At 59.5% G+C, this 55,579-nt stretch carries 58 protein-coding genes and 2 pseudogenes; 33 read left to right on the top strand and 27 right to left on the bottom strand.

The window, feature by feature from the left end; translation table 11 throughout:
* Positions 1 to 18 precede the first annotated feature (18 nt).
* Both GZ093_RS01415 and GZ093_RS01410 read left to right on the top strand, forming a co-directional pair.
* A complete protein-coding gene (locus GZ093_RS01415) occupies positions 19 to 375 on the top strand; it encodes a Rieske 2Fe-2S domain-containing protein (protein ID WP_296481144.1) in 357 nt (118 codons plus the stop codon).
* 111 nt (positions 376 to 486) lie between these two features.
* Positions 487 to 1,446, top strand: a complete 960-nt coding sequence (locus tag GZ093_RS01410; RefSeq protein WP_296481141.1) for a S49 family peptidase — start codon at positions 487 to 489, stop codon at positions 1,444 to 1,446.
* A 15-nt stretch (positions 1,447 to 1,461) separates the two neighbouring features.
* Here GZ093_RS01410 and GZ093_RS01405 read toward each other — a convergent pair whose 3' ends face one another.
* Together GZ093_RS01405 and GZ093_RS01400 are read right to left on the bottom strand one after the other, a co-directional pair.
* Positions 1,462 to 2,250, bottom strand: coding sequence for an SAM-dependent methyltransferase (locus GZ093_RS01405; RefSeq protein WP_296481052.1), 789 nt, complete (start codon positions 2,248 to 2,250; stop codon positions 1,462 to 1,464).
* Positions 2,247 to 2,846, bottom strand: a complete 600-nt coding sequence (locus GZ093_RS01400; protein WP_296481050.1) for a Maf family nucleotide pyrophosphatase — start codon at positions 2,844 to 2,846, stop codon at positions 2,247 to 2,249. The genes GZ093_RS01405 and GZ093_RS01400 overlap by 4 nt, the downstream gene beginning before the upstream one ends.
* Positions 2,847 to 2,871: 25 nt before the next feature.
* Between GZ093_RS01400 and GZ093_RS01395 the strand changes: the two genes are divergently transcribed.
* The 13 genes from GZ093_RS01395 to GZ093_RS01335 all read left to right on the top strand — a co-directional run bounded on the left by GZ093_RS01395 (position 2,872) and on the right by GZ093_RS01335 (position 13,764).
* On the top strand, positions 2,872 to 3,420 hold the full coding sequence (locus GZ093_RS01395) for a YceD family protein (RefSeq protein WP_296481048.1): 549 nt from the start codon (positions 2,872 to 2,874) through the stop codon (positions 3,418 to 3,420).
* A gap of 109 nt (positions 3,421 to 3,529) precedes the next feature.
* On the top strand, positions 3,530 to 3,712 hold the full coding sequence (gene rpmF / locus GZ093_RS01390; protein ID WP_011464025.1) for a 50S ribosomal protein L32: 183 nt from the start codon (positions 3,530 to 3,532) through the stop codon (positions 3,710 to 3,712).
* Positions 3,713 to 3,818: 106 nt separating this feature from the next.
* Positions 3,819 to 4,868: a phosphate acyltransferase PlsX gene (gene plsX / locus GZ093_RS01385; protein ID WP_296481034.1), complete on the top strand. Its 1,050-nt coding sequence runs from the start codon at positions 3,819 to 3,821 to the stop codon at positions 4,866 to 4,868.
* Positions 4,869 to 4,871: 3 nt separating this feature from the next.
* Positions 4,872 to 5,849 carry a beta-ketoacyl-ACP synthase III gene (locus GZ093_RS01380; protein WP_296481032.1) on the top strand — a complete coding sequence of 326 codons (978 nt, stop codon included), beginning with the start codon at positions 4,872 to 4,874 and terminating at the stop codon, positions 5,847 to 5,849.
* Positions 5,850 to 5,911: 62 nt separating this feature from the next.
* Positions 5,912 to 6,877 carry an ACP S-malonyltransferase gene (fabD, locus tag GZ093_RS01375; protein WP_296481028.1) on the top strand — a complete coding sequence of 322 codons (966 nt, stop codon included), beginning with the start codon at positions 5,912 to 5,914 and terminating at the stop codon, positions 6,875 to 6,877.
* Complete coding sequence (fabG, locus tag GZ093_RS01370; protein WP_296481025.1) at positions 6,870 to 7,616, top strand: 3-oxoacyl-ACP reductase FabG; 747 nt, start codon at positions 6,870 to 6,872, stop codon at positions 7,614 to 7,616. The genes fabD and fabG overlap by 8 nt, the downstream gene beginning before the upstream one ends.
* Before the next feature lie 90 nt (positions 7,617 to 7,706).
* Positions 7,707 to 7,946, top strand: a complete 240-nt coding sequence (gene acpP / locus GZ093_RS01365; RefSeq protein WP_011464030.1) for an acyl carrier protein — start codon at positions 7,707 to 7,709, stop codon at positions 7,944 to 7,946.
* A 140-nt stretch (positions 7,947 to 8,086) separates the two neighbouring features.
* Entirely contained in the window at positions 8,087 to 9,334 is a 1,248-nt protein-coding gene (fabF, locus tag GZ093_RS01360) for a beta-ketoacyl-ACP synthase II (protein WP_296481013.1), read from the top strand.
* Between the two features lie 48 nt (positions 9,335 to 9,382).
* Positions 9,383 to 9,850, top strand: coding sequence for a hypothetical protein (locus GZ093_RS01355; RefSeq protein ID WP_296481010.1), 468 nt, complete (start codon positions 9,383 to 9,385; stop codon positions 9,848 to 9,850).
* A gap of 6 nt (positions 9,851 to 9,856) precedes the next feature.
* Positions 9,857 to 10,504, top strand: coding sequence for an RNA polymerase sigma factor RpoE (gene rpoE, locus GZ093_RS01350; RefSeq protein WP_296481008.1), 648 nt, complete (start codon positions 9,857 to 9,859; stop codon positions 10,502 to 10,504).
* 35 nt (positions 10,505 to 10,539) lie between these two features.
* Positions 10,540 to 11,181: a sigma-E factor negative regulatory protein gene (locus GZ093_RS01345; protein ID WP_296481006.1), complete on the top strand. Its 642-nt coding sequence runs from the start codon at positions 10,540 to 10,542 to the stop codon at positions 11,179 to 11,181.
* The gene (locus GZ093_RS01340) at positions 11,178 to 12,191 is read left to right on the top strand and encodes a MucB/RseB C-terminal domain-containing protein (protein ID WP_296481002.1); all 1,014 of its coding nucleotides are present in this window, start codon (positions 11,178 to 11,180) and stop codon (positions 12,189 to 12,191) included. Before GZ093_RS01345 ends, GZ093_RS01340 begins: the two co-directional genes overlap by 4 nt.
* Before the next feature lie 94 nt (positions 12,192 to 12,285).
* Entirely contained in the window at positions 12,286 to 13,764 is a 1,479-nt protein-coding gene (locus GZ093_RS01335) for a Do family serine endopeptidase (protein ID WP_296481138.1), read from the top strand.
* 163 nt (positions 13,765 to 13,927) lie between these two features.
* Here the strand turns inward: GZ093_RS01335 and GZ093_RS01330 are convergent, their stop codons facing one another.
* Positions 13,928 to 14,209 carry a hypothetical protein gene (locus GZ093_RS01330; protein WP_296480999.1) on the bottom strand — a complete coding sequence of 94 codons (282 nt, stop codon included), beginning with the start codon at positions 14,207 to 14,209 and terminating at the stop codon, positions 13,928 to 13,930.
* A gap of 16 nt (positions 14,210 to 14,225) precedes the next feature.
* Between GZ093_RS01330 and lepA the strand changes: the two genes are divergently transcribed.
* From lepA to nagZ, 10 genes are all read left to right on the top strand, one after another.
* The gene (gene lepA, locus GZ093_RS01325; RefSeq protein WP_296480996.1) at positions 14,226 to 16,037 is read left to right on the top strand and encodes a translation elongation factor 4; all 1,812 of its coding nucleotides are present in this window, start codon (positions 14,226 to 14,228) and stop codon (positions 16,035 to 16,037) included.
* Positions 16,037 to 17,002, top strand: coding sequence for a signal peptidase I (lepB, locus tag GZ093_RS01320; protein ID WP_296480991.1), 966 nt, complete (start codon positions 16,037 to 16,039; stop codon positions 17,000 to 17,002). The genes lepA and lepB overlap by 1 nt, the downstream gene beginning before the upstream one ends.
* 15 nt (positions 17,003 to 17,017) lie before the next feature.
* The gene (locus GZ093_RS01315) at positions 17,018 to 17,368 is read left to right on the top strand and encodes a DUF4845 domain-containing protein (RefSeq protein ID WP_296480988.1); all 351 of its coding nucleotides are present in this window, start codon (positions 17,018 to 17,020) and stop codon (positions 17,366 to 17,368) included.
* Between the two features lie 24 nt (positions 17,369 to 17,392).
* Complete coding sequence (gene rnc, locus GZ093_RS01310) at positions 17,393 to 18,079, top strand: ribonuclease III (RefSeq protein ID WP_296480985.1); 687 nt, start codon at positions 17,393 to 17,395, stop codon at positions 18,077 to 18,079.
* Positions 18,080 to 18,207: 128 nt separating this feature from the next.
* A complete protein-coding gene (gene era / locus GZ093_RS01305) occupies positions 18,208 to 19,152 on the top strand; it encodes a GTPase Era (protein ID WP_296480981.1) in 945 nt (314 codons plus the stop codon).
* Between the two features lie 332 nt (positions 19,153 to 19,484).
* The gene (locus GZ093_RS01300; RefSeq protein WP_296480978.1) at positions 19,485 to 19,985 is read left to right on the top strand and encodes an SHOCT domain-containing protein; all 501 of its coding nucleotides are present in this window, start codon (positions 19,485 to 19,487) and stop codon (positions 19,983 to 19,985) included.
* Between the two features lie 282 nt (positions 19,986 to 20,267).
* Positions 20,268 to 21,017: a DNA repair protein RecO gene (recO, locus tag GZ093_RS01295; RefSeq protein ID WP_296480975.1), complete on the top strand. Its 750-nt coding sequence runs from the start codon at positions 20,268 to 20,270 to the stop codon at positions 21,015 to 21,017.
* Positions 21,018 to 21,089: 72 nt separating this feature from the next.
* Positions 21,090 to 21,857: a pyridoxine 5'-phosphate synthase gene (locus tag GZ093_RS01290; RefSeq protein WP_296480972.1), complete on the top strand. Its 768-nt coding sequence runs from the start codon at positions 21,090 to 21,092 to the stop codon at positions 21,855 to 21,857.
* Positions 21,854 to 22,246 carry a holo-ACP synthase gene (gene acpS, locus GZ093_RS01285; protein ID WP_296480969.1) on the top strand — a complete coding sequence of 131 codons (393 nt, stop codon included), beginning with the start codon at positions 21,854 to 21,856 and terminating at the stop codon, positions 22,244 to 22,246. The genes GZ093_RS01290 and acpS overlap by 4 nt, the downstream gene beginning before the upstream one ends.
* Positions 22,247 to 22,434: 188 nt before the next feature.
* Positions 22,435 to 23,529 (top strand): beta-N-acetylhexosaminidase, encoded by a 1,095-nt coding sequence (gene nagZ, locus GZ093_RS01280; RefSeq protein WP_296480968.1) that lies wholly within the window; start codon positions 22,435 to 22,437, stop codon positions 23,527 to 23,529.
* Here the strand turns inward: nagZ and GZ093_RS01275 are convergent.
* The gene (locus GZ093_RS01275) at positions 23,526 to 23,753 is read right to left on the bottom strand and encodes a hypothetical protein (protein ID WP_296480966.1); all 228 of its coding nucleotides are present in this window, start codon (positions 23,751 to 23,753) and stop codon (positions 23,526 to 23,528) included. The genes nagZ and GZ093_RS01275 overlap by 4 nt on opposite strands.
* 196 nt (positions 23,754 to 23,949) lie before the next feature.
* Between GZ093_RS01275 and GZ093_RS01270 the strand changes: the two genes are divergently transcribed.
* Genes GZ093_RS01270 through GZ093_RS01260 form a run of 3 tightly spaced genes read left to right on the top strand, consistent with a single transcriptional unit; the run spans position 23,950 to position 25,805 of the window.
* The gene (locus tag GZ093_RS01270; RefSeq protein ID WP_296480964.1) at positions 23,950 to 25,164 is read left to right on the top strand and encodes an MFS transporter; all 1,215 of its coding nucleotides are present in this window, start codon (positions 23,950 to 23,952) and stop codon (positions 25,162 to 25,164) included.
* A 51-nt stretch (positions 25,165 to 25,215) separates the two neighbouring features.
* Positions 25,216 to 25,578 carry a translation initiation factor Sui1 gene (locus GZ093_RS01265; protein WP_296480962.1) on the top strand — a complete coding sequence of 121 codons (363 nt, stop codon included), beginning with the start codon at positions 25,216 to 25,218 and terminating at the stop codon, positions 25,576 to 25,578.
* A gap of 2 nt (positions 25,579 to 25,580) precedes the next feature.
* Entirely contained in the window at positions 25,581 to 25,805 is a 225-nt protein-coding gene (locus GZ093_RS01260; protein WP_296480959.1) for a DUF3820 family protein, read from the top strand.
* Here the strand turns inward: GZ093_RS01260 and GZ093_RS01255 are convergent.
* From GZ093_RS01255 to lysS, 4 genes are read right to left on the bottom strand one after another with little or no spacing between them, the layout of a single operon-like run.
* Positions 25,802 to 26,539: a Crp/Fnr family transcriptional regulator gene (locus tag GZ093_RS01255; protein ID WP_296480956.1), complete on the bottom strand. Its 738-nt coding sequence runs from the start codon at positions 26,537 to 26,539 to the stop codon at positions 25,802 to 25,804. The genes GZ093_RS01260 and GZ093_RS01255 overlap by 4 nt on opposite strands.
* Positions 26,540 to 26,557: 18 nt before the next feature.
* Positions 26,558 to 28,045, bottom strand: a complete 1,488-nt coding sequence (locus GZ093_RS01250; RefSeq protein WP_296480953.1) for a bifunctional aminoglycoside phosphotransferase/ATP-binding protein — start codon at positions 28,043 to 28,045, stop codon at positions 26,558 to 26,560.
* Between the two features lie 39 nt (positions 28,046 to 28,084).
* The gene (locus GZ093_RS01245) at positions 28,085 to 28,654 is read right to left on the bottom strand and encodes a M48 family metallopeptidase (RefSeq protein WP_296480952.1); all 570 of its coding nucleotides are present in this window, start codon (positions 28,652 to 28,654) and stop codon (positions 28,085 to 28,087) included.
* A gap of 43 nt (positions 28,655 to 28,697) precedes the next feature.
* Positions 28,698 to 30,257 (bottom strand): lysine--tRNA ligase, encoded by a 1,560-nt coding sequence (lysS, locus tag GZ093_RS01240; RefSeq protein WP_296480948.1) that lies wholly within the window; start codon positions 30,255 to 30,257, stop codon positions 28,698 to 28,700.
* A 126-nt stretch (positions 30,258 to 30,383) separates the two neighbouring features.
* Between lysS and GZ093_RS01235 the strand changes: the two genes are divergently transcribed.
* Positions 30,384 to 30,950, top strand: coding sequence for a YggT family protein (locus GZ093_RS01235; protein WP_296480946.1), 567 nt, complete (start codon positions 30,384 to 30,386; stop codon positions 30,948 to 30,950).
* A 137-nt stretch (positions 30,951 to 31,087) separates the two neighbouring features.
* On the opposite strand, the gene GZ093_RS01230 is transcribed toward GZ093_RS01235, so the two are convergent.
* The 19 genes from GZ093_RS01230 to GZ093_RS01140 all read right to left on the bottom strand — a co-directional run bounded on the left by GZ093_RS01230 (position 31,088) and on the right by GZ093_RS01140 (position 51,879).
* Entirely contained in the window at positions 31,088 to 32,542 is a 1,455-nt protein-coding gene (locus GZ093_RS01230; protein WP_296480943.1) for a glycosyltransferase family 39 protein, read from the bottom strand.
* On the bottom strand, positions 32,526 to 33,560 hold the full coding sequence (locus GZ093_RS01225) for a glycosyltransferase family 2 protein (RefSeq protein WP_296480940.1): 1,035 nt from the start codon (positions 33,558 to 33,560) through the stop codon (positions 32,526 to 32,528). The genes GZ093_RS01230 and GZ093_RS01225 overlap by 17 nt, the downstream gene beginning before the upstream one ends.
* 97 nt (positions 33,561 to 33,657) lie before the next feature.
* The gene (gene accD / locus GZ093_RS01220) at positions 33,658 to 34,530 is read right to left on the bottom strand and encodes an acetyl-CoA carboxylase, carboxyltransferase subunit beta (protein WP_296480938.1); all 873 of its coding nucleotides are present in this window, start codon (positions 34,528 to 34,530) and stop codon (positions 33,658 to 33,660) included.
* Positions 34,531 to 34,580: 50 nt separating this feature from the next.
* On the bottom strand, positions 34,581 to 35,402 hold the full coding sequence (trpA, locus tag GZ093_RS01215) for a tryptophan synthase subunit alpha (RefSeq protein WP_296480935.1): 822 nt from the start codon (positions 35,400 to 35,402) through the stop codon (positions 34,581 to 34,583).
* Complete coding sequence (gene trpB / locus GZ093_RS01210; RefSeq protein ID WP_296480933.1) at positions 35,399 to 36,727, bottom strand: tryptophan synthase subunit beta; 1,329 nt, start codon at positions 36,725 to 36,727, stop codon at positions 35,399 to 35,401. Before trpB ends, trpA begins: the two co-directional genes overlap by 4 nt.
* 36 nt (positions 36,728 to 36,763) lie before the next feature.
* On the bottom strand, positions 36,764 to 37,495 hold the full coding sequence (locus GZ093_RS01205; protein ID WP_296480932.1) for a phosphoribosylanthranilate isomerase: 732 nt from the start codon (positions 37,493 to 37,495) through the stop codon (positions 36,764 to 36,766).
* Positions 37,492 to 38,274 (bottom strand): tRNA pseudouridine(38-40) synthase TruA, encoded by a 783-nt coding sequence (gene truA, locus GZ093_RS01200; RefSeq protein WP_296480929.1) that lies wholly within the window; start codon positions 38,272 to 38,274, stop codon positions 37,492 to 37,494. Before truA ends, GZ093_RS01205 begins: the two co-directional genes overlap by 4 nt.
* A 49-nt stretch (positions 38,275 to 38,323) precedes the next feature.
* Complete coding sequence (locus GZ093_RS01195; protein ID WP_296480927.1) at positions 38,324 to 40,903, bottom strand: FimV/HubP family polar landmark protein; 2,580 nt, start codon at positions 40,901 to 40,903, stop codon at positions 38,324 to 38,326.
* Between the two features lie 277 nt (positions 40,904 to 41,180).
* Entirely contained in the window at positions 41,181 to 42,344 is a 1,164-nt protein-coding gene (gene asd, locus GZ093_RS01190) for an aspartate-semialdehyde dehydrogenase (protein WP_296480924.1), read from the bottom strand.
* 85 nt (positions 42,345 to 42,429) lie between these two features.
* Positions 42,430 to 43,497, bottom strand: coding sequence for a 3-isopropylmalate dehydrogenase (gene leuB, locus GZ093_RS01185; RefSeq protein ID WP_296480922.1), 1,068 nt, complete (start codon positions 43,495 to 43,497; stop codon positions 42,430 to 42,432).
* Between the two features lie 33 nt (positions 43,498 to 43,530).
* On the bottom strand, positions 43,531 to 44,181 hold the full coding sequence (leuD, locus tag GZ093_RS01180) for a 3-isopropylmalate dehydratase small subunit (RefSeq protein WP_296480919.1): 651 nt from the start codon (positions 44,179 to 44,181) through the stop codon (positions 43,531 to 43,533).
* 24 nt (positions 44,182 to 44,205) lie between these two features.
* The gene (leuC, locus tag GZ093_RS01175) at positions 44,206 to 45,678 is read right to left on the bottom strand and encodes a 3-isopropylmalate dehydratase large subunit (RefSeq protein WP_296480916.1); all 1,473 of its coding nucleotides are present in this window, start codon (positions 45,676 to 45,678) and stop codon (positions 44,206 to 44,208) included.
* A 112-nt stretch (positions 45,679 to 45,790) separates the two neighbouring features.
* Positions 45,791 to 47,101: a citrate synthase gene (gene gltA, locus GZ093_RS01170; protein WP_296480912.1), complete on the bottom strand. Its 1,311-nt coding sequence runs from the start codon at positions 47,099 to 47,101 to the stop codon at positions 45,791 to 45,793.
* A gap of 3 nt (positions 47,102 to 47,104) precedes the next feature.
* Complete coding sequence (locus GZ093_RS01165) at positions 47,105 to 47,428, bottom strand: succinate dehydrogenase assembly factor 2 (protein WP_296480909.1); 324 nt, start codon at positions 47,426 to 47,428, stop codon at positions 47,105 to 47,107.
* A gap of 6 nt (positions 47,429 to 47,434) precedes the next feature.
* Positions 47,435 to 48,139: a succinate dehydrogenase iron-sulfur subunit gene (locus tag GZ093_RS01160; protein WP_296480905.1), complete on the bottom strand. Its 705-nt coding sequence runs from the start codon at positions 48,137 to 48,139 to the stop codon at positions 47,435 to 47,437.
* A 27-nt stretch (positions 48,140 to 48,166) separates the two neighbouring features.
* On the bottom strand, positions 48,167 to 49,969 hold the full coding sequence (gene sdhA / locus GZ093_RS01155) for a succinate dehydrogenase flavoprotein subunit (RefSeq protein WP_296480902.1): 1,803 nt from the start codon (positions 49,967 to 49,969) through the stop codon (positions 48,167 to 48,169).
* Between the two features lie 94 nt (positions 49,970 to 50,063).
* Positions 50,064 to 50,429, bottom strand: coding sequence for a succinate dehydrogenase, hydrophobic membrane anchor protein (gene sdhD, locus GZ093_RS01150; RefSeq protein WP_296480899.1), 366 nt, complete (start codon positions 50,427 to 50,429; stop codon positions 50,064 to 50,066).
* Positions 50,430 to 50,481: 52 nt separating this feature from the next.
* Entirely contained in the window at positions 50,482 to 50,925 is a 444-nt protein-coding gene (sdhC, locus tag GZ093_RS01145; protein ID WP_296480894.1) for a succinate dehydrogenase, cytochrome b556 subunit, read from the bottom strand.
* Positions 50,926 to 51,129: 204 nt separating this feature from the next.
* A complete protein-coding gene (locus GZ093_RS01140) occupies positions 51,130 to 51,879 on the bottom strand; it encodes a GntR family transcriptional regulator (RefSeq protein WP_296480891.1) in 750 nt (249 codons plus the stop codon).
* A 201-nt stretch (positions 51,880 to 52,080) separates the two neighbouring features.
* On the opposite strand from GZ093_RS01140, the gene GZ093_RS01135 reads away from it, so the two are divergent.
* From GZ093_RS01135 to GZ093_RS01120, 4 genes and pseudogenes are all read left to right on the top strand, one after another.
* The gene (locus GZ093_RS01135) at positions 52,081 to 53,067 is read left to right on the top strand and encodes a malate dehydrogenase (protein ID WP_296480888.1); all 987 of its coding nucleotides are present in this window, start codon (positions 52,081 to 52,083) and stop codon (positions 53,065 to 53,067) included.
* A gap of 104 nt (positions 53,068 to 53,171) precedes the next feature.
* On the top strand, positions 53,172 to 54,236 hold the full coding sequence (locus GZ093_RS01130; RefSeq protein ID WP_296480884.1) for an aldolase/citrate lyase family protein: 1,065 nt from the start codon (positions 53,172 to 53,174) through the stop codon (positions 54,234 to 54,236).
* Positions 54,237 to 54,299: 63 nt separating this feature from the next.
* Positions 54,300 to 54,770, top strand: a pseudogene (locus tag GZ093_RS01125) (hypothetical protein); the annotation flags it as partial.
* Between the two features lie 301 nt (positions 54,771 to 55,071).
* Positions 55,072 to 55,579: pseudogene (locus GZ093_RS01120) on the top strand (aconitate hydratase B); the annotation flags it as partial.

The following is a 55,579-nucleotide window of genomic DNA, read 5'->3' as shown; positions in this document are numbered from 1 at the left end:
GTCCCGCGCGTGGAGCAAATGATCCCCCTGTGCCCGTCGGCTGATTTGATCGACAGTGGCGACGGCGTGCCGTTTGCCGTGGTCTATTGCAGCCGCGCTGGGCGTGGCTTTGCCATCCGTTATCAAGGCCAGGTCTATGCTTATTTGAATCAGTGCTCGCATGTGCCGATGGAAATGGACTACCAGCCCAACCATTTTTTTGACGGTACCGGCCACTGGTTGATGTGTGCCACACACGGTGCCATTTATTCACCCCAGACCGGCCACTGTCGCATGGGTCCGTGCCGGGGTGGCTTGATCAAGATTGATGTTTCCGAAGTTGGTGGCGTCGTGCACTGGCATACTGCCCCCAATCTCAAACCCCTAGAGTTTTAAATGATCGAACCCAACAACCCCGAGACAGCGGCCAAAGCGACGGTTGCGACCAATGCGGAAGCTTTTGAACAAAATCAGGGCTCAGCCCACGTCAGTAGTGAACAGGATGCTATGAAAAATGACATGAAAAGTGAAACACCCGGCAGTCCCGGTTGGGAGCGCGCCACCCTGGAGACGCTGGCATTTGCGTCGCTGACTGAGCAGCGGGCCGCGCGGCGCTGGCGTATTTTTATGCGGCTGGCCTGGCTGGTGTTCTTCATCTCGGTGGCGTGGCTGGCCCTGAGTCAGAATGGTGCGTCCCGTGCCGTCTCCAAGCCGCATACGGCTGTCGTGGAGATCAAGGGCGAAATTGCGTCTGATGCGGACGCCAGCGCAGACGCAATTGTGTCTGCCTTGCGGGATGCCTTTGAAGACGCAGGCGCCCAGGCGGTGGTGCTGTTGATCAATTCACCTGGTGGCAGCCCGGTCCAGGCGGGCATCATCAATGACGAGCTGCTGCGCCTCAAAGCCAAGCACAAGAAGCCGGTCTACGCCGTGGTCGAAGAGACCTGCGCATCGGCCGCCTATTACATTGCTGTGGCGGCTGACCAGATTTTTGTCGACAAGGCCAGCATCGTGGGCAGCATTGGCGTGCTGATGGATGGTTTTGGCTTTACTGGTCTGATGGAAAAGCTGGGGGTCGAGCGGCGTCTGATGACGGCCGGCGAAAACAAGGGTTTTCTGGACCCATTTAGCCCGCAAACCGAGACACAACGCGCTTTTGCCCAGGCCATGCTGGATCAGATTCACCAGCAGTTCATCAGCGTGGTCAAGGCCGGACGCGGGAGCCGGCTCAAGGAAACACAGGAGACATTTAGCGGCTTGTTCTGGAGCGGACAGCAAGCGATTGAACTCGGACTGGCGGACCAGTTGGGCAACCTTGATTTTGTGGCGCGTGAAGTGGTCCAAGCCGAAGACATCGTGGACTACACCCGCCGCGAAAATGTGGCCGAACGTCTGGCCAAGCGGTTTGGCGCAGCGATTGGCCAGGGCGCGGTACAGGCGATTCGCTCGCTGCCGGCACTGCGCTAAGCCCGCTTCACTCGATTACCGCCCCAGCGCAAAAACCGCTGGCGTTGAATTGTCCAGCGGCGAGGTGTGTTGCCGCCAGGCCTTGACGGTTTCGCTGCGGCAGACACCGCGGCTTAAGGTGAGGCCGCTGCACACCGCCAACCGCGTGTTGTGCTGCAGTGTCTGTAAGAGCGTCTGAAGCATGGCCGCGTTGCGGTACGGGGTTTCAATAAACAGCTGGGTCTGCCCGGTTTTGAGTGCCAAAGATTCAAGTTCCCGCACGCTCTGGGCCCGCTCGGCCGGGTCTTGCGGCAGGTAGCCTACAAAGGCAAAGTTCTGGCCGTTGAGCCCGCTGGCGGCCAGTGCCAGCAACAGTGAAACCGGGCCCGTGAGCGGCACCACTTCTATTCCCAGATCATGCGCGGCGCGCACGACCGAGGAGCCCGGGTCCGCTACCGCTGGCATGCCGGCTTCGCTGACCAGTCCCACGTCATGCCCTTGCAGTGCGGGTGTCAAGAGATGACGGGCGTCAAAGTTGCCGCCGTGATCGCCCTTCTTGTGCACTTCGCGTGGCAACTCCTGAATGTGCAGGGCCTGCAGCGGCACGCTCAGCGGCGTGAGGTCGTTCACCCGTTTCAGATAGGCACGGGCCGACTTGGCATTTTCACAAACCCAGTATTGGAGGCGCGCCGCCACCGTCAGGGTGCCCCAAGGCATGGTATTTTGCAAGTTGACGTCGCTGGCACAGCCAAAGTCCAGTGGCGCGGGCACCAGGTAGAGTTTGCCGCTTGCAGCCTGCGTGGGGACGGCCGGAGTCGTTGTCATACGCCCAACACCTTGATGCCGGCAGCCTGAATCATGCGGCAGGTGCGGATCAGCGGCAAACCTACCAGAGCCGTCGGGTCGTCGTTGTCAATGCTGTCGAGCAAAGCAATTCCCAGACCTTCACTTTTGGCGCTCCCGGCGCAGTCGTAAGGTGTCTCGGCAAGCAGGTAGGCTTCGATCTCAGCGTCTGAGATGTGACGAAAATTCACCTTCACCTGGGCCAAATCCATCTGTGCAAAGCCGGTATCAAGGCAAACCACTGCTACCGCAGTCTGGAAAATCACCGACTTGCCACGCATCTGCTGCAACTGGGCGACGGCGCGGGCGTGGTTGCCGGGCTTGCCAAGGGCCTGTCCGTCCAGTTCCGCCACTTGGTCCGAGCCAATCACGACGCAGGCCGGAGACCGTGCGGCCACGGCACGGGCCTTGGCCATGGCCAGACGGCAGGCCAGCTGCTGCGGTGCTTCGCCAGACTGTGCTGATTCGTCGACATCGGGCGCGACGACGTCAAATGGAATGCGCAGCCGCGCCAGCAGTTCGCGGCGGTAGGGCGAGGTGGAGCCCAGGATGAGTTTGCGTTGAGTAGGTTGAGACATGCCGTGATTCTCTTACACTGCGGGCATGAAACAAGAGTCCCCCCCAACCCATCTGGATGTCAAGGCCTTTGCGCAGGCTGCAAGCGAAATTGCTGGACATGATTCGCTGTCCAACTATGTGCGCCTGCTGGAAGAAACAAAAGGGCAGGGCGCTGATCGGATCATCAATTGGTCGGCGCGCGGCGAGTTTCGGACCGACGAAGCGGGCACTGAGCAGGTCTGGCTGCATTTGACGGTTGATGCCAGTTTGCCCTTGACTTGCCAGCGTTGCCTGGATCCGGCGGATATTGCCGTCGTCGTCAACCGGTCTTTCCGATTTGTTGGCAGTGAAGAGGCGGCAGCAGCCCAGGACGAAGAGGCAGAAGAAGATGTGCTGGTTTTGAGCCATGACTTCAGCCTGGCTGATCTGATTGAAGACGAGGTGCTGATGGCCTTGCCGGTGATCCCCCGCCATGACACATGTCCGGTGGCGCCCAAATTGGCAGCGGTGGATCCGGGTTTTGAGGCGGCAGCTACTGAAAAGCGCAATCCTTTCGCCGTGCTGGCCAAGCTCCAGCACGGCAAAGGCAGTTGAGACGGCGAGGTACGCTATAATTTGCGGCTTCGCGCGGATCAAAAAATCGCGTGTTTCACTAACCCCACGTTGTTGCAGCCTTCGCAACACACCTGCCAAGGAGCCGATCATGGCCGTTCAACAAAACAAAAAATCACCCTCCAAGCGCGGCATGCACCGTGCGCACAATGCCTTGGTCGTGCCGGGTATTGCGGTTGAGTCCACCACGGGCGAGACCCATCTGCGTCACCACATCAGCCCGAATGGCTTTTATCGTGGCCGCCAGGTTCTCAAGACCAAGTCAGAAGCCTGATCGTTTTTCCAAATCAAGGCCCGGGGCTGCTATGTGTGTAGCCTCGGGCCTTTGTTTTGATGTGCCTGGAAATCGGATTTCATTCGCTTGGGTGGGTTAGCCTGTCATGATCACTATCGCTGTCGACTGTATGGGGGGCGATCATGGTCCGCGCGTCACACTGCCTGCCTGTCGTCATTTTTTGGATCGTCACGCCGATGCAGAGTTGCTGCTGGTGGGGCGGCCGGAGAGTCTGGGCGCATTTTCCCATCCACGTGCCAGAGCGGTCGCGGCCAGCGAGGTCGTCGGTATGGACGATCCGCTGGAAGTCGCTCTTCGGCGGAAAAAAGATTCTTCCATGCGGGTGGCTATCCAGCAGGTCAAGGATGGCGTCGCGCAGGCCGCAGTGTCGGCCGGCAACACCGCCGCCTTGATGGCCATCTCTCGTTACCTGCTTAAAACCCTCGACGGTATTGACCGCCCGGCCATTGCCGGTCAGATTCCCAATGCCAAAGGTGACGCGACGACCGTGCTCGACATGGGGGCCAATGTTGATTGTTCGGCCGAGCACTTGCTTCAGTTTGCGATGATGGGCTCCGCCTTGGTGTCGGTCCTGAGTGGCAATGACAGTCCCAGCGTGGGCTTGCTCAATATTGGCGAAGAAGCGATTAAAGGCAACGAAGTTATAAAAAAAGCAGGCGAACTGCTTCGAACTGCTGCTAGAGCGGGGGATTTGAATTTCTATGGCAATGTTGAGGGCAACGACATTTTCAAGGGAACGGCTGACATCGTCGTGTGCGATGGTTTCGTTGGCAACGTCGCCTTGAAAGCCAGTGAAGGACTGGCGACGATGATCGTCGACTTCTTGAAAATAGAATTCTCCCGCAACATTTTGACCAAAGTGGCGGCAATTGCTGCTTATCCCATCATTTCGGCGCTTAAAAAGCGCATGGATCACCGTCGCTACAACGGTGGTGCCTTGTTGGGCTTACGCGGCCTGGTCTTCAAGAGCCACGGTTCCGCCGATGAGGTGGCATTTGAGTACGCTCTGACGCGGGCGTATGATGCCGCGCGGAACAACCTGCTAGACCGCGTCAAGGTCCGGATCGCCCACGCGGCCCCGCTGTTGGGCGCCAGCGGGGGATCTTTTCCATCCGAAGCTGTCATACTTGACTGATTAATGAAACTCTTTTCACGTATCACCGGTACCGGCAGCTATCTGCCACCCCGTCGACTGAGCAACGCCGATCTGGCGGCAGAACTCGCCACGCAAGGCATTGAAACGTCGGATGATTGGATTGTTGAGCGCACGGGTATTCGAGCCCGTCATTTTGCGGCACCTGAGGTCTGTAGCAGTGATTTGGGCCTTGAAGCCGCGCGTCTGGCCTTGCAGGCCGCCGGGGTGCAGGCGCAAGAAATCGATCTGATCATCGTGGCGACTTCCACCCCCGACATGGTGTTCCCCTCGACCGCATGTATCTTGCAGGACAAGTTGGGCGCCAATGGCTGCCCGGCTTTCGACGTGCAGGCGGTTTGCAGCGGCTTTATCTACGCTTTGAGCATTGCCGACGCGATGATCAAGACCGGCGCTGCCAGCAAGGCATTGGTCATTGGTGCTGAAGTTTTTTCGCGCATCCTCAATTTCAAGGACAGAACCACCTGCGTGCTGTTCGGCGATGGGGCCGGTGCCGTGGTGCTGGAAGCGTCTGACACGCCCGGCATACTCGCCAGCGATCTGCATGCGGACGGCAAGCACGTGGGCATACTGTGTGTGCCGGGCCATGTGTCGGGCGGCAATGTGCTGGGCCAACCCTTGCTGCAAATGGATGGCCAGGCCGTGTTCAAGTTGGCTGTGGGCGTGCTTGATGCGGCCGCTCGCGCCACGCTGGCCAAGGCGGGCAAGACTGCGGCCGATATTGACTGGCTGATTCCGCACCAGGCCAATCTGCGCATCATGCAAAGCAGCGCCAGAAAGCTCAAGTTGCCGATGGACAAAGTCATCGTCACCGTCGACCAGCACGGCAATACCTCTGCGGCTTCCATTCCGCTGGCGCTTGACGCCGGGGTGCGGAGCGGCAAGGTCAAGCCCGGCGAATTGCTGCTGCTCGAAGGCGTGGGCGGCGGTTTTACCTGGGGTGCTGTGCTTCTAAATTTGTAGGATAAATGGCAATAAAGACGGGGGCTAGCGCCTCATTTAGCAAAAATATTGAAAATTACTGCATGCAAGCATTCGCTTTTGTTTTTCCCGGTCAAGGCTCCCAGTCCGTGGGTATGCTGGATGCATGGGGTGATCATCCCGTGGTGCTGGAGGCGCTCCAAGAAGCCTCTGAAGCCTTGGGCGAAGACGTCGGGCGCCTCATCAAGGACGGACCCAAAGAAGACCTGGCCCTGACAACGAATACCCAGCCGGTCATGTTGGTGGCCGGGGTGGCGGCGTACCGTGCCTGGCTGGCTGAGACCGGCGCGGCACCATCCGCTGTGGCGGGCCATTCGCTGGGCGAGTATTCGGCACTGGTGGCAGCCGGTGTGCTCACACTTGCGCAAGCAGCTCCCCTGGTGCGTTTTCGCGCCCAGGCGATGCAGGATGCCGTGCCTGTCGGCGTGGGTGCGATGGCGGCCATTCTCGGTTTGGATGCGCCAAAAGTCATCGAAGGCTGCGCCGAGGTTGCCCATGAATTCGCCGGGATGGCCGATGAAGTCGTGGAAGCCGTCAATTTCAATGATCCGTTGCAGACGGTCATTGCCGGTAGCAAGGCTGCCGTTGAGAGAGCCTGCGTGGTGTTAAAGGCCAAGGGCGCCAAGCGGGCCCTGTCGCTGCCGGTGTCAGCGCCGTTTCATTCCAGTTTGATGAAACCGGCCGCCATCAGGCTTAGAGAAAGACTGCAGGCGGTCGAGTTTTTGCCACCCCAGATCACCCTCATCAACAATGTGGATGTTGCGGTCGAGGTGGACCCAGACCGGATTCGCGATGCTTTGTACCGCCAGGCCTTCGGGCCGGTGCGGTGGGTTGAATGCATACGGGCGCTCAAGGCGCGCGGATTGACTACCCTTGTGGAATGCGGTCCCGGCAAGGTGTTGGCTGGAACGGTCAAGCGCATTGACCCGGAATTGAACGGCGTTGCGCTGTCAGACCCAGCCAGCCTGGCTGAGCTTAAAAATCTACTTTTGGGTGCGGCACATGAGTGAGATCAAATTTGAAGGACAAGTCGCTCTGGTCACCGGTGCATCCCGTGGGATTGGCGCCGCCATTGCCCTGGAATTGGCAAACCGGGGGCTGAAGGTCATCGGCACGGCCACGACCGACGCCGGGGCGACAATAATTGCGCAAGCTCTGGCGGCCTTCCCGGGGTGCAGCGGCAGGGCACTCGATGTCACTGACGGGCCTGCTGCGCAAACCCTGATTGATGCGATCGTCAAAGAGCATGGCGGCTTGCAGGTGCTGGTGAACAACGCTGGCATCACCCGCGACAACTTGGCGATGCGGATGAAAGATGACGAATGGGATGCCGTGATCGACACCAACCTCAAGGCGGTATTTCGCATGAGTCGTGCCGTCATGCGCACCATGATGAAGCAGCGCTATGGCCGCATCATCAACATCACCTCCGTGGTGGGCGCATCAGGTAATCCGGGGCAGGCCAACTACGCGGCCGCCAAGGCCGGCGTGGCGGGTATGACCCGCGCGCTGGCGCGTGAGCTGGGCTCGCGCAGTATCACGGTCAATTGCGTGGCACCCGGTTTTATCGAAACCGACATGACCGCCAGCCTGCAGGAAGAGCAGAAAAAAGCATTGGTGAATCAAATCCCGCTGGGGCAACTCGGCCAACCCGCAGACATCGCCCACGCGGTGGCCTATCTGGCTTCGCCACAAGCGGGGTACGTGACCGGGCAGGAGTTGCACGTCAATGGTGGCATGTACATGTAAGCCGATTTATCCGCTCGGCAGCCGGATTGGGGCATCCGCCCTGCGCCCGGCTAGAATCGCGGATTAATTTACAACACTCTGAGTGAACCCATGAGCGATATTGAAGCACGCGTTAAGAAAATCATTGCCGAACAACTCGGTGTGGAAGAAGCACAAGTCACCAGTGAAAAGGCCTTTGTGGCCGATCTGGGGGCTGATTCGCTCGACACAGTAGAGCTGGTGATGGCCCTGGAAGACGAGTTCGGCATTGAAATTCCGGACGAAGACGCTGAAAAAATCACCACGGTGCAAAACGCCATCGATTACGCCAATACGCACAAGAAAGCGTAAGGGGCCGTGCTGGCGACGTGCGTGCGCGTTGCTGCACTTGCATGTCACGGACTGAGCGGCTTTTTGGCGCCAGTCTGCAAGTCTGGTTCAGTGCCGCTGCTGGCGGCTTTCTTTAGCTCAACTACTGGCTGCAAATTCTTATGTCCCGTCGTCGCGTTGTCGTAACAGGTTTGGGGTGTGTCAGTCCCGTGGGCAACACGGTGGCCGACACCTGGGCGAACCTGTTGGCCGGAAAGTCCGGCATTGGTCTCATTACCAAGTTTGATGCCTCCAGCTTTTCCTGCAAGATTGCCGGTGAAGTCAAAGGATTTGATCTCGGGTCTTACATCGGCAGCAAAGAAGCGCGCACGATGGACACCTTTATTCACTTTGGCATTGCGGCGGCCAGTCAGGCCGTGGCCGATGCCGGTCTGCCCACTGGCGACGCGCTGGCAGAGGATCTTGCTGTCCGCATCGGCTGTTTGATCGGTTCGGGCATTGGCGGCTTGCCAATGATCGAGGACATGCACACCGAGTTCGTCAACCGGGGCGCACGCCGTATTTCCCCGTTTTTTGTGCCGTCCACGATTGTCAACATGATTGCTGGCCATGTGGCGATTCGCTGTGGCTTCAAAGGGCCCAATATGGCCATCGTGTCGGCCTGTACCACGGGTCTGCACTGCATCGGTGAAGCCGGTCGCATGATTGAATATGGGGATGCCGACGTCATGGTAGCGGGTGGCTCTGAAGCCGCGGTGTCGGCCTTGGGTGTTGGTGGCTTTGCCGCCATGCGGGCTTTGAGCACCCGCAACGATGACCCCCAAACGGCCTCGCGCCCGTGGGACCGGGACCGGGATGGCTTTGTGTTGGGTGAAGGTGCCGGCGTGATGGTGCTCGAAGAGTACGAACACGCCAAGGCCCGCGGTGCCAGGATTTACGCCGAGTTGGCTGGTTTTGGCATGAGCGCCGATGCCGGCCACATGACCGCGCCCAACATGGACGGCCCACGCCGCGCCATGCTCAATGCCATGCGCAACGCCGGGGTCAACGCCGATCAGGTGGACTATTTGAATGCCCACGGGACCTCCACGCCATTGGGGGATCTGAACGAAACCAATGCCATCAAAGCGGCGTTGGGAGACCATGCGAAGAAGACGGTGGTGAATTCGACCAAGTCCATGACCGGTCACCTGCTGGGCGGTGCTGGCGGCCTGGAGTCCATCATTACCGTGCTGGCGCTGTATCACCAGAAGAGCCCGCCGACCACCAATATTTTCAACCAGGATCCTGAGTGCGATCTTGACTACTGCGCCAATACGGCGCGCGACATGAAAATTGATGTTGCCCTGAAAAACAACTTCGGGTTTGGTGGTACCAATGGCTCGCTTGTTTTCAAGCGCGCGCCCTGACGTTTGCTTGTCACTGCACCCAATTTTTACAATTTGACTGATTCCAGCATGCACAGCGCCCCAGCGGTTAGTTATCCGGTGGGGCGTTCGCGTTTCCAGGGTTGGCTGGTGCTAGGGCTGGGGTTGGGCGCCAGCGTGACGGGCGGCTATTGGCTGCAACGGGTCGACGCGGTCGGGTGGCGTCAATGGGTATTTGCTGGGGTTCTGCTGGGCGCCTGTGGCGCTGCGGCGCTGGCCTGGCGCCGCAACGCCCAGGGCATTTTGCAGTGGGATGGGCAAGCCTGGCACTGGACTGGCGCTGATGCGTCGATCCCGGTGCAGTTGACCGTTCATCTTGATGGGCAGTTTGTTCTGTTGTTGAGCTTGCGCCCAGACACGGGTCGGCGCCGCTGGCTCTGGCCAGAACGTCGGGTTGACGTGTTGCATTGGAACGCTTTGCGCCGGGCTGTCTTTTCTCCTGCTGGTCCGAGACAAATTCAAGGTGGCAGCGTGGGTGTCTACCCATCAAATGGATGACGTGTTGTGAGCGCGGACTCAACCAATCCTCCTGTGCCAGCGCAGATCAGGGCCACTGACAGTGACTTGATGCTGGTGGAGCGCGCCGTCGCGGGTGATCAGAGCGCCTACGAGCTGCTCGTCATCAAGTACCAGCGCCGGATTCAGCGCCTGATTGGCCGCATGGTGCGTGACGTGGATCTGGTGGAAGACATTGCCCAGGAGACTTTCATTCGGGCCTACCAAGCCTTGCACCAGTTTCGCGGCGACGCCCAGTTTTACACCTGGCTGTACCGCATTGCGGTCAACACCGCCAAGAAATTCTTGATGGAACTCAAGCGCGACCCGACGGTGTCGGAGAACGCTTTTAAATCAGATGACGAGGGTGATGAAACTTCTTGGGCCGGAAATGAACCAACCAGCAACGAAACGCCGGAGTCGGTGCTGGCCGCCAAAGAAATTGCCATTGCGGTCGATGCTGCTCTCGCGGATTTACCCGAGGACTTGCGGCAAGCGCTGACTTTGCGGGAAATTGAAGGCTTGAGCTATGAGGAAATTTCGGAAGTAATGGCTTGTCCGGTTGGCACCGTTCGCTCTCGAATTTTCCGCGCGCGCGAAGCGATATCCAATATTGTGAAACCCATGCTGGAAAGACAGACCGGCAAGCGCTGGTAAGCCACCGGTAGAGATGGGAAAAACGGGAATTGATGATGCAAGAAGCTGCGAACAATCGTGAACTGGTATCGGCGCTGGCCGACGGGCAGTTGCGCGGTGAGGAATTCGCCCACACGGTCGAATGGATCAATCAGACCGAAGAGGCGCGACTCACTTGGCACACCTATCATCTGGTGGGTGATGTGTTGCGCGCCAGTGAGCCGGTGGTGAGTGCGCGCGACGCCGATTTTCTGCGGGGCTTGAAATTGCGTTTGCAGCAGGAGTCGGCGCCATTGCGCGATGTAAAAGCTACTGTTTTAGTAGCTGATGAACAATATTCTACGGGGGTTGGCAGGCAAAATGATGCAAAATACTCGAGCGCCAACGACAGTCGCTTTGGCTGGAAGATGCTGGCCGGTTTCGCATCGTTGTCGACGCTGGCGGTGATTGGCTGGCAGATGGCCAGCGGCGGGGGCGCTCTGAGCGCAGCGCCGCGACTCGCGCAGGTGCCCGTTCAGGCAACCCAGCCCGAAGCCGGGTCAGCGCAAGGTGGCACCGGTGTCGATCGGCAGCGCATGATCCGCGACCCGCAACTTGATGCACTCCTGGCGGCACACAAACAATTTGGCGGCACATCGGCGCTGCAGGGGCCGGCCGGGTTTCTGCGCAACGCCACGTTCGAGGGAGTCGCCCCTTGACTCGTCGCCTCGCTGGCCTCCTGCTCGTGGCGCTGAGCGCCACAGCAATGGCCCAGACCACGCGTACTGCTACGGCGCCTGAAGTCGTTGGCCGTCCGGTGGCTGAGCGTAGCGTGGGCGACTGGTTGCAGCGCATGCACGATGCGTCGCGTCAGCGCGCTTATGTGGGCACATTCGTGGTTGCGGGCGGCGGGCGCTTGTCAAGTGCCCGCATTTGGCATGTCTGCGACGGCACGCAGCAGATGGAGCGCGTCGAGTCACTGACCGGCGCGCCGCGCTCCACTTTTCGCCGCAACGACCAAGTGCTGACGTTTCTGCCAGAGAGCCGGGTGGTGCTGGCAGAAAGGCGCGAGTCATTGGGACTGTTTCCGCAGTTGCTGAAGTCAAACAGCGCCTCCATTGCGCAGCATTACCGTGTTCGTGAGATGGGCAGCGAGCGGGTGGCCGGCTTTGAAGCCGATGTGGTCGAGCTGCGGCCGACTGATACTTTGCGTTTTGGCTACCGGGTCTGGATCGAGAAGGACACCGGATTGACGGTCAAGCTGCAAACCCTGGACGGGCAGGGGCAGGTGCTGGAGCAGGCGGCTTTCTCCGATTTGAAATTTGATGCGCCCATCAGCATGGCCAATCTTGAGCAGATGATGGGCCACACCGAAGGCTACACGCTCGAGAAGCCTGAAATGCGTAAAACCACAGCCGAAGCCGAGGGCTGGGTTTTGAGGCAAGGGGTGCGCGGCTTCCACCCAATGAGTTGCTACCAGCGCTCCGTGGGGGGGCCTCAAGCTCGGCAAGCGCCTACGCTGCAATGGATTTTTTCGGACGGGCTCGCATCTGTTTCGCTTTTTATCGAACCTTTTGTGGCCGGGCGACACGGTCAGCCAAAGAGCCTGGCCATGGGCGCCACGCACACCCTGACGCGGCGATTTGGGGACTGGTGGCTCACAGCGGTGGGCGAAGTGCCGACCGAAACGCTGGCGGCTTTTGCGCAGGGGCTTGAGCGACAAAAATGAAACCCTATCTGGGGGCTATGCGGGACAGACCCCAAGCGCACTCAAGCCCGGTTTTCCACTGGTCAATTATTTGTTTATTAAAGAAAGGTCGATGATGATTCCTGTCGATTTGAAGAAACTGAATTCTTACGTTCTCGCCGCTGCTCTTGCCGTGACGGCATCGGTCGCTCTGGTGCCGGTGTCGCAGGCGGTGGCCCAGGTGCGCACCTTGCCGGACTTTACTGACCTGGTGGAGCAAGTGGGGCCATCGGTGGTGAACATTCGCACGCTTGAAAAGACGGCGCCTTCTGCCGGTGGCGCTGTCGACGAGCAAATGCTGGAGTTTTTCCGTCGCTTTGGGCTGCCGATTCCGAACATGCCCAATGTCCCCAATAGTCCGCACCGGACGCCGCCCAAGAACCATCCGCCGATACCCGACGACGCCCAGCCGCGCGGTGTTGGCTCCGGCTTCATCCTGTCGGCGGACGGTCTCATCATGACCAATGCCCATGTCGTCGACGGCGCTGACGAGGTGCTGGTGACGCTGACGGACAAACGCGAGTTCAAGGCCAAAATCATTGGGGCCGACAAGCGCAGTGATATTGCGGTGGTCAAGATCGACGCGACCGGCTTGCCGGCTGTCAAGGTGGGCGATGTGAGTCGGCTCAAGGTGGGCGAATGGGTAATGGCGATCGGGTCGCCATTTGGCTTGGACAACACGGTCACGGCCGGCATAGTGAGCGCCAAGCAGCGCGACACGGGCGACTATTTGCCCTTCATTCAGACCGATGTGGCCATCAATCCTGGCAATTCGGGCGGCCCCTTGATCAACATGCGCGGCGAAGTGGTGGGCGTCAACAGCCAGATCTATTCGCGCTCGGGTGGCTCCATGGGCATCTCGTTCGCCATTCCGATGGACGAAGCGTTTCGCGTCAGCGAGCAGTTGCGCGTGTCGGGCCGCGTCTCGCGCGGACGCATCGGTGTGCAGATTGACCAGGTGACGAAAGAGGTGGCGGAGTCCATTGGTTTGGGCAAGCCCCAGGGTGCGCTGGTCCGCGGTGTAGAGCCCGGCTCGCCTGCCGAGAAAGCTGGCGTGGAAGCGGGAGACATCATTTTGAAGTTTGAAGGCAAAGCGGTCGAAAAATCAAGCGACTTGCCGCGCATGGTTGGGAGCACCAAACCGGGCACCCGCAGCAGCTTGACCGTGTTTCGCCGTGGCAGCCAAAAAGAGTTGACGGTCACCATTGCCGAGCTTGAAGCAGACAAGGTCGCTGCCAAGGCGCCTGACAAGCTCGAAAAGCCCAACGCATCCAGTGCCGGGCAGGCGCTTGGACTGGCGGTAAGCGAGTTGACGGATGCGCAAAAGAAAGAACTCAAGATCAAAGGCGGGGTGCGGGTCGAAGCGGCGACCGATGCAGCGGCCCGTGCTGGCATCCGGGAAGACGACGTGATTGTTGCCGTCGCCAATGTGGCGGTCACCAATATCAAGGAGTTTGAGAACGCGCTGGCAAAACTTGACAAGAGCAAAGCAGTTAGCGTCCTGCTACGGCGCGGTGAATGGGCTCAATATGCGGTGATTCGACCGATTCGCTGACCAAGTAGGCTCTGTAAGACCCCAGAGTGCAGATGGGCTTGTTATTTTTTTGCCCATCTTTTTCTTGAATGCAAGTGTGCGTTCACTAACTTGTGATTCTCGCTCTTCGTGTTTTGGTTAGAATGGGTGGTCCCAATCGACCGTTGAAGGCATATGAAGATGGTCAAACTCCACGATGCGGGAAAATGAAGATGGACCAACAAATGGTCCACAGTTCGCCCACAAGTTGTCCAGAGGCCGATCCATCAACCATGTTGATAAGCTGTGTATAATTTTTTGTTGCTGCTCTGCAACGCCCCAGTGTGACTGTTTTTGGGCTGTCCATTTCAGGCTTTTTGCCTACAATGAAGTTCCAGCTATCGCAGTTGCCAATGATTGTTGGTTCAGGGCGCGTCAATATTTGACGTGCCCTTTTTTCTTGGTCGTCATTGTTTTTACCAATCACTTGAAGCTCCCCCTTGATGAATCACATCAGAAACTTTTCAATCATTGCGCACATTGACCACGGCAAATCCACCCTGGCGGATCGTTTGATTCAACGCTGCGGCGGTCTGCAAGAGCGGCAGATGGAGGCGCAGGTGCTGGACTCGATGGACATTGAGAAAGAGCGTGGGATAACCATCAAGGCGCAGACGGCGTCGCTCAAATACAAGGCGCAGAACGGTCAGATTTACAACCTCAATTTGATTGACACCCCGGGGCACGTCGACTTCTCGTATGAAGTCAGTCGTTCGCTCTCGGCCTGCGAAGGGGCGCTGCTGGTGGTGGATGCCAGCCAAGGGGTCGAGGCCCAAACGGTGGCCAACTGCTACACCGCACTTGACTTGGGGGTGGAGGTGGTGCCGGTCTTGAACAAGATGGATTTGCCCAATGCCGATCCTGACAACGCCAAGATTGAAATTGAAGACGTGATTGGCATTGATGCCACCGACGCCATTGCCTGTTCGGCCAAAACCGGCATGGGGATTGAAGAAATCCTTGAAGCCGTGGTGGCTCGCATGCCGCCGCCCAAGGGCAACCCGGCGGGTCCGCTGCGCGCCATGATTGTCGACAGCTGGTTCGACACCTATGTCGGCGTCGTGATGCTGGTGCGGGTGGTTGATGGGCGCCTGGCCAAAGGCGAACGCATCAAGATGATGGCCACCGGCACCATGTACAACGCCGACAACCTGGGTGTCTTCACCCCCGCCAATGAGCCACGTGATTCATTGGAGGCGGGTGAGGTGGGTTACATCATTGCCGGCATTCGCGAGCTGCAGGCCGCCAAAGTGGGTGACACCATCACCCTGATCAAAACCGGTACTGGCGGTGCTGCCTTTACCGCCACCGAGCCCTTGCCGGGTTTCAAGGAAATCCAGCCGCAGGTGTTTGCCGGCCTTTATCCGACCGAGGCGAGCGAGTATGAGGGGCTGCGCGACAGTCTTGAGAAGCTCAAACTCAACGACTCGTCGCTGCGCTATCAGCCTGAAGTGTCACAGGCATTGGGTTTTGGCTTTCGCTGCGGCTTCTTGGGACTGCTGCACATGGAGATCGTGCAGGAGCGGCTGGAGCGCGAGTTTGATCAGGACCTGATCACCACGGCGCCGAGCGTGGAATACCAGGTGGTGCAGGCCGATGGCAGCATCAAGATGGTCGAGAACCCGGCCAAGATGCCCGACCAGGGCCGGCTGGACGAAGTGCGCGAGCCCATCGTCACAGTGCACTTGTACATGCCGCAGGATTACGTCGGTGCGGTGATGACGCTGGCCAACCAGAAGCGCGGTGTGCAGATGAACATGGCCTACCATGGCCGCCAGGTGATGCTCACCTATGAGATGCCGCTGGCCGAGATCGTGATGGACTTCTTTGACAAGCTCAAGAGCGTATCGCGCGGCTATGCGTCGATGGATTACGAGTTCAAGGAATACCGCGCCGCTGACGTGGTGAAGGTCGATATTTTGCTCAACGGCGACAAGGTCGATGCGCTGTCCATCATCGTGCACCGCTCCCAGTCGCAGTACCGGGGCCGTGCCGTGGTGGCCAAAATGCGCGAGATCATCTCGCGCCAAATGTACGACGTGGCGATCCAGGCCGCCATTGGCTCCAACGTGATAGCGCGTGAGACAATTCGCGCCATGCGCAAGAACGTGATCGCCAAGTGCTATGGCGGCGACATTTCGCGCAAGCACAAGCTCCTAGACAAACAAAAAGAAGGTAAGAAACGCATGAAACAGATTGGTTCAGTGTCCGTGCCGCAAGAGGCATTTTTGGCTATTTTGCAGGTGGACTCTTAATGCAAGTTCTTACCGCGTTCATTCTGGCGGCCTTTGTCGGCTACGCCGGTGCCTGGTACTTTGGCATGTTGGAGGGAAACTTTGCCTTGTTGTTGTTCATGGCCACTGTGGTGACCGGTATCTACTGGCTGGCCGAGCGCTTTTATTTCCTGCCGCAGCGGCAGAAGGCGGTCGCCTTGCTGGAGGCCGACGCCATCAAGCGCCGCGAAGCCCTGGCCAAACAAGGCATCAGCCAGGTCGACCTGGATGTCACCGAGGCCCGGGTTCGCCTGCTGGCGCAGCCTTGGTGGCTGGATTGGACGGCAGGCCTGTTCCCTGTGATCATCGCCGTTTTCTTCTTGCGCTCCTTCCTGTTCGAGCCCTTCAAGATTCCGTCGGGTTCCATGATTCCGACCCTGATGGTTGGCGACCTGATTCTGGTCAACAAGTTCCACTACGGTGTGCGCCTGCCGGTGATCAATACCAAGATCACCGAGGGCACGCCACCGCAGCGTGGCGATGTCATGGTGTTCCGCTATCCACCCAAACCAAGCCTCGATTACATCAAGCGCGTCGTCGGTCTCCCCGGCGACGAGGTGGCCTATCTGAACAAGCGCCTCACCATCAACGGGCAGGTGATTGAAACCACTGCCGTGCCCGAATTCTTCGACGAAGACGCCATGCGCTACTTCAAGCAGTTCGAGGAGACCCTGGGCGAGCACAAGCACCGCTTGCTCAATGACGATGCCCGACCCGCCTTTATTCCGGGCGCGGATGACTTTGAGTTCAAACAAAACTGTCGCTACAGTGTCGAGGGCGTCGTGTGCAAAGTGCCGGCCGGGCACTACTTCATGATGGGCGACAACCGCGACAACTCGCTGGACTCGCGTTATTGGGGCTTTGTGCCAGACAAAAACATTGTCGGCAAAGCATTTTTTGTCTGGATGAACTTCAGCAGCTTGAAGCGCATCGGTTCGTTCAACTGATTGGGAGGATGCAGCATGGTTCAGTTCAAATCCAAGCAGCGCGGCCTGTCTTTTTTGGGGCTCTTGTTTGTCGGTGGTCTGCTGGCTGTGGCTGGCGTCATTGCCGCCCAAATTGTGCCCACGGCGATTGAATACCAGACCGTTATCAAAGCGGTGAACAAGGCCAGCGAAGGCAATTCGGTGGCCGAAGTGCGCAGCATTTTTGACAAGGCGGCGGCGGTCGACAACATCACCTCTGTGGCTGGCAAAGACCTGGAAGTCACCAAAGAGAACGACAAAATCATCGTCAGTTTTGCCTACCAGCGCGAGATTCATCTGGCCGGCCCGGGCTACCTGACGCTCAAATACGCCGGGCGTTCCCGTTGATGCGACGAGCGCAGAGGTATCGGTTTGAATAGTGGTTTGACGGCGCTGCAAGCTCGTTTGCAGCATGAGTTTTCCGACCGGGGTCTGTTGACGCGCGCGCTCACGCATCGCAGTTTTTCGATTGATCACAATGAACGGCTGGAATTTTTGGGCGACTCGGTGCTTGGCCTGGCCGTCGCTGACCTGCTGTACGAGCGCCTGAGCACGCTGCCCGAGGGCGATTTGTCGCGCGTGCGTGCCAATCTGGTCAAGCAAGACACGCTGCACCATCTGGCCGAGGGCTTGGGCTTGCCGCAGGTCATTCGCCTGGGCGAAGGCGAGGCACGCTCGGGCGGACACAAGCGCCCCTCCATCCTGGCCGATGCGCTGGAGGCCGTCATCGGTGCGGTTTATCTGGATGCCGGATTTACCGTGGCGCAAGCCCTGGTGCGGCGTTTGTTCCAGGCGGTCGACATCAAATCCGACATGGACGCCATCGGCAAAGACCCCAAGACGGAACTGCAGGAATGGCTGCAAGGGCGCAAGATGAACCTGCCGCTGTACCGGGTGGTGGCCACCCTGGGGGCGGCGCACAAGCAGACGTTTGACGTCGAATGCGAAATTGTTGAACTTAATTTTTCAGAACGTGGCATCGGCGGTTCCCGTCGTGCTGGCGAACAAGCCGCAGCTGCTGCGATGCTGCAAACACTCAAGGCAAAGGCCGGGCAATGACTGCTTCAAAAACAACTGTTAAAACACCAAAACCCAAGAAATTGGATGTCGCCAAATCATCTGCTTCTAAATCGATAGCTGATGATGTAATAATGACGGGGGCTGAAGGTCAAAATGACATAGAAAGCATGCTCAAAAGCATGCGCGTGGGCGCTGCGCCGGCTGTGCCAGTTGAAGGCCAGCGCTGCGGCTTGATCGCCATCGTGGGCAAACCCAACGTCGGTAAATCGACCTTGATGAATGCGCTGGTGGGTCAGAAGATCAGCATCACCTCGCGCAAGGCGCAAACCACGCGCCACCGCATCACCGGCATCCACAGCCAGGGCGTGTCGCAGTTCGTGTTTGTGGATACCCCCGGCTTCCAGACCCGCCACAACAACGCGCTGAACCGTTCGCTCAACAAGACCGTGCTCGGCGCCGTCGGCGATGTGGACCTGATTCTGTTCGTGGTGGAGGCGGGCATGTTCAACCAGGCCGACGCCAAGGTGCTGGAGCTTCTGGGCAAAGACATTCCCACCTTGCTGGTGGCCAACAAGCTGGACCAGGTCACGCGCCGCGCCGACATCGCGCCCTGGTTGCAGGAGATGCAACAGCGCCACGCCTTTGCCGAGTTTGTGCCCATGTCGGCCAAGAACGCCAAGGACATCGAGCGCATGCTGGGCATCTGCGAAAAATACCTGCCCGAGCAGGCCTGGTGGTACGCCGAGGACGAGCTCACCGACCGCAGCGAGAAGTTTTTGGCCAGCGAGACCGTGCGCGAAAAGCTGTTCCGCCTGACCGGCGACGAGCTGCCCTACACCTCGACCGTGGTGATAGACAAGTTCGAGGAAGAGCCCGGTCGCGGCAAACAAAAGCGGCTCTTACGCATTGCCGCCACCATCGTGGTCGAGCGTGACACGCACAAAGCCATGGTGATCGGCGACAAGGGCGAGCGCATCAAGCGCATCGGCATGGAAACCCGCGTCGAACTGGAAAAGGCACTGGACTGCAAGGTGTTTATCGAGATGTGGGTGAAAGTGCGCTCGGGGTGGGCTGATGATGAGGCGCGCGTGCGTTCGTTCGGCTACCAGTAGGCGCTGAAAATCTTAATTTGACGCTCGCATGGCTGTTGGGTAGGCGTGGGTGCCAGGCGATGGCTTGGGGCGGCGTCCTCATGCTGTCAAAGGCCCAGAAATCGGCCACCGCCCCAACCCATCGCCTGCTGGCGAGCATAGTTTGAACGCGGATGGAAAGTCAAAATGGCTGATGGCCAAGATGGCGGGAGCACCCGTTTGCAGCGCAGTCACCCAAATCCTTTCCATTTTTGGGAGAAATTCGTGGGGAAAATCCAGTTAGACTGAACTGCGGAGGCTGTGACTGGGTGCATTAGCGGCAATTTGTTGTCGTGAACAAACAAAGGGAAAACATGAAAAAATGCCTCGCGTCAGTGGCTATCTTATTGGCGGGCTGCGCTAACCCAGGAGTGGTTCAGCTATCGCCGGACACCTACATTTTGTCGAGAGAAGACCATGCAGGCATATTTGGAAGTTCCAGCTCATTGAAGGCTGGCGTAATCGCAGACGCAAACGCCTTTGCCGCGAGTCATGGGAAAGTTGCGATTCCAATTTCGGTTCATGAAAAACCTGTTGGCAACACGCCTGGAAGTTGGGCCAAGTTTGACTACCAATTCCGAGTTCTTGATAAAAATGATCCTGAAGTACGCCGTACGTCACTTGTTCAACGAGCGGATGTGGTGATCGAAAAGACAGAGAAGATTTCTGCTGACGTCAGAACAAAAGAGCAGACGTCAAAGCCGAAAGACACATATTCAGAGTTAATAAAGCTAGACGATTTGAGGGAAAAAGGAATCCTTTCTGAAACTGAGTTTGCAGCACAGAAACAAAGGCTTCTAAACAGTTCTGATTAGTAAATTCTCAATGTGGATCCGTGGGGCGTGGAGACTAACCGTCTGTTTTCAGTCTTCGGATCACCGAAATGTCTTTCAATAATTGCCCGAATGCGTGCGTTCTCAACGTCTATCTGGAGCGTCCGCTGGAAGGTTGGCTGAGATGGTCAGCGCGAGTGTCCTGTTGGCGGCAACTGTCTTTTGATTCACCGCTTGAACGATGCAGATTCGAAAAGAAGCGAATCATTTCTTTGTCAAACGGGGCCGCATTCAGCGTTACTTGCCAATGATTGACTGCAACTGATGGCCACCCAACGCATCTCTGACGAACCCGCTTACGTCCTGCACCGCTACGACTGGAGCGAATCGAGCCTGATTCTGGAGGTGTTCACGCGCCACCACGGCCGCATCGCGCTGGTGGCCAAGGGCGTCAAGCGGCCCAGTTCCAGCTTTCGCCCGATTTTGTTGCCCTTGCAGCCTTTGCATGTGGCTTTTGGCGGCGATGCCGAGATTCGCACCCTCAAGGCGGCCGAGTGGCAGGGCGGCCACGTCATGCCGACTGGCGACGCGCTGATGTCGGGTCTGTACCTCAATGAATTGTTGCTGACGCTGCTGGCGCGCGACGACCCGCACACGCGATTGTTTGATGTGTATGCGCAGGTGGTGCAGGTGATCGCCTCCGAACATGGTGAAGCCTTGCAGTCGGCTTTGCGCGCCTTTGAACTGTTGCTGCTGCGCGAGATCGGCTTGCTGCCCCTGCTCGACGCGCAAACCATGACATTGGTGGCGCTGGACCCAGAGGGTCGCTACAGCCTGGTGCCCGAGGGCGGCCTGCGCCAGACCCATGACGCGGACCGGGCCAGCCTGAGCGGCCGGCAGTGGGTTGCGCTGCAGCAGTCGCTGGCGGAATCAAAGCCGTTTACCGCCACCCTGCGCGCCTGCTCGGAGGTGATGGCGCAGCTCAAGCCGCAACTGCGCACGCTGCTCAATTACCACTGCGGGGTGACCACTTTGCGCACGCGGCAGATGATGATCGACCTGCAGTCCTTATAGCGACCCCGCTGAGTTCGCTTGTCTGTCATAGCCACGCCAAGCGGGCAATGACGAATTTGTAGAATTGCCCGCATGAACTACAAAAAGACAGCGCTCTCGGTCAACCTGAACAAAGTGGCGCTGGTGCGCAACACGCGCTACCTTGGCATCCCCAGTGTGACGCGCGCGGCCACCTTGTGTTTGCAGGCCGGTGCCAACGGCATCACCGTGCATCCCCGCCCCGACGAGCGCCACATTCGCGCCAGTGATGTGCCGGAACTCGCGGCGCTGCTGAAAGGCTGGCCAGATCGCGAATTCAATATCGAGGGCAATCCCTCGCACAACCTGATGGACGTGGTGCACGACTTGGTGCAACGCAAACTGCCGGTGCACCAGGTTACCTTTGTGCCCGACGCCCAAGGCCAGTTCACCAGTGACCATGGCTGGGGTTTCCCGGGCGATACCAATCGTTTGCGACCGTTGATTGCGCAAGCCCATGCCTGGGGCCTGCGCGTGAGCCTGTTCATGGATGCTGACCCCGCCGCCATGGCCGGTGCGCAGTCGGTCGGGGCCGACCGGGTCGAGCTCTACACCGAGCCTTATGCGGCCACCTGGGGCACCGCGCAGCAAGCGCCGCAATTGGCCCGCTTTGCCGAGACCGCCCGCGCGGCACTCAAGCTCGGTTTGGGCATCAACGCCGGCCATGACCTGAACCGCGACAACCTCAGCGCCTTCATCAAACACGTGCCGGGCGTGGCCGAAGTCTCGATCGGCCACGCGCTGATTGCCGACGCGCTGGAGCTGGGGTACAGCGCCACGGTGCAGGCCTACCTGCGCTGCATCGAGCAGGGCAGGTCGTGATCTACGGCATTGGCACCGACGTCTGCGACGTGCGCCGCATCCGCGCCAGCTTGGGGCGCCACGGCGAACGCTTTGCACTCAAAATCCTCAGCGACGCCGAGTTCGCCACCTGGCAAGCGCGCAGCGCACGCTGGCCCGAGCGCGGCGTGCGTTACCTCGCCACCCGTTTCAGCGCCAAGGAGGCGTTCAGCAAAGCCATCGGTCTGGGCATGACGATGCCCATGACCTGGCGCTTATGCGAAGTGGGCAACCTGCCCAGCGGCAAGCCCACTCTCGTGCTGCACGGCGCCTTGAAAGACTGGTTTGACGCGCGTGGTTTGAGCGCCCATATCAGCGTGACCGATGAAACCGATTACGCCGCCAGCTTCTGTGTGGTCGAAAATTTATAAAAAATAAGCCTCTAGCCCTCGTGTAATATACGATTCATGCTATTAAAAATAGAGTAAAACATGCTGTTGAGAACTTACGCAAAATTGTTCCAGCTGGGCACGCCGGCGCCGACAGTAGCTTTGTACGGTAAGGCGGCGCAACGAGGCTGGGCCGGTTTTGCGTAAGTTCTACTTTTGAAAGTTTTCTGATGTCCCAACATGCCCCCCTCATCATCGACATCGCGGGCCTCGGCCTGTCGCGCATCGACCGCCAGCGCCTGCAGCACCCGCTGGTGGGCGGGCTGATCCTGTTTGCCCGCAACTGGGAGAGTCGCGCCCAGCTGACCCGGTTGTGCCGCGACATCAAAAAAGTGCGGCGCGACCTGCTGATCTGTGTTGACCACGAAGGCGGCCGCGTGCAGCGCTTCAAGACCGACGGCTTCACGCACCTGCCGCCGATGCGGGCCTTGGGCGAGCTGTGGATGAACGATGGCAAGGGCGGCGCGGGCAGCGGTGCGATGCGTGCCACCAATGCCGCCACGGCCTGCGGTTTTGTGCTGGGTGCCGAGTTGCGGGCCTGCGGTGTGGACTTCAGCTTCACCCCGGTGCTGGACCTGGACTTTGGCGCCAGCAGCGTCATTGGCGACCGCGCTTTTGCCCGTGACGCGCGCGTGGTGAGCTTGCTGGCCAAGAGCCTGATGCACGGCCTGCTGCAAAGCGGCATGGCCAATTGCGGCAAACACTTCCCAGGCCACGGCAGCGTGGCCGCGGACTCGCACACCGCCATTCCGGTGGACAAACGCAGCCTCAAGGCGATTTTGACCGACGACGCCGCGCCCTACGGCTGGCTCAGCACCACGCTCAGCAGCGTCATGCCGGCGCATGTGATCTACCCCAAGGTGGATGCGCGGCCGGCCGGGTTTTCCAGCAAATGGTTGGGCGACATCTTGCGCGGCCAACTGGGCTTTGGCGGGGCCATCTTCAGCGACGACCTGTCGATGGCCGGGGCGCGCCTGCTCGACGGCGCGCCGGTCAGCTACACCCAGGCGGCGGTCGCGGCCCTCAATGCGGGCTGCGACCTGGTGTTGCTGTGCAACCAGTCGGTGGCCACCAGCGAAGGGGCAGGCAGCGCGCTGGACGCCTGGATCAGCGGGCTGACCGAGGCGCAGCTCAAAGGCACCTGGCAGCCGCTGGAGGCCAGTGAAGAGCGCCGCCGCGCGCTGTTGCCGCAAACGCCCGCCGTGCCCTGGGACGAGCTGATGCTGCGCCCGGATTACATGCGCGCGCTGACGCTGGTGCCTTAGGGTGAGCGGTGCAGCCGGGGCGCCGTCAGCGCCGCGATCATGTCGGTGGTCGCGGCATCGATGTTGGGGTGCCGGGCCAGCAGTTTGGCCTGGGTGAGCAGGGCGCGCAGCTGCTGCAAGTCCTTCACCGTGGGCGCGACCTTGATCTGCGCCAGCGCGGCTGAACTGTTGCCGGTTTGAATCAGGGCGGCGACTTTGGTCGCCCACACTTGGGGACGTGACATGCGAAGAACTCCTGACAATCGCTTTACTTTTAGACCATTTTGGCACACAGCCCCCGTGTTCTCTGCGTGACCAGCTATTGAATAAATAGCATAGTGCAAAGTCACGCCAACTGGCCGTTGGGCCGCTCCATTTTGCGCGTCGGCGCGGCGCAGCGACCTACCGGGCTGCCCCTAAGTTTCCGCGACAATGGCCGCCATGAATCACTCCCTGCGCCTTTGGTTACGCCTGGTTCCGGCCTATGCCGTCGGCTATTTTCTGTCCTACGGGCTGCGCAGCGTTAACGCGGTGATAGCGCCCGAGCTGATGCGCGAGCTCGACATGACGGCCGCTGGCCTGGGCCTGCTGACCTCGGCCTACTTCCTCGCCTTCGGCCTGTTCCAATTGCCGCTGGGCCTGCTGCTCGACCGCTTCGGCCCGCGCCGGGTCGAAGCGGGGCTGCTGCTGGTGGCCGCTGCCGGCTGCGCGCTGTTTGGCCTGGGAACGAGCTTGCCGACCCTGGCGCTGGCGCGCGCGCTGATCGGCCTGGGCGTCTCGGCCTGCCTGATGGCCAGCTTCAAGGCCTTCAGCCAGTGGTTCCCGGCCGAACGACTGCCGTCGCTCACCGCCACCATCATGGTCGCCGGCGGCCTGGGTGCGTTGACAGCCAGCGTGCCCGTGGCGGCCGCGTTGCCGCTGCTGGGCTGGCGCGGCGTGTTCTTTCTGTGTGCCGCTCTGCTGGTGCTGACCTCGGGTTTTCTCCTGACGGTGCCCGACCATGCGGCGGGCACGCAGCGCGAGTCGCTGGCGCAGCAACTGCGCAGCTTGCGTACCATCTTCAGTGACCGCACGTTCTGGCGTTTTGCGCCGCAGGGCTGTTTGGTCTCCGGTGGTTTCATGGCGATCCAGGGCCTGTGGGCGATGCCCTGGCTGATGGAGGTCAATGGGGCCACGCGCAACGATGCCGCGGGTGTGTTGTTCTTGCTAGCGCTGGCGATGCTGGCCGGCTTTCTGTTCGTCGCCACCTGCTCGGGCTGGCTGGCGCGTCGCGGCATCGCGCCGATGACACTGCTCGGCGTGGGCATGGGCCTGGCGTTGCTGACCGAACTGGCCATCATCCTGAACCTGGCTCCACCCGCCTGGCTGTGGCCGCTGCTGGGCGTGTCGTTCAGTCTGAGCAACATCGCTTATTCGCAACTCAGCGCGGCCTTCCCGGTGGCGCTGGCCGGGCGCGTCAATACCGCCCTCAATCTGGCGGTGTTCGTCGGTGCCTTTGGGCTGCAATGGGGCATTGGCGCGGCGGTCGACGGCATTGCCGCTGGCATGAGCCGCGCTGATGCCTTTCGGATCACGTTTGCCGTGCTGTTGCTGGTGCAGGCGCTGGCCTTTGCGTGGTTCCTGCTGCCCGCCAAGCGGGTCCATGTCGCGGCCTGACCGGTCGACCCATCCTGCGTCCATTCTGACTTGAGCAAGGCTGACTCCTCCATGAAATCCCGATCAACGAGCGGTGGCCTGGTCTACAGCACCGACAGCGGCCGCATGTGCCCCAACTGCCGCCTGCCCCAGGCCCAATGCCGTTGCAGCGCGACCCCGGTGAGCAGCGTGACCGATGGCGTGGTGCGCGTGTCGCGTGAAACCAAGGGCCGCGCCGGCAAAGGCGTGACGCTGGTGCGCGGCTTGGCGCTTGAGCCGCTGGCGCTGGCCGCGCTGGGCAAACAGCTCAAAGCTGCCTGCGGCTCGGGCGGCACGGTCAAAGATGGCGTGATCGAAGTGCAGGGCGACCACTGCGCGCGCGTGATGGAGATGCTCAAAGCCCAAGGCTTTGCCGTCAAGCGGGCAGGGGGCTAGGCATGAAAGCCGAAGACCTGCAACTGCTGGTGACGCGCAGCATGCCCTTTGGCAAATACCAAGGCCGGCTCATTGCCGACCTGCCGGGCGACTACCTGGCCTGGTTCGCGCGCCAAGGACCGCCCAAGGGCGAGATCGGGCGCCTGCTGGCGCTCATGCATGAGATCGACCACAACGGCCTCAATGACCTGCTCAAACCGCTGCGCAAGGGAGGCAACCCAAATTAAGGGGCACTGCGCGGATGCGGCAGCAAACGGTCGTACTCGCCTTTGACCACCGCGTAGCACTCGCACACGCGTTCTTCCAGTTTGGGGCGATCGATCACCGTGATGTGACCGCGTCGGCGGGTGATCAGGCCGTCCTTTTGCAGCTTGCTGGCAGTCTGCGTGATGCTTTCACGGCGCACCCCCAGCAGGTGCGCAATCATGTCTTGCGTGACCTCCAATTCATTGGCATGCAGCCGGTCCAGGCTCATCAACAACCAGCGGCACAGTTGCTGGTCGAGTGAATGGTGCTGGTTGCACACGGCCGTTTGAGAGGTCTGGCAGATCATGGCCTGCGTGTACAGCAAGGCCAGGTGTTGGAGCTTTTCGCCCAGCGCAAACTCCTGTTTCATGATTTTGCGACTGAGCCGATAGGCCTCGCCCGCACTTTGCACCTCGGTGCTGCTGGGCATGCTGTCGCCGCCCATGAAGATGGAGATGCCGACCATGCCTTCGTTGCCGACCAGGGCGACTTCACTCGATGATCCGTCTTCCAGGGCGTAGATCAGCGAGACGATGCCGGAGACCGGGAAATGCAGAAAATTCACGTGGTCACCCGACTCGGACATCGTCAGCCCCAGCGGCAACGGGATCAATTTCAGTTCTGGCAGCAGACGCTCGTAATCCTCAGCGGGCAGGGCGGCCAAAATCCGGTTCTGCTTGGGGTCGGCCGGTGGCCTTTTTTCAATTGTTGACATGGCTTGATTTTAAAAGTCTTAGGACGGTTCAATTTCCAGCGCTTCATCAGGCCCCAGCGGCTCCAGCGTGCGCATCTGCTGCGCCAGCACGTCCAGGGTCGCCTCGGACGCGTCCTGCCCCAGGGCGTGACGTGCCAGGATACGTTCGCGCAGCTGCGCGGGCGTGGCCTGCGGCGCCAGGATGCTGAACGCCACATCGCACTCGCGCGCCAGCGCGCGAAAGGCGTCGCGGTCGGAGCGGTGCGGGAAGGTGGCGTCCACAATCACTGACCAGCTAGAGAGCAGCAAGCGCCGGGCCTGTTCACGCAGGTGGCCATAGGTGCGGCCGTGGGCGTCCAAGGCGTAAATGCCCTGGTTGAGCGTAGCGCCGCTGCGCGCGCTGCCGCTCAGTCCGAACAGGCGCTTGCGCTCCACATCGGAGCGCAGGCGCAGGGTGCTGGCATGGGCGTCGCTTAGCAGCAACCGGTTCGATGCCACGGTCTTGCCGCAACCGGAGAGGCCATGTGTGATCACTAGGCGGGGCGCGGGCGGCGTCATCAGGCGCTCGGCCAGCGCGATATAGGCCAGCGCCTCACTGCCGTCGTCCTGCGTTTGCCGTGTGCGAATCGCCGCCACCTTGGCCCGCACCATGGCCCGGTAAACGCCGTAAAAGCGCAGCAGAGCGGCGGCTTCATAGTCGCCGGTGCGGCTCAGGTACTCGTCGATGAACCAGTCAGCCAGGCCGCTTTGCTGGTGGGCGAGCAGGTCGACATAGGTGAAGGCGACTTCGCTGGCGACATCAATCCAGCGCAGGCTGTCGCTGAACTCGATGCCGTCAAACATCCGCACCCGCTGGTCAATCAGGACCAGATTCGCCAGGTGCAGATCGCCGTGGCATTCACGCACCCAGCCGGCCTGCTTGCGCGCCTGTAAGAGCGGCGTGTGTTGCGCAAACTGCGCCTCGGTCCAGGCATGCAAGGCTTTGAGCCGGCTGGGCAGGCCCGTTGCCGGCAAACCGTCCCGCAGCGCGTCGAAGTTGTCCCGCATCGGCGCGATGACCTGCGGCGGTGCGCCAAAGGGTGAGTCTTGCGGCGCCACTGCCGCCGCCTGATGAAAGGCGCTCACGGTGCCGGCCAGATCGGACACGTGCGAGGCCTGCAGTTCACCGCGGGCACAGACTCGGTCAAGCCGCCCGGCTTCGTCGAAGCGGCGCATCTTGACGGCGTATTCGATCGGTGTGCCGAGGCCGCCCCATTGCGGGTCTTGCGGCGTGTTGCCAATGGCGAGCACCTCCAGGTAGAGGTCCGGCGCAAAGCGGCGGTTCAGGCGCAACTCGTTCTGACAGTAGCGCTGGCGTTGCGCCAGCGTGCTGAAGTCGAGAAAAGACAGCTTCACCGGCTTCTTGATCTTGTAGGCAAAGTCCCCCGCCAGCAGCACCCACGAGATGTGCGTCTGCACCAGGTCAACCCGTTGCACCGCACCTGGATACCGCTTGGGCTCCAGCAGGGCCTCAATGAGGGGGGGCAAGTTATCGTCCATTCGCGTGATGATGCCAGAGGCCGAGGATCAGGCCGAGGAGGCGGGGCGGGGCTCCGCTTGCAGCCCCCATAAACGCGGCCCCGAGGCATCCAGATGGGTCAGATAGACCCGCAACTCAAACTCCAGCTGGTGGTAGCGCGGCTCCATGTGGCAGCACAGCTGGTAAAAGGCCTTGTCATGGGCGCGCTCCTTGAGGTGCGCCAGCTCATGCACGCTGATCATGGTCAGGAACTCGGGCGGTGCGTCCTTGAACAGGGCAGCAATGCGGATTTCGCGTTTGGCTTTGAGTTTGTTGCCCTGCACGCGCGATACCGTGGTGTGGGTGCCCAGCGCGTGCTGCACGATCTGCAATTTGCTGTCAAAAGCCACCTTGGCCAAAGGTTCGGCACCGCGCAGGTAGTTTGCCTTGAGCGCCTGCACGTACTCAAACAGTGCCTTGTCGGTCCGCACGCCGTGGGCATCGGGGTACTTATTCTGTAGCCACTGGCCCAGTCGCTGGTCAGCGATGAGCTGGGCCACCTGCGCCAGCGTGTCAGCCGGGTAGCCCTGCAGAAACTTCAGGCGCTGGGCGGGCGCACAGGATGCTAATGAATTCATAGCTGCATATGCAGTGTTCGCGGGGGCTAGAGGCCGATTTGCCTTAAACTTCGTGGCGCAGCGCCGGGAACAGGATCACGTCGCGGATGCTGCTGCTATCGGTCAGCAGCATCATCAGCCGGTCCAGGCCCACGCCGCAGCCGCCGGTGGGCGGCATGCCGTATTCCAGCGCGCGAATGAAGTCGTGGTCGTAATACATGGCCTCGTCGTCGCCCTCGTCCTTGGCCGCCACCTGGTCGTGAAAGCGCGCGGCTTGCTCTTCGGCGTCGTTGAGCTCGGAAAAGCCGTTGCCGAATTCGCGGCCGGTGATGTAGAGCTCAAAGCGTTCGGTCACTTCAGGCCGGTTGTCATTGGCGCGTGCCAGTGGGGAGATTTCGGTCGGGTGCTCCATGATGAAGGTCGGCTGCCAGAGCTTTTCTTCCACCGTTTCTTCGAAGTACAGCACCTGCAGACTGGGCAGGCTGCGGGTGGATAGGTGGTGCTTGGCCTCGGTGATGCCGAGTTTGGGTAGCACGCTACGCAACCAGGCGGCGCTGTCGACCTTCAAGCCGGAGCCGTCTTCCAGCGGCTGACCGGCTTCGGTGTGCTTGCAGATGGCCTCGTGAATCGTCAGGCGCTCAAACGGTTGGGTCAGATCAACCGCGCGGCCGCCGTAGCTCAGCTCCAGGGTGCCAACGGCTTTCTGCGCCGCATCGCGAATCAACTTTTCGGTGAAGGTCATCAGGTCCTGGTAGTCCCAGTAGGCGGCATAGAACTCCATCATGGTGAACTCGGGGTTGTGGCGCACCGAGATGCCTTCATTGCGAAAGCTGCGGTTGATCTCGAACACGCGCTCGAACCCGCCCACGATCAGCCGCTTCAAGTACAGCTCGGGCGCAATGCGCAGAAACATTTTCTGGTCCAGCGCATTGTGGTGTGTGGCGAAGGGCTTGGCGTTGGCGCCTCCGGGAATGGGGTGCAGCATCGGCGTTTCCACTTCCAGAAAGTCGTGCGCCACCATGAACTCGCGAATGCCGCTGACCGCCTTGCTGCGGGCCGTGAAGCGCGCGCGCGTGCTCTCATCCATCATCAAGTCAACATAGCGCTGGCGGTATTTGGTCTCCTGGTCGTTCATGCCGTGAAACTTGTCGGGCATCGGACGCAGGCTCTTGGTCAGCAGGCGCACTTCCGAGGCATGAATCGAGAGCTCGCCGGTCTTGGTCTTGAAGACCTTGCCCTCGGCGGCCACGATGTCCCCCAGGTCCCAGTGCTTGAAGCTGGCGTACACCTCGGCCCCCACATCTTCGCCCTTGATGTAGAGCTGGATGCGCCCGGTGCTGTCTTGCAGGGTGGCAAAGCTGGCCTTGCCCATGACGCGCTTGAGCATCATGCGCCCGGCGACTTTGGCGACGGTGCCTTGCTCGACCAGGCCTTCCGGGGTTTGACCGGCGTGGGCCGCAAACAAATCAAAGGCGTGGTCGGCCGGCTTGAAGTCGTTGGGAAAGGCGACGCCCTTGCCCTCGGCCTGCAGCTGGCGCAGGGCTTTCAGTTTGTCTCGGCGCTCCAGGATCAATTGGTTTTCGTCAACGGGGGCTGGGGCAGGGGTGCTGGAATGGTCGGACATGGGGCGCAGTGGAAAGAAGTGAGGGCGACAAGGACGGAGCCTTGACGGGCGTTCTTTGGCGAAACAGAGCATTTTAAGTGGCTCTGCCCGCACGCCCTGGTTCTGCGAACCGATAAACTTGGCACCATGCTCTACCAAATCTTTTCCCTGCTGCTCGAAGTGGCCACCAGCATCCTTGCCGGCGCCAGTCTGCTGCGGCTTTATATGCAGTACCAACGCATTCCGATGTCGATCCGCTCGGGCAATCCGATTGGGCGTTTTGTCTTTGCGCTGACCGACTGGCTGGTGCTGCCGCTGCGGCGTGTCGTGCCGGCCGCGGGGCGTTGGGACCTGGCGAGCCTGGTGGCGGCTTTTGCGCTGGAGCTGGCGCAGTTCTTGTTGTTGTGGCTGGTCGCGGGCGCCGGCGGCGGCCTGTTTGCGGTGCCAATTCTGGCGGCTTTTGGTCTGGTGCGGCTGGCGATCTCGGGCATGACCGGTCTGGTCATTGTGTATGCCGTGCTGTCCTGGGTGCAGACCCAGTCGCCCATCGCGGACGTGATCGGGCGGCTGGTTGCACCGCTCCTGATGCCGATCCGCCGTGTGGTGCCGCTGGTGGGCGGCATTGACTTGTCGCCGCTGGTGCTGTTGCTGTTGCTGCAGATCGCCTCGATTGTGCTGGGAAGCCTGCAGGCCGCTGCATTGATGGCTTTTTAGTGCAAAGATCCATTTGGCGGCACTGCGTGCCTGCATGGTGCGCCCGCACGATCTGGACGTGAAGCGTGTTATCGGCCTGGCAACCTCGAATTGCGTGGCATGGTGGCCTGATCTTTTTGTAGCGCCTGTACTTGTGGCTATCGGGGCAATGCCGCGAGCTTGGGTGGGATGAGTACCAACACATGTTCGCGGCTTTCAAAGCTGGATTGCAACGGGGTGTTTAACGCGGCGGCAACCCGCTGCAAATCTTCCTTTGGCAGACCCACATACAGCGCTGCGGCTGAGTTTGGCATTTGGGCTAAGGCATTCAGGCTGACGGCACTGACATTGCCATGCGCGTAAAAAGTAGCTGAAAACGGGACCTTATCAAGGTAGACCAGCTTGTCGTCGGGCTTCATTTGCGCCAGGGCGTGGGCAACCAGGTATTTTTCGGTTTTCAGGCGCTGCGGCTGCAGCGCACCCACAATCATGTACAAGGTCACACCCAGGGGAATCAGCAGGGTCAGTGTCACCGGCATGGCGAGCGCCCAGCGTGTGTTTGCCAGGGCTTGTTGCACGCTCAGCGCCATCAGCACGCTAAAGGCAGCCAGTGCAGGCAGCACGTAAGTCCACAAAATATTACCTGAGAGAGAAAAAAATACGGGGGTAAACAAAGCCCAGGCCAGCAGATAGGCCAGGTTGGGGTCAAGCCGCTTTTGCCACAGCGCGGCACGTTGTGCGGGTTTGATCAGTTGGCGCAGCAGCATGGCCAGTGCCAGCAAGCCCCACGGAAGAGAGGCAATCAACACATCAAGCCAGATGGCGCCTTTCACGCGTTTGTGCGCCACGCCATACAAATCGCCAGCCCAGCCAGAATCAATGAAGCGCAAGAAATGTTCGCCGACTAAAAAGTAGTTCAAAAAACCAGGGGTTTTAAGCTCCGCCAGCACATACCAGGGCAAGCTCAGCAGCAGTGTCAATGCAAAACCCGTGACCCAAGGCATTTTTTTGGCGCTGCAACGCAGGCTGGGGTAGAACACCAGCAAAGGCAGCAGCGGCCCCGCCACCAGCACACCCATCAGCGGTCCTTTGGCCAACAGGCCCAGCGCCAGTGCGACAAAAAAGCCGTAGCGCCACGGCCAGCTGGGCGACTTGGCTGCCATCGCCCAAGCCACCATGGCCCAGGTGGTTGCCAAGGCCAGAAAGGGGTCGGTCAGCACGGCGCCCGAGGCAATGAACACCAGTGCGCAAGACGCGTAAATCAACAGCGACCAGGTGGCCACGCGTTCACCAAAGTGGGCCCGGGCATAGGCAAAGATCAGGCCCATGCTGCCCAGCGTAGCCAGCCATGAGGGCAGCCGCACGGCAAATTCTGTAATCCCCAGCAGTTTGAAGGCCAGGGCTTCGGTCCAGAAAGAGAACGGGGGTTTGCCCCAAAAAGGCTGCTCAGGGGCAAACCAGGGGGTGATCCAGTCGCCTGTTGCCGCCATGAGTCGGGCCATCTCTGCATAGCGGGGCTCGGACGTGCCGGTCAGGGGCATGATCGCCATGCCCACCAGGCGCAGGCCGAGCAAAATGCCAAGCAGCCACCATAGATTAATGCGTTTGTTCATGGGCTGCTGCTTCTTGTGCAGCGTCGGTTGGATTCAGCGCACGCGGGCTTTGCACCACGTCGCGCAACACATACAGTGGGCGCTGCTTGGCTTCCAAATATGTTTTGCCCACGTATTCACCAACCACGCCAATGGAAAGCAGTTGCACACCACCCAAAAAAGTGATGACGGCAATCAGGGATGGATAGCCGCTCACCGCGTTGCCATGCCACAAGGCATCGAGCACAATTTTCAAACCAAAGGCCGCGCCCGCCAATGCTGCCAGCATCCCAAAGCTGATGGCTAAGCGCAACGGGGCCACTGAAAAAGAGGTAATGCCTTCAAACGCCAAACCCATCAGCCCGAAAAAATTCCATTTGGTGCTGCCGGCGGCGCGCACTTCGCGGTCGTATTCGATGACATGGGTCGGAAACCCGACCCATGCAAACAGGCCTTTCATGTAGCGATTGCGCTCGGGCAGGTTGTTAAGCGCGTTGACGGCGCGCCGACTCATCAGTCGAAAGTCTCCCGTGTCCTCAGGAATCGCGAAATGGCTGATGCGGTTGAGGATCCGGTAAAAAAGATGTGCGCTCAAGCGCTTGCCCCAGGACTCACCAGCCCGGGTACTGCGTTTCATGCAGACGATGTCTGAACCCGCGTAAAACGCCTCCAGCATGGCGCCAATGAGTTCGGGAGGGTCCTGCAAATCGGCATCCAAAATCACCACGGCATCACCGCTGGACAGGTCCATGCCTGCACTCAAGGCCGCTTCTTTGCCAAAATTACGACTCAGCCGTACCGCCTTGATGTGTGGGTCATGCGCGGCCAGCGCCACCAAAATATCACCGCTACCATCGCGGCTGCCGTCATCCACCAGCACCAATTCGTAGCTGATCGCCAGCGGGGTCAGCACTTGGGCGAGGCGCTCAATCAAGAGGGGCAGGACTTCGCGCTCGTTGTAAAGCGGCACCACGACCGACAGGTCAACCCGATCGTGCTGCTGGGGTTCAAAGTGTCTGGCTGAAGATTTAGTGTGCATGTGCAAAACGTGCGATCCGGCAAGTTCGGGCCTGGCGCGGCGATAGGCCCCAAAGGGCGGACTGTGACTGTCTTTTCCTGATGCAGCCCCAGATTCTTTAACTCACCGCATCCGCTGATTGGCGCGTCAACATGGCCAAGGTCTCGGCGATGGTCTTGCGCAGCTCCCGGCGATCACAAATGAGGTCGATCGCGCCTTTGGTCTGCAGGAATTCGGCGCGTTGAAAGCCTTCAGGCAGCGTCACACGCATGGTGGATTCGATCACGCGCGGGCCCGCAAAGCCGATCAGGGCTTTGGGTTCGGCGATCACCACGTCGCCCAAAAAGGCAAAGCCTGCGCTGACGCCGCCCATGGTCGGATCGGTCAGCACGCTGATGAAGGGCAGTCCTTTTTTGGCCAGTCGCGTCAACGAGGCATTGGTCTTGGCCATTTGCATCAGGCTCAGCAGCCCTTCCTGCATGCGCGCGCCGCCGGTCGAAGAGAAACAGACAAACGGCACTTTTTGTTCGATCGCGGTATGCACGCCCCGCACAAAGCGCTCGCCTACTACGGAGCCCATGCTGCCGCCCATGAATTCGAATTCAAAGCAGGCCGCCACCACGCCGATACCCATCACCGCGCCGCCGATCACCACCAGCGCATCGGTCTCGCCGGTGTTTTCCAGCGCTTCTTTCAAACGCTCCGGGTACTTGCGGCTGTCCTTGAACTTGAGGGCATCGACCGGCAGCACCTCCTGGCCAATTTCATAACGCCCTTCGTTGTCCAGAAAGACATTGAGCCGGGCGCGTGCGCCGATCCGGTGGTGGTGGCTGCAGCTCGGGCAGACATTCTGGTTTTGTTCCAGGTCGGTTTTGTACAGCACGCTGTCGCAACTCGGGCATTTGATCCACAGACCCGTGGGCACGCTGCGCCGGTCGGCCGGGTTGGTCTGCTGAATTTTTGGGGGAAGTAGTTTTTCGAGCCAGCTCATGGCGTTTCTCCGCTAATCAGAAATGTAAAAGTCAAACGGCATGCGGTGGATTATGAATCGAGCGCAGTGCGGATTTCACGCAGGAATTTTTGTGCCACCGGGGCCACTTGGTCCCGCGGCTGTGCATCAATCAACTCGATGATTTTGCTCCCGATGACAACCGCATCCGCCACCTGCCCGATGATCCTGGCGGTGGCGGCATCGCGAATGCCAAAACCGACGCCGACCGGCACGTTCACGTGCGCACGAATGCGCGGCAGCATCGCCTCGACGGCAGCGGTGTCGAGCGCGCCGGACCCGGTGACACCCTTTAGCGAGACGTAGTAAACATAGCCGCTGGCGACCCGCGCGACTTGCTGCATGCGCTCGTCGGTACTGGTGGGCGCGAGCAAGAAAATCAGGTCCAGTCCCGCACTTTTGAGCTCAGAAGCAAAGTCTTCGCATTCTTCGGGCGGGTAGTCGACGACCAGCACACCGTCGACACCGGCTGCTGCTGCGTCCAGCACGAAAGCACTCTTGGCGTCCCCTCGGTCATGTTTCTGGTTGTAGCGCTCCACCGGGTTGGCGTAGCCCATCAGCACCACCGGCGTGCTGTTGTCCTGCTGTCGGAAGCTGCGCACCATAGCGAGTACTTGCACCATGCCAATGCCGGCGGCCAGTGCCTTGTCGCCGGCTTTCTGGATCACCGGGCCATCGGCGCTGGGGTCGGAAAAGGGCACGCCCAGTTCAATCACATCAGCGCCACCCGCCACAAATGCGTGCATCAACTCAGGCGTGACATCGGGGAACGGGAAGCCCGCGGTGACATAGGGAATCAGGGCCTTGCGCCCTTGGGCCCTCAGCGCGGCAAAAGTGGGCGCGATGCGGCTCATTGGGGTGCTCCTGAAACACTAGCTGTTCGCGCAAGCGGCACAAGGGCTACAGGCTTATTTTGTATTGAGTTTCCCTTGACCGACTGCCCGGTGCAACTGGGGCGGCAAAAGAAATTGGCGTTGGAGAGATCGGCCACGGTGCCGATGTCCTTGTCGCCGCGACCGGACAAATTCACCAGGATCGATTGGTCTGGGCGCATGGTTTTGGCCAGCTTCATGGCGTAAGCCACGGCGTGACTCGATTCGAGCGCCGGAATAATGCCTTCGGTACGGCACAGGTAGTGGAAGGCGGCTAAGGCCTCCTGGTCTGTGATGCCCACATACTCGGCCCGGCCGATGTCTTTGAGGAAGGCGTGCTCCGGGCCAACGCCAGGGTAGTCCAGGCCGGCGCTGATGCTGTGTGTTTCAGTGACCTGGCCGTTGTCGTCTTGCAGCACATAGGTGCGGTTGCCGTGCAGCACGCCCGGGCTGCCGCGTTGCAGCGAGGCCGAGTGTTTGCCGCTGTCCATGCCTTCGCCTGCTGCTTCGACGCCAATCAGGCGCGTGGCTTCATGCGCAATGTAGGGGTGAAATATGCCCATGGCGTTGGAGCCGCCGCCGACACAGGCCGTGACCACGTCCGGCTGGCCACTGGTGCAGCCTGCGGCTTGCAGCATCTCGGGCATTTGCACCAGACATTCCTTGCCGATCACGCTTTGAAAATCGCGCACCATCATCGGGTACGGGTGCGGTCCGGCCACCGTGCCGATGATGTAAAACGTGTTGTCCACGTTGGCGACCCAGTCGCGCATGGCCTCGTTCAAGGCGTCTTTGAGGGTGCGGCTCCCCGATTCGACCGGCACCACCGTGGCGCCGAGCAGGTTCATGCGGTACACATTGGGGCTTTGGCGCTTGACGTCTTCACTGCCCATGTAGACCACGCATTCCAGACCGTAGCGGGCGCAGATGGTGGCGGTGGCGACGCCGTGCTGGCCGGCGCCGGTCTCGGCAATCACGCGCGGCTTGCCCATGCGCTTGGCCAGCATCGCCTGGCCGATGGTGTTGTTGATCTTGTGGGCGCCGGTGTGGTTCAGATCTTCGCGCTTGAGAAAAATCTGCGCGCCGCCCTGCTCGCGGCTCATGCGCGCGGCGTGGTAAACAGGGGAGGGACGACCGACAAAGTGCTTGAGTTCGTACTCGAATTCGGCGACAAAAGCAGGGTCGAACTGGTACTTGGCGTAAGCCGCCTTGAGTTCATTGATGGCATGCGTCAGCGTCTCGGAAACAAAGCTGCCGCCGTAAATGCCGAAGTGACCACGCGGGTCGGGTTGTTGGTATTTATACATAGTTAACTAATCAGTTGGGGACAGAGCTGGTTCGTTTCACGTAACTGCGGTCTGTCCCGCAAGGTATTCAAATTGCTTGTCGGCGGCGCGAACGGCGGCGACAAACTGGTTGATCTTTTCAGGGTCTTTGATGCCCTTGTTGCCGGGGCCGGAGACTTCGACCCCCGAACTCACATCGACTGCCAGCGATTTACAGCGCGGGCGCACCTGCAGGATGCCCGCGGTCACGTTGGCAGCGCTGAGCCCACCACTCAAGACGAGGTGAGCGTTGACGTTTGGAGGCAGCAGTGACCAATTGAATGTTTGACCGCCACCGCCGTAGCCTTCCACATGGGCATCGAGCAAAATGGCCTGGGCCTGAGAATAATCAAGCGCGAATTTTACGAGATCGAAGCCGCCACCAGTGTCACCCAGCGGAATGCGCGCTGCACGCAAATAGGGGCGAGCCCCCGCTTGGGATGCCAGCCAACACTGCTCCGGTGTTTCTTCACCATGAAATTGAGCTGTAGCCCCCGCTACGATTGCGTGGGCAGCTATGATATTTTCAGTAGTCTCATTGACAAACAACAGCACCGGTGTGACAAAGGGCGGCAGTCGGCGCGCCAGCTCAAACGCCCGCGTTGGTGTGACATAGCGCGGACTTTTGGCATAAAGCACAAAGCCGATGGCATCCGCGCCGGCCGCCACGGCTGCGTCGACGTCCTGTTCACGCGTGAGACCGCAGATCTTGATCCGGGTGCGCTGGGCAAATAGGGGGGTAGTGGTCATGGCAATGCATCAAAGGCCGGTGTGCGATCCGGCAAACCCCAATGGGGGGCATAACACGGACCGAGAAAGTACAGCCCGTCAGGGGAAAACGTCGGTGCGGCGGCATCGCGGTCGCGCTCCAGCAGCACGTGCTTGACCCATTGCGGCGCCTGCTTGCCCTGACCCACTGTTACCAGGCAACCCATGATGTTGCGAATCATGTGGTGCAGAAAGGCGTTGGCTTCAAATTCGAATCGCCAGTAGGCGCCGCGTTTCGAGATGTCGATGCGTCGCAGCGTCTTGATCGGCGACAGCGCCTGGCAGGCCGACGCCCGAAACGAGGTGAAGTCCTGCTCGCCGAGCAGGTACGCCACGGCCTCTTGCATCGCGCCAGCGTCCAGTGGCTTGAAGACCCAGCCAACTCGGCCCGCATCCACGCTGGGGCGAACCGGGGATTCCATCACGATGTAGGCATAACGACGCGACAAGGCGCTGGCGCGGCAATGAAACTCGGGGGGCACCACATGCGCCCATTCCACGGCAATGTCGCGCGGCAGCAAAGCATTGGTGCCGCGTACCCAGGATGACGTGGCGCGCTCAAGCAGCGTGTCGAAATGCACCACCTGCATCAGACCATGGACGCCAGCGTCGGTGCGGCCGGCACACAGCGTGGAAACCCGCTGGGCGGTGAACTTGCCCAAGGCCAGCTCGAGCTTGTCCTGCACCGTCTGGCGGGATAACTGGCTCTGCCAGCCTTGGTAGGCCTGCCCGTTGTAGCTGATGCCCAGTGCCAGTCTCACAGTGGATTCATTGCGCGGTGCTCGGCGACTGCTCTGTGGCGAAGGCAGATCAGAGGTTGCTCAGCGCGCGTTGCGCCTTGATCTTCATGTCGCCTGAGGCTTCAGAGATCACTTCTTCAATCAGCGCGCGTGCGCCGTCCTCGTCGCCAATCGCCCGGAATTCCTCTGCCAGTGCCAGCTTGGTGACCAATGGGTCTTCATACTCATTGGCCATCGGGCTTGCGGCGGTATCCGTCGGTGCTTCGTCCCCCAAATCCAGGGACAGGGAGCCGAGGTCAAACTCGAGCATGCCTAAATCAGGCGCGGCAGGCGCTGGTGGTTCTGATTTGGGCAGGGGCACGGGGCTGGTCAGTCCAAAACTATTGGCGGCTTGCAGTTTGAAATCGTCGCTGTTCGCCGCCGGTGGGCTCTGGTCATTGTCTACAGCATCCAGATCGGGCAGCGAGAATTCAATGGCACCGATGCCATCGGCTGCATCGGCTTTGGCCGGCACAAAAGGTACTGCGGCTTCGTCCAAGCCAAAATCAAGCACTGGGGGTTCATCGACCGCCTTCAGGCTGATGGTGGGTTCGGTGTAGCTGGGTTGAATCTCGCTGATCGCGCTGACGGGCTCCTCGTCAAGCGAAAAGTCGAGGTCCAAATCGAGATCTGCTGCCCCGCCAGCCTGGGGCGCAATGACTTGGGTCGCCGCTGCACCCACACCGGCAGCAAGACTGCCCGTCTGTTCGAGTGTCATCGGACGAGAAGGCGTGCCATCCGGATTGTTGGGTTCGCCGCCGGGTTGGTACAGCGCATTGCTCGGGTCAATGCTCAAGCCGAGTAGGCAAATACGTTCCCATTCCGGCCCCTGACCCTCTGTCATCCTGAAGGCCTGGGTGGCCATGTTCTCAAAGCTTCTCGTATCACGCCGCTTGGCGAAAATATCAAGCAATTTTTGATGGATCGCGATGCGTCCGGGGTTGCTAACCAGGGCATCCTTCAAAATTTCTTCCGCCTGCATGTCGCGCCCATAGGCGAGATAGACATCAGCCTCGGCGACGGGGTCAACATCGTCGACCGCATCAAGCTGGCTGGGCGAGTAGACCATGGAGGAACCCGTGGCCGCATTGTCACTGGTGTCGACACTTTCACCGCCACTGGCGCCAAAGAATGAGTCGGGCTGCAACTGACTGTCCAGAAATGAACTATCGCCCGCGGCGGCCTTCTTGCGCTTGTTGGTGCGGTAGAGCCCAAAGGCGACCAACAGGGCGACCAGGCCAAGGGCGCCGGACAGGGCCAAAGGGCTTTCCGTCATGTCGTCAAGCAAGCTGGGTTCGGGCAGCGCCACGGGTGGGGTGGCTGCAGGCGCTGGCGTGGGTGCCGATGCTGTTGCCATGGGGCTAAGCACTGGTGCCCCAGGCACTGCAACTGCGGCGGCAGAAGCGGGCGCGCTAACCGCTGGTGCTGAGGCCGCGGTGACGCTCGGCGCTGCGCTTGGCTCGGCGACCAACGCGGCAGATGCCGGCAGAGCCGGCGCCACGGCAGTCGATGCCGCCCCAAGTTTGCCAAGGTCACTGATGTTCTTGGCGATTTCGGTCGCCCGGTCGGCCGCCTCTTTGGCATTGCGCTCTTGGGCTAGCTGAGCTTCAGCGGAGGCGCCCTGAACGGCTCCTTTTGACAAAGTCAATTTGTCAGGCACCGCGGTGAGGGGTTTTTTGTCCTCAACTTTGGCCTGCACCGCGCCGCTCGCTTTGCGGTCTGCGCCCGCCATCTGGGCGCTGGGCGCGGCAGCTGCCAGCTTGCGGCGGAAGTCGTTGAAATCCTTGCTTTGGGCAATGATGATCTGGCGGGCGTCTGCGGCTGGCGTGGCTTCTGCTTGCGCCGCGGTGGGGATGCTCACGACTGAGCCGGCCTTGACGCGGTTGACGTTATCGCCGATGAAGGCGTCCGGGTTGGCGCGCAGCAGAGCCACCAGCATCTGGTCAAGGGAGACATTGGCCGGCTTTGTCGCCGTCGCTATTTTGCTGGCTGTGTCGCCGGACTTGACGGTTACCGAGCGGACTTGGGCGTCCGGTGCCTTGTCAGCCAGCGGGCGTGCAGGCGGTTTGACCGGGCTTTGAGCAGGCTCAACTGCAGGCCGCGCGGGCGCCGCGATCGGTCTCGAAGGCGCAGGCGCGACTGGAGGAGCGACCCGACTGGTCGACGACGGCGCTGGAACTTGCACCGGGACTTGAGCCGGGGTTGGTGCGGTGCTTGCCGCTTGCCGCAGACTGGGTGGGTCAAACAACAGGGTGTAGTCACGCACGATGCGACCGGTCGCCCAGCTGGCCACCAGAATCATGTCAACAAACGGATCGTTGATGGCCCGGTCGCTGCTTAAACGAATGTAGGCACGTCCGTCGGCACGTCGTTGAAGCGAGACCTGCAGGCTCGCCATGGCAGGGTTGTATTCCAAGCCGGCAGTGCGGAAGGCGTCTGGCGACGCAATCGATGCTTTGAGCGAAGCGGCCTCTTCGGCGTTGATTTCCGGAACTTCAATTTCCGCCCGCAAAGGCTCTCCGAGTGCCGATTGAACCGAGATTCGACCCAGTGAAAGTGCCGCCGCATTCGATCCCCAGAGGCCGAAAATCGCAGTGGCCGCAATTGCCATGGCAGTTCTTTGCCAACGATGAGACTTAGAAATCAATTTGTGGACTCCGGTGTTCGGGCGGCTGGGAAGTTTGTCGTCATGAGGGGAGCAACTGCATCAGTACTGGCAACGTGAAAAGCACCATAGCATCAATGTTCGGCCCTGACAAGCCAAGCCAGCTCTTAACTTTGAATCATTGGCAGGCAAGGTAAACACCTGTGGATTCTATGTTGTCGAGCGACAACGGCCTGCGGCTTTCGCCGCCAGGGCAAACCCGTGAGCAGCATTCAATCACTGCTTAGGCGGCCAGCAGGATGCGCAGCATGCGGCGCAGGGGTTCTGCGGCGCCCCACAGCAACTGGTCACCAATGGTGAATGCGCCGACGTACTGCGGCCCCATGGCGAGCTTGCGGATGCGCCCCACCGGAATGCCCAGCGTGCCGGTGACGGCGACCGGTGTCAGGTGTTGCACCGTGGCCTCGCGCGTGTTGGGCACGACCTTGACCCATTCGTTATCGGCCGCAATCATGGCTTCAATGTCGGCGCTGGGCACATCCTTCTTCAGTTTGAAAGTGAGGGCCTGGCTGTGGCAGCGCATGGTGCCCACGCGCACGCAGAAGCCGTCCACCGGTGTCTCAGCGGTGCCAAAGGCGGCACCCTGACCCAGAATCTTGTTGGTCTCGGCGCCACCCTTCCATTCCTCGCGCGACATGCCCCAACCGGCTTCATCCGATTGCTTGCCAAGGCCCAAGTCCTTGTCGATCCAGGGAATCAGGCTGCCACCCAGCGGAACACCAAAATTGGCCGTTTCAGCCGGCGTCAAGGCTTGCTGTTTGCCCAGAACCTTGCGGTCAATTTCGAGGATGGCTGACTTGGGGTCGTCCAGCAGGTTCTTCACTTCGGCATTGAGCGTGCCGAATTGCGTCAACAACTCGCGCATGTGCTGCGCGCCGCCACCGGATGCGGCCTGGTAGGTCATGCTGGTCATCCACTCGACCAAGCCTGCCTTGTACAGCGCACCGACACCCATCAACATGCAGCTGACGGTGCAATTGCCACCAATCCAGTTGTTGCCGCCTTTGGCCAGGGCATTCTTGATGACATTCAGGTTGACCGGGTCCAGGATGATGACGGCGTCGTCCGTCATGCGTAGCGTGGATGCCGCATCAATCCAATGGCCGCCCCACCCGGCAGCACGTAGTTTGGGGAATACCTCGGTGGTGTAGTCGCCCCCCTGGGCGCTGATGATGATGTCGCATTTTTTCAGCGCTTCAATGTCAAAGGCATCCTTCAGGATGGTTTCGTTTTTGGCCAGAGCCGGGGCTTGGCCACCGGCATTGGAGGTTGAAAAGAAGACTGGTTCAATCAGATCGAAATCGCCTTCAGTCTGCATGCGGTCGATTAACACCGAACCCACCATGCCACGCCAACCAACCAGACCCACCAGATTGCCAATTTTCATCATCTTGCCCATTTAGAGTTGAATTAAAAACATCAGAACAGTTCACCCAGACTGCATCACCTTAAGAGGCGGGCTGCACGGATCATTACAAAGCCTTGACCACCGCCGCGCCCATCTCGTGGGTGCTGACGCGGGTGGTGCCTTCGCTAAAAATGTCAGTGGTACGCAGCCCGAGTGCCAGCACCTTCTTGACCGCGGCTTCAATGCGCTGGGCGGCGGTTTCTTGGTTCAGGCTGAAGCGCAGCATCATGGCCGCGCTCAGGATGGTGGCCAACGGGTTGGCGATGCCCTTGCCGGCGATGTCGGGTGCGCTGCCGTGGCTGGGCTCATACAGGCCCTGGTTGCTCGAATTCAGGGACGCCGAGGGCAGCATGCCAATCGAGCCGGTCAGCATCGCGGCTTCATCGCTCAGAATGTCGCCAAACAGGTTGCCAGTGACCACAACATCAAATTTTTTGGGCGCACGCACCAGTTGCATGGCGGCGTTGTCCACGTACATATGGTCAAGTTCGACGTCAGGGTATTGCTGGCCCACTTCGGTAACCACGTCGCGCCAAAACTGAAAAGTCTCCAGCACGTTGGCTTTGTCGATACTGGTGACACGCTTGCCGCGTTTGCGTGCCGCTTGAAAGGCGACGTGGGCAATGCGCTCAATCTCGGGGCGGCTGTAGCGCATGGTGTCAAAGGCTTCTTCAGCGCCAGGGAAGTGCCCGTCGGTCGCGACACGGCGACCGCGCGGCTGGCCAAAGTAAATGTCGCCGGTCAACTCGCGAATGATCAGGATGTCCAGACCCGCGATCAACTCGGGCTTGAGGCTGGAAGCGCCGACCAGCTCCGGGTAACAAATGGCGGGGCGGAAATTGGCAAACAGGCCGAGGTTTTTGCGCAAGCCCAGAATCGCCTGCTCGGGGCGCAGCGGACGATCGAGCTTGTCGTATTTCCAGTCACCGACGGCGCCGAACAATATGGCATCGGCCTGTTTGGCGAGTTTGAGAGTGGCCTCCGGCAAGGGGTGGCCGTGGGTCTCATAGGCGGCACCGCCGACCAGTGCGGTTTCCATCTCGAACTGGAGGTCAAGGGCATTCAAGACCTTCACTGCCTCGGCCACAATCTCGGTACCAATGCCATCACCGGGCAAAACTGCAATTTTCATAATGAATTTATCTGCTATTGAATTTATAGTTGCTTATGCAAGCAGGGTGTGGGCTAGCCACGGTTTTTGTGCCAATCTTTGGGCTTCAAAAGCCTTGATCTTGTCGGCATGGCGCAGCGTCAGTCCAATATCGTCAAAGCCATTCAGAAGACAGTATTTGCGAAAGGCCTGTACTTCAAATGGCAACTCTTCGCCGTCGGGCTTGACGATCACCTGGCGTTCCAGGTCAATCATCAAAGAGTAACCAGGGAAGGCCAGCGTCTCGTCAAACAACTTGCTGACCTGGTGCTCACTGAGGACGATGGGCAGCAAGCCGTTCTTGAAGCTGTTGTTGAAAAAAATGTCGGCGTAGCTCGGCGCAATGATGGCCCGAAAACCGAACTGATCGAGCGCCCAGGGCGCGTGCTCGCGTGACGAGCCGCAGCCAAAGTTCTTGCGTGCCAGCAGAATCGATGCGCCTTGATAGCGCGGCTGATTCAGCACAAAGTCAGGGTTCGGCTTGCGGCTTTGGGGGTCTTGACCAGGAAAGCCCGCATCCAGGTAACGCCATTCATCGAACAGATTCTGACCGAAGCCAGTCTTGCGAATGGACTTGAGGAATTGCTTGGGAATGATGGCGTCGGTATCGACGTTTTCGCGGTCCATCGGGGCCACCAGCCCTTTGTGCAGGTCGAATTTTTGCATAATGATTTCCTTGGGCCAGGCGGCTCAGACCAATGTCCTGATGTCGACAAAATGGCCGTAAATGGCGGCCGCTGCAGCCATGGCCGGGCTGACCAAGTGGGTGCGCCCACCGGCACCTTGGCGACCTTCAAAATTGCGGTTGCTGGTGGAGGCGCAGCGCTCGGTTGGCTCCAGTCGGTCGGCGTTCATGGCCAGGCACATGGAGCAACCCGGCTCGCGCCACTCAAAGCCGGCGGCCTTGAAGATCTCATGCAGGCCTTCGTGCTCAGCCTGCGCCTTGACCAGCCCGGAGCCCGGCACCACCATCGCCAGTTTGACGTTAGGAGCCACTCTTTGCCCCAGCTTTTTCACCAGCGTGGCCGCTTCACGGATATCTTCAATCCGGCTGTTGGTGCAGGAACCAATAAACACCTTGTCCACATACAGATCATTGAGCGCCTTGCCGGGCTCCAGCCCCATATAGACCAAGGCCCGTTCGATGGCGCTGCGCTTGTTGGCATCCTTTTCTTTGTCAGGGTCTGGCACGCGGTCCTCAATGCCAAGCACCATTTCGGGTGAAGTTCCCCAGGTCACCTGCGGGATGATCTGCGCCGCGTCCAACACAACAACAGTATCGAAACGTGCGTTGGCATCAGATTGCAGGGTCCTCCAGTACGCCACGGCCTGATCCCATTCAACGGCAGCCGCAGTGCCATTGGCCGCACTGTGCCCAGGTGCCAATGGGCGGCCCTTGACATATTCGATGGTCTTCTCGTCTACGGCCACCAGTCCGGCGCGGGCACCGGCTTCAATGGCCATATTGCATACAGTCATGCGGCCTTCCATGCTCAAGGCACAAATGGCTGCGCCGCCAAACTCAATGGTGTAACCCGTGCCGCCAGCGGTACCGATTTTGCCGATGATGGCGAGCACAATATCTTTGCCGCTGCAACCGCGGGGCAGGGTGCCATCAACCCGAACCAGCATGTTTTTTGCTTTTTTGGCGAGCAGGGTTTGCGTTGCCATCACGTGCTCGACCTCGCTGGTGCCAATGCCGTGGGCCAGGGCACCAAAGGCGCCGTGAGTGGAGGTGTGCGAGTCGCCACAAACGACCGTCATGCCAGGCAAGGTGGCACCATTTTCTGGCCCGATAACGTGAACGATCCCTTGGCGCTTTGACATGAACGGGAAATAAGCGGCGGCGCCATACTCTTGGATGTTCTTGTCCAGCGTCACGACTTGCTCTTTGCTGGTGGGATCCGTGATGCCGTCGTAGCCCAGTTCCCAGCCGGTGGTTGGCGTGTTGTGGTCCGCGGTGGCGACGATGGAACTGACACGCCACACCTTGCGGCCGGCCTGGCGCAAGCCTTCAAATGCCTGCGGACTGGTGACCTCGTGCACGAGGTGGCGGTCGATGTACAAGATGGCGGTGCCGTCTTCTTCCGTGTGGACGACGTGTTCGTCCCAGAGTTTGTCGTACAACGTGCGTCCGGGCGTTTCGATGTGGGTGCGGTCCATGGGTTCTTTCCTTGGCAAGGCATAATTTTAAGCGGCGCGGTAGAACCGGTGCGCTCGACATAAAAAAGCCCGCCGGTGTTGCCATCCGGCGGGCGCTTCAGATGACTGGGGTTCAGCGTTGGGAAATCGGCAGAACGTCCCGCTTGACGGAGCCCGTGAACAGTTGACGCGGACGACCAATTTTGTACTCAGGGTCGCTGATCATTTCGTTGAGTTGGGCAATCCAGCCGACCGTGCGGGCCAGCGCGAAAACGCCGGTGAACATGTTGACTGGTATGCCGATGGCGCGTTGCACGATACCCGAGTAGAAATCCACGTTGGGGTAGAGCTTGCGGGAAACGAAGTATTCGTCTTCCAGTGCAATTTTTTCCAGGGCCATCGCGAGTTTGAACAGAGGATCGTTTTCCAGGCCGAGTTCAGCCAAAACTTCCTTGCAGGTTTCCTGCATCAGTTTTGCGCGTGGATCGTAGTTTTTGTAGACCCGGTGCCCAAATCCCATCAGTTTGACGCCGGAATTCTTGTCTTTGACTTGCTCCATGAAGTGGCCGACTTTCTCAATGCCGCCCATTTGCTGGATGTCGCCCAACATGTTGAGGCATGCCTCGTTGGCGCCACCATGAGCCGGACCCCACAGGCATGCCACGCCAGCTGCAATGGCCGCAAAGGGGTTGGTGCCGGAACTGCCGCATAGACGCACCGTCGACGTTGACGCGTTTTGCTCGTGGTCGGCGTGCAGCGTAAAGATGCGATCCATGGCACGCTCAATCACTGGATTGACCTTGTACTCTTCACACGGATTGGCAAACATCATGCGCATGAAGTTGCCCGCATAGCTCAGATCGTTCTGCGGATACACGAAGGGTTGGCCAACGTTGTACTTGTAAGCCATGGCCACCATCGTGGGCATTTTGGCAATCAGCCGAATGGCTGCAACTTCACGGTGTTCAGGGTTGTTGATGTCGGTGCTGTCATGGTAGAAGGCCGACAGAGCGCCGACCAGGCCGGTCATGATGGCCATCGGATGGGCGTCACGGCGAAAGCCGCGCAGGAAAAACTGCATCTGCTCGTGCACCATGGTGTGGTTGGTCACGCGCTTCGTGAAGTCATCCTTGGCTACAGCATCCGGCAAATTTCCGTACAGCAGCAAATGACAGGTTTCCATGAAATCGCAGTTGGTGGCCAACTGTTCGATCGGGTAGCCACGGTACAGAAGTTCACCTTTGTCGCCATCGATGTAAGTGATGGCCGACTGGCATGAAGCTGTGGACAAAAACCCCGGATCGTAGGTGAACATGCCGGTCTGTCCGTACAGCTTGCGGATATCAATCACATCCGGTCCGACGGTGCCTTGGTACATCGGCAAGTCGATGCTGGGTTTGCCGTCACTGAACGACAGGGTGGCTTTATTGTCAGCTAGTTTCATTTTTCACCTTTCAAGGGGTTTTTTCAACATACACAAAACTTCACGCACATCATCACGATCCAGGTCCGCACTGACTTGCGCATTAGCGATAACTTGCGCCAGCGATTTGCGCTCCAAATGCAGATCCAGAAGATCGTTGTCGCTGAGTTCCATCAAGGCGTTTAAAGCCTGTCCTTGTCCGACTGTGAGGTTTGATTCAAAACGCCGGAAAAATCGTTCGATGAAAATGTCGTTTTCAAGCAGACCACGGCGACAACGCCATTTCAGTTTGCTTAGAGCCCGTTCATCGATCAGTTCTTTATCTGGTGTCATCGCGCTAGTTTCCATGCCAGGTCAAAGCGCGCGACGAACCATCATTTCCTTGATCTTGCCAATTGCCCTGGTCGGATTAAGGCTCTTCGGGCAAACATCGACGCAGTTCATGATGCTGGTGCAGCGGAACAGGCGATAGGGGTCTTCGAGGTTATCGAGCCGCTCGCTGGTCGCCTCATCGCGACTGTCCGAGAGGAATCGGTAGGCTTGCAGTAAACCTGCCGGGCCGACAAACTTATCAGGGTTCCACCAGAAGACCGGGCAACTGGTGGTACAGCTTGCGCACAAAATGCACTCATACAAGCCATTGAGTTCATCGCGCTCCTCGGGACTTTGCAGACGCTCTTTTTCTGGCGGCCTGGTCTCATTAATCAAATAGGGCTTGATCGAGTGGTACTGCTTGAAGAACAGCGTCATATCGACGATCAGGTCGCGCACCACCGGCAGGCCTGGCAACGGCTTGAGAACAATGGTGTCTGGCAACGTCAGCATATTGACCAGACAGGCCAAACCGTTCTTGCCATTGATGTTCATTGCGTCTGAACCGCATACGCCCTCCCGGCAGGAACGCCGGTACGAAAGTGTGGGATCAATTTCCTTGAGCTTTGACAGAACGTCCAGCAACATGCGCTCGCTGCCATCAAGTTCGACCTTGATGGTTTGCATGTAAGGCTTGGCATCGGTGTCAGGGTTGTAACGGTAGATTTGGAAGGTGCGTTGAGCCATTTTTGTTTCTCCTTGACTGCTTACGGGTCAGAATGTGCGGACTTTGGGCGCGATGGACTCTGCCGTCAACGGCTTCATGACGACCGGCTTGTAGCTGAGGCTGTTGGTCTCTTTATCCCACAATGTGTGCTTGAGCCAGTTGACATCGTCGCGTCCGAGCGGGCACGTGGCGTCATCAGCGGGACGGTCGTAGTCGAGCACGCTGTGGGCGCCGCGGCATTCGTGCCGCGCCGCGGCCGACACCATGGTGGACTGCGCCACTTCGATCATGTTGTCCACTTCGAGCGCTTCAATCCGGTCGGTGTTGAATATCTTGGACTTGTCGGCCAGCTTGATACCGCCAACGCGTTCACGCAGCTTTTCAATTTTCTGCACACCCTCGTCCATGCTGGCTTGGGTGCGGAAGACGCCGGCGTGCAACTGCATGCAGGCGCGAATGTCGTCTGCTACTTTTTGCGAGTACTCGCCTGAAGTGCTGGCATCCAGTCGGTTCAAGCGTTCCAGCGACGCGTCAGCAGCATTGGCAGGCAGTGGCTTATGGTTCTTGCTCTTTTGGCTGGTTTCAATAATGTGATTGCCGGCGGCGAAGCCGAACACAATGATGTCAAGCAATGAATTGCAACCCAGTCGGTTGGCGCCATGGACGCTGACGCAGGCGCACTCGCCTACCGCGTAAAGACCATTGACGACTTCTTGCACGCCGTTTTTAGGAGCGACAACCTGACCGGTGATGCTGCTGGGCACACCACCCATCTGGTAGTGGTTGGTCGGGATCACTGGAATCGGCTCTTTGGTGATGTCGACATTGGCAAAATTGTGACCAATCTCGAACACTGAGGGCAGGCGTAGCTTGATGGTCTCAACGCCCAGGTGGGTCATGTCGAGGTTGATGTAATCCTTTTTCGGACCACAGCCGCGGCCTTCTTTGATTTCCTGGTCCATGCAGCGCGAGACAAAGTCACGGGTTGCCAGATCTTTATAGGCCGGTGCATAACGTTCCATGAAACGCTCACCGTTGCTGTTGCGCAAAATAGCGCCTTCACCGCGACAGCCTTCGGTCAACAACACGCCTGCGCCATAAACGCCCGTCGGGTGGAACTGCCAGAATTCCATGTCCTGCAAAGGTATGCCAGCGCGTGCTGCCATACCCAAGCCATCGCCGGTATTGATATAGGCGTTGGTGGAGGCGGCAAAGATGCGTCCGGCTCCGCCAGTGGCCAACAAAACTGTCTTGGCTTCAAGGATATGAAGGTCTCCGGTTTCCATCTCCAGAGCGGTAACACCCACTACGTCGCCTTCGGCGTCGCGAATCAAATCGAGTGCCATCCACTCGACGAAGAAGTTGGTGCGAGCTTTGACATTTTGTTGGTACAGCGTGTGCAGCATGGCGTGACCCGTGCGGTCGGCGGCAGCGCAGGCGCGTTGCACGGCTTTCTCGCCGTGGTTGCTGGTGTGGCCTCCAAACGGGCGCTGGTAAATGGTGCCGTCGGGGTTGCGGTCAAATGGCATCCCGTAGTGCTCGAGGTCATATACAACTTTGGGCGCTTCACGGCACATGAATTCAATGGCATCTTGGTCGCCGAGCCAGTCGCCACCTTTAATAGTGTCGTAAAAGTGAAAGTCCCAGTTGTCCTCATTCATGTTGGACAGCGAAGCGGCAATGCCGCCCTGCGCCGCCACGGTGTGCGAGCGCGTGGGGAATACTTTGGACAGCACCGCCACGTTTAGGCCGGCGTTGGCCAACTGCAGTGAGGCACTCATGCCGGAGCCGCCCGCGCCGACGATAACGACGTCAAATTTGCGCTTTGTAATTTTGGAAGTAGCAGTCATGATTTATATTGAGTCTCGGTTTTTGGATGCAACAAGCCGCAGCTTGCACGCCATTTTTACGAACACATGGGAGTACGATTTTTCTGGACGCTTCTTACAGGCGCCACAAGACTTGAATGCCCCAACCCGCGCAGCTCACCAGCCAGACGATGGCAAATACGTCCAGGACGAAGCGAACGCCGTAGGGATGGACGTAGTCCTGGAAAATATTGCGCATGCCAACCCACACGTGGTAAAGCAAAGCGAGGATGACAGTAAAGGTCAAGGCCTTCATCCATTGCGGTGAAAAAATGCCGGCCCATTGGGCATAGCCGATCGGGCCCTTGGTAAATACAAGCTCGGCCAGAACCAGCACCGTAAACAGCGCCATCAGGACGGCGGTCACGCGTTGGGAAAGCCAGTCGCGCATACCATAGTGCGCGCCCACAACGAGACGATGGGGACCAAAATTAACAGACATGATTAGTTTCCTGGTTGTTGAGGGGCAGCGCTGACGGGCCGAACCACAAAATTTAATAGAGGCCGAAAAGTTTGGCGCCAAGAATGACCGTCAGACCCAGGGTGGCAGCCATGACGAAGGCGGCAGACGACTTGCCGAATTCCTTGGTGGTGGCTTCGTGATGGGTATCCATCCACAGGTGGCGAATACCGGCAATGAAGTGGTGCAGATAAGCCCAGATCAGCCCCAGCGCGACCAGCTTCCAAATGAAACCGGGTAAACCCAGCATGCCTACATTGAAGGCGGAAGTGAATTTGTCAAAGGAGATTTCAGACGAAATCGAGTTGTCAAACATCCAGATGACGAAAGGCATCAAGAAGAACATGATGGCACCACTGACGCGGTGCATGCCCGACACAATGGATGCGAGTGGCCAGCGGTAACTGATGAGATCGCTGCCGCCAATGTTGTAGAACTCGGGACGCTTTTTTGCTTTGCTTGTCGCTGATTCAGACATACTTTGCTTTCTATGTTTTGGGTAACTGCTTTGTAACCAGTCTCGGCAGCTTCAAACATTCTATTGCAACGCGAACGGTATGTTGGCCTCAGCTGACTGCAGTTTGATCTGTGACAAAAAATGCTTTATTCGTTCATATGGAAGTATGAATGTTGTTCGTGAACAAGCCTATGCGTGTTCCGCTGATGACGGCCCATGCAGAACTTATCCCAGGGTGTTGAGGTAGTGATGCGTATCGGTACGGTAGTAGCCGCGGCGCAGTTCCATCGGTTCATCGTGGTAGGTGTAGGCAATCCGCTCCACACTCAACAATGGTGTACCGCGCGCTACTTTTAATAATTTTTCACGGCCTTCCAATGCGGGCTCGGCGCGAATTTTTTCTTCAGCACGCACCATGCGAACATTGAATTCGGTCTCAAACAATGCGTACATCGGACCCTGGTAGTTGGCCAGTCGCTCAGCGGTCAGGCCTTTGAACGGGATGGCGGGCAGCCAGATGTCTTCCAGAATAGTTGGCGTGCCGGCAAAGCTCAACACGCGGCGCACCTGCAGCACCGGATCGCCGGTACGCAGTGCGAGGGTCCGAGCGATATCGGCGCTGGCGCGGGCGCGGCGACACGCGATGATGTCTCGTTGGGCCGGGCCTTCGCTGCCCGGCGGGCCGCTGTCGGGAACGAGTTTCAAGAACCGAAATCGCACTTGTTGCTCTGCATGGGTGGCTACAAAAGTACCCCTGCCTTGACGCCGAAGCAGCAGATTCTCTGCGGCTAGTTCATCGATGGCTTTGCGCACCGTGCCCTGGCTGACTCGAAAGCGTAGCGCCAGCTCCATTTCACTGGGAATCACTTCGCCGGGTTTCCATTCGCCCGAGCGCAGGCTGTTCAGGATGAGGCTCTTGATCTGTTGGTACAGCGGGCTGAATGCCGGCGCGAGGGGCGCCGCAACAGCCGCCATGTTGCCAGCGACAGTTGGACTGCTGCCAACCAATGGGGACGGTGTGAGTTGCATATTGCAACACATCTTATCTTATATAAGACATAAGACAAAATTGACGACCTCGGGTTTTCCAGAGTAAACTTGGTGTCATTCTGAGGTGCTCAGGCAACCCGTTTGAGCAGCCACCAGGTCCCGTTTCACAACACTGGAGTTCTCACTATGAGCAAAAAACCCGTCCGCATTGCCGTTACCGGCGCAGCTGGTCAAATTGGTTACGCGATTCTGTTCCGCATCGCCTCAGGCGAAATGTTGGGCAAGGACCAACCCGTGATACTGCAATTGCTGGAGGTTCCGGTGGAGAAGCCGCAGCAGGCATTGCAGGGCGTCATGATGGAACTGCAAGACTGCGCGTTCCCGTTGCTGGTGGGTATGGATGCGCACAGTGACCCCATGACGGCGTTCAAAGACGCTGATTACGCCTTGCTGATTGGTTCGCGTCCGCGCGGCCCCGGCATGGAACGTGCCGAGTTGCTGGCCGTCAATGGCGCCATTTTTACCGCGCAAGGCAAGGCTCTGAACGCCGTCGCCAGCCGCAATGTCAAGGTGCTGGTGGTTGGCAACCCTGCCAATACCAATGCTTATATTGCCATGAAGAGCGCGCCTGATCTGCCTGCCAAGAATTTCACCGCCATGCTGCGTCTGGATCACAACCGTGCCTTGAGTCAACTTGCCGCCAAGACCGGCAAAGCGGTAGCCGATATTGAAAAAATGGCGGTCTGGGGCAATCACTCACCGACCATGTACGCTGACTACCGTTTTGCCACCATCAATGGCGAAAGTGTCAAGGACATGATCAATGACCAGGACTGGAACGCCAACACCTTCTTGCCCACCGTTGGCAAGCGCGGCGCGGCGATCATCGCGGCCCGCGGCGTGTCCTCGGCAGCATCGGCAGCGAATGCCGCCATTGACCACATGCGCGACTGGGCGCTGGGCACCAACGGCAAATGGGTCACCATGGGCATCCCGTCGGACGGTCAATATGGCATTCCGAAAGAGATCATGTTTGGCTTCCCGGTGACCTGTGAAGGCGGCGAATACAAGGTCGTTAAAGACCTGCCAATCGACGCGTTCAGCCAGGAATGCATCAACAAGACGCTCAAGGAGTTGCAGGACGAACAAGCGGGCGTGGCTCACCTGCTGTAAGAAAGTCTGCCGTCCCGGCGTTTGACCGTGATCCATGGCGGTGAGGCCCAGTCGGGCTTTCGCAGCAACGGTTGCGAATCACGCCCGGCACGGCGAGCGCCTCAATGCAACATCCCCGCGACATCCTTCACGGTGCCCAAGCCGCCACGCCCTTGCCGGTGTGCGACCATTACTGCGGGGTCGAGGCGCTGATGATCAAGAGCCTGGCTTTGCAGACCGAAATGTCTGCAGAGTTTGGCTCTTGTGTTTTTGATGTCACGCTCGATTGTGAGGACGGCGCGGCAATTGGCGATGAAAAAAATCATGCCAATCTTGTTGCAGCCCTCGTCAATCAAGCGTTGTCAGCTACTAAAAATATAGCGAGCGACAAGATCCGTCGGATTGCCGCGCGGGTCCATCCGGTGGATCACCCGGCGTTTGTGCAGGACGTGGACATCATTGTCGGTGGCGCGGCGGCGGGCTTGTGCCACTTGATGATTCCCAAGGTGGAGACACGCTTTGATGTGGATCGGGCCGTGCGACGGGTGGATCAAGCGGCGGCGCAATCCGGGCGAACCGTCCCGCTCCCTTTGCATGTATTGCTTGAGTCGCCTGCCGCCGTGCACCAGGCTTTCGACATTGCCGCGCACCCGCGGGTGCAGTCACTCAGCTTTGGCTTGATGGACTTTGTGTCCAGCCACGGGGGCGCGATTCCTGCCAGCGCCATGGGTGTCGATGCTGCCCTTGATGGGCACGGACTGGATCAGTTTACGCATCCCTTGGTGCGACGAGCCAAGCTGGAAATCAGCGCGGCCTGCCACGCACATGGCAAGGTGCCGTCGCACTGTGTGGTGACCGAGTTCCGAGACGTCGCATTGTTGCAGTCGGCTGCCAGGCAAGCGGCGCGTGCCTTCGGCTATACGCGGATGTGGAGTATTCATCCCGCGCAAATCCGGCCGATCCTGCAGGCTTTTGCACCTGAGGCGCAGGAGATTGAACTGGCTGCGAATATCATGCAGGCCGGCGGACAGGCGCACTGGGCACCGATCTCTTTTGGCGGTAAATTGCACGACCGTGCCAGTTACCGCTATTTTTGGCAAGTGCTGCAGCGGGCTCACCAAACCGGCTGTCATCTCCCGGCATCCGCTGCTGCTTATTTTTCGGATTCTGTTCCGACGCCATGCCATTAACCAAGTAAGGTCACTTCAGTGAAAAAGAAAATTATCGCATCGGTCTTGTTGATTGCGCTGCCTTTGGCACTGCTGGCCCAAGCGCCAAAGAAGGTGGCCCACAAGGCCAAGCGCTTGGCCCCGAGCCAGGTGCAAATCAAATCCAAAGCAGTTCAAATGGCCTCTGGCATCCGGGCCGCAGAGGCTGCCTTGAGCCCTGCCGAACTGGCCATCGCCGCCCTGATTTATCAAGGAAGCATGCCCTGCGAACTGGGCGCTTCTGTCACCGTGACGGCAGACGCCAAAGCGCCGGGCTACTTCGACCTGCAGATCAAGAACCTCAAATACCGCATGTTGCCGGTGGTCACGAGTACCGGGGCCATCCGGCTGGAAGACCAGCAGGCTGGCGCCGTGTGGTTGCAGTTGTCCAACAAGTCCATGCTGATGAATCAAAAGCTCGGGCAACGGCTGGCCGATGTCTGCATGAATCCTGAGCAGGTGATCGTAGCCGAGCGCCTGATCAAGAGCCCGGCCCCTGGCCTGCTTGATGCGCCGATCGTTGTTGCCCAGAAGCCAAATCTGCCTGTCGTCGTGCCAGGTGCCGTCCCCAGCCTGCCTGAGGCGCCAATCGTTGCGACGCAAGATCCAAAGCTGCCCGCCGTCACGCCAGCTGCGGTCCCCAGCCTGCTTGAGGTGCCGATCGCTGTTGCCACGGACTCAATGCCGCCTGTCGCCGTGCCAGATCCGGTCCCACAGCCTGCTCGCTGCGTCGCGCCCAACTACTGTTAAATAGATAGCGGGTAACGCAAGTCCGATAAGGGCTAGAGCCATTTTTTTCATAAATAAGGAGTAAATCATGTTGCAAAACTACCGTGCCCACGTGGCTGAACGCGCCGCCCTCGGCATTCCCCCCTTGCCCTTGTCGGCCCAGCAGACCGGCGAACTCATCGAACTGCTGAAAAATCCGCCCAAGAGTGAAGAAGCCATGTTGCTGGACCTGATCACGCACCGCGTGCCCGCCGGCGTCGATGACGCGGCCAAAGTCAAGGCCAGCTACCTGGCCGCCGTGGCGCATGGCACCGAAAAATGTTCCCTGATCTCACGTGAAAAAGCCACGCAACTGCTGGGCACCATGCTGGGCGGCTACAACATCAGCCCGCTCATCGATTTGCTTGACGACGCCGAAGAAAGCGTCGCCACCCAAGCCGCCAGCGGCCTGAAAAACACCTTGCTGATGTTCGACCAGTTCCACGACGTCAAGGAAAAAGCAGACAAGGGCAACAAATACGCCAAGGCCGTGCTGCAGAGCTGGGCCGATGCCGAGTGGTTCACCAGCCGCCCCGAAGTGCCGGAGTCGATCAAGC

Source organism: Rhodoferax sp., assembly GCF_010365055.1.
Classification (GTDB): Bacteria; Pseudomonadota; Gammaproteobacteria; order Burkholderiales; family Burkholderiaceae_C; genus Rhodoferax.
Note: the sequence above shows the minus strand (reverse complement) of the source record. Positions and strands in the feature narration are given on the sequence as shown.

Coding starts and splice junctions, on each gene's coding strand:
- GZ093_RS01140 (WP_296480891.1), bottom strand. CDS start 51,879: ATGGCGGCTGTTGCGGCGCCCCTCGCGCCGGCATTCAGCCCGCTGTAC.
- rpmF (WP_011464025.1), top strand. CDS start 3,530: ATGGCCGTTCAACAAAACAAAAAATCACCCTCCAAGCGCGGCATGCAC.
- sdhC (WP_296480894.1), bottom strand. CDS start 50,925: ATGTCTGAATCAGCGACAAGCAAAGCAAAAAAGCGTCCCGAGTTCTAC.
- GZ093_RS01410 (WP_296481141.1), top strand. CDS start 487: ATGAAAAATGACATGAAAAGTGAAACACCCGGCAGTCCCGGTTGGGAG.
- lepB (WP_296480991.1), top strand. CDS start 16,037: ATGCAAGTTCTTACCGCGTTCATTCTGGCGGCCTTTGTCGGCTACGCC.
- GZ093_RS01225 (WP_296480940.1), bottom strand. CDS start 33,560: ATGCACACTAAATCTTCAGCCAGACACTTTGAACCCCAGCAGCACGAT.
- GZ093_RS01130 (WP_296480884.1), top strand. CDS start 53,172: ATGCAACATCCCCGCGACATCCTTCACGGTGCCCAAGCCGCCACGCCC.
- era (WP_296480981.1), top strand. CDS start 18,208: ATGCTCAAAAGCATGCGCGTGGGCGCTGCGCCGGCTGTGCCAGTTGAA.
- plsX (WP_296481034.1), top strand. CDS start 3,819: ATGATCACTATCGCTGTCGACTGTATGGGGGGCGATCATGGTCCGCGC.
- GZ093_RS01165 (WP_296480909.1), bottom strand. CDS start 47,428: ATGGAAACTAGCGCGATGACACCAGATAAAGAACTGATCGATGAACGG.
- trpB (WP_296480933.1), bottom strand. CDS start 36,727: ATGTATAAATACCAACAACCCGACCCGCGTGGTCACTTCGGCATTTAC.
- leuC (WP_296480916.1), bottom strand. CDS start 45,678: ATGGACCGCACCCACATCGAAACGCCCGGACGCACGTTGTACGACAAA.
- asd (WP_296480924.1), bottom strand. CDS start 42,344: ATGAAAATTGGCAATCTGGTGGGTCTGGTTGGTTGGCGTGGCATGGTG.
- GZ093_RS01405 (WP_296481052.1), bottom strand. CDS start 2,250: ATGACAACGACTCCGGCCGTCCCCACGCAGGCTGCAAGCGGCAAACTC.
- accD (WP_296480938.1), bottom strand. CDS start 34,530: ATGAGCTGGCTCGAAAAACTACTTCCCCCAAAAATTCAGCAGACCAAC.
- GZ093_RS01135 (WP_296480888.1), top strand. CDS start 52,081: ATGAGCAAAAAACCCGTCCGCATTGCCGTTACCGGCGCAGCTGGTCAA.
- recO (WP_296480975.1), top strand. CDS start 20,268: ATGGCCACCCAACGCATCTCTGACGAACCCGCTTACGTCCTGCACCGC.
- lepA (WP_296480996.1), top strand. CDS start 14,226: ATGAATCACATCAGAAACTTTTCAATCATTGCGCACATTGACCACGGC.
- GZ093_RS01380 (WP_296481032.1), top strand. CDS start 4,872: ATGAAACTCTTTTCACGTATCACCGGTACCGGCAGCTATCTGCCACCC.
- fabD (WP_296481028.1), top strand. CDS start 5,912: ATGCAAGCATTCGCTTTTGTTTTTCCCGGTCAAGGCTCCCAGTCCGTG.
- GZ093_RS01260 (WP_296480959.1), top strand. CDS start 25,581: ATGAAAGCCGAAGACCTGCAACTGCTGGTGACGCGCAGCATGCCCTTT.
- GZ093_RS01315 (WP_296480988.1), top strand. CDS start 17,018: ATGGTTCAGTTCAAATCCAAGCAGCGCGGCCTGTCTTTTTTGGGGCTC.
- GZ093_RS01290 (WP_296480972.1), top strand. CDS start 21,090: ATGAACTACAAAAAGACAGCGCTCTCGGTCAACCTGAACAAAGTGGCG.
- GZ093_RS01230 (WP_296480943.1), bottom strand. CDS start 32,542: ATGAACAAACGCATTAATCTATGGTGGCTGCTTGGCATTTTGCTCGGC.
- GZ093_RS01235 (WP_296480946.1), top strand. CDS start 30,384: ATGCTCTACCAAATCTTTTCCCTGCTGCTCGAAGTGGCCACCAGCATC.
- sdhD (WP_296480899.1), bottom strand. CDS start 50,429: ATGTCTGTTAATTTTGGTCCCCATCGTCTCGTTGTGGGCGCGCACTAT.
- leuB (WP_296480922.1), bottom strand. CDS start 43,497: ATGAAAATTGCAGTTTTGCCCGGTGATGGCATTGGTACCGAGATTGTG.
- lysS (WP_296480948.1), bottom strand. CDS start 30,257: ATGTCCGACCATTCCAGCACCCCTGCCCCAGCCCCCGTTGACGAAAAC.
- trpA (WP_296480935.1), bottom strand. CDS start 35,402: ATGAGCCGCATCGCGCCCACTTTTGCCGCGCTGAGGGCCCAAGGGCGC.
- GZ093_RS01255 (WP_296480956.1), bottom strand. CDS start 26,539: ATGTCAACAATTGAAAAAAGGCCACCGGCCGACCCCAAGCAGAACCGG.
- fabG (WP_296481025.1), top strand. CDS start 6,870: ATGAGTGAGATCAAATTTGAAGGACAAGTCGCTCTGGTCACCGGTGCA.
- GZ093_RS01265 (WP_296480962.1), top strand. CDS start 25,216: ATGAAATCCCGATCAACGAGCGGTGGCCTGGTCTACAGCACCGACAGC.
- GZ093_RS01415 (WP_296481144.1), top strand. CDS start 19: ATGATCCCCCTGTGCCCGTCGGCTGATTTGATCGACAGTGGCGACGGC.
- GZ093_RS01245 (WP_296480952.1), bottom strand. CDS start 28,654: ATGAATTCATTAGCATCCTGTGCGCCCGCCCAGCGCCTGAAGTTTCTG.
- gltA (WP_296480912.1), bottom strand. CDS start 47,101: ATGAAACTAGCTGACAATAAAGCCACCCTGTCGTTCAGTGACGGCAAA.
- GZ093_RS01345 (WP_296481006.1), top strand. CDS start 10,540: ATGCAAGAAGCTGCGAACAATCGTGAACTGGTATCGGCGCTGGCCGAC.
- GZ093_RS01395 (WP_296481048.1), top strand. CDS start 2,872: ATGAAACAAGAGTCCCCCCCAACCCATCTGGATGTCAAGGCCTTTGCG.
- fabF (WP_296481013.1), top strand. CDS start 8,087: ATGTCCCGTCGTCGCGTTGTCGTAACAGGTTTGGGGTGTGTCAGTCCC.
- GZ093_RS01400 (WP_296481050.1), bottom strand. CDS start 2,846: ATGTCTCAACCTACTCAACGCAAACTCATCCTGGGCTCCACCTCGCCC.
- nagZ (WP_296480968.1), top strand. CDS start 22,435: ATGTCCCAACATGCCCCCCTCATCATCGACATCGCGGGCCTCGGCCTG.
- leuD (WP_296480919.1), bottom strand. CDS start 44,181: ATGCAAAAATTCGACCTGCACAAAGGGCTGGTGGCCCCGATGGACCGC.
- GZ093_RS01160 (WP_296480905.1), bottom strand. CDS start 48,139: ATGGCTCAACGCACCTTCCAAATCTACCGTTACAACCCTGACACCGAT.
- GZ093_RS01205 (WP_296480932.1), bottom strand. CDS start 37,495: ATGACCACTACCCCCCTATTTGCCCAGCGCACCCGGATCAAGATCTGC.
- sdhA (WP_296480902.1), bottom strand. CDS start 49,969: ATGACTGCTACTTCCAAAATTACAAAGCGCAAATTTGACGTCGTTATC.
- acpP (WP_011464030.1), top strand. CDS start 7,707: ATGAGCGATATTGAAGCACGCGTTAAGAAAATCATTGCCGAACAACTC.
- GZ093_RS01270 (WP_296480964.1), top strand. CDS start 23,950: ATGAATCACTCCCTGCGCCTTTGGTTACGCCTGGTTCCGGCCTATGCC.
- GZ093_RS01355 (WP_296481010.1), top strand. CDS start 9,383: ATGCACAGCGCCCCAGCGGTTAGTTATCCGGTGGGGCGTTCGCGTTTC.
- GZ093_RS01195 (WP_296480927.1), bottom strand. CDS start 40,903: ATGGCAATTGCGGCCACTGCGATTTTCGGCCTCTGGGGATCGAATGCG.
- GZ093_RS01300 (WP_296480978.1), top strand. CDS start 19,485: ATGAAAAAATGCCTCGCGTCAGTGGCTATCTTATTGGCGGGCTGCGCT.
- GZ093_RS01335 (WP_296481138.1), top strand. CDS start 12,286: ATGATTCCTGTCGATTTGAAGAAACTGAATTCTTACGTTCTCGCCGCT.
- GZ093_RS01275 (WP_296480966.1), bottom strand. CDS start 23,753: ATGTCACGTCCCCAAGTGTGGGCGACCAAAGTCGCCGCCCTGATTCAA.